Genomic DNA, 57,671 nt, shown 5'->3' with positions numbered 1-57,671 from the left:
AAACATGGTTTCATAACCATGAATAACGTCCATGCCGAACAACAATGGGATACCCAAGCGGGAACCTTCCACTGCCTGTTTCTGTACATCGCGTATTTTCTCTACTCCTTTTAGATTGAACAGTCCTCCCACTTCGCCTTTTTTGATTTTGGCGGCAATATCACTGCTTTTGGCTTGACCGGTGGTAATCTCTCCGGTGACGGGAAGATTCAACTGCCCAATTTTTTCTTCCAAAGTCATTTTGTTCATCAGTACGTCGATGAAGCGATCCATATCTTGTGGAGATTTTTGTGCCGATACCGTCAGAAGACCTGTGGCAAACAATAGGATGAGTAAACTTAACTTTTTGTATATCATGTTATTATATTTATTTATAGATAATCCGGATTTTGTACCAATACTCCTTTTGACTTATCAATTTCCGTTTGCGGAAGTGGAAGCAAGGCGTTCTTGTCCTGGTAATTTAATTTTCCTGCCGCATGCAACACATCTTTGGCAATCCCCCAACGGACAAGGTCATAGAAACGGTCGAATTCCATTCCTAATTCCACACGGCGTTCGTGGCGGATGGCCTCGCGCAACTCTCCTTGATCGGTAGTTGTCACTTTGGGCAGTATATTGGCATTAGAACCTCTGGCACGTGCACGAACTTGCTCCAGGTAGTCGATAGCTTCTCCCGGAATTCCTTTTTCGTTGGCTGATTCGGCTCCCATCAATAATACATCCGCATAACGGATCAGACGAATGTTTACCCAAAAGCCCTTATTGGTATATTCTTTACGCAAAGCCGGATCGGTGTATGCTTTCTTGTTGAAGTAGGCGCCTATCGCCGGAGAAACAGGAGATTCACCGTAAGGCTCGTTCGTATTCTCCGGAGTGATAGGGTCGCTGTCCGAATGGCGGAAATAAAGTAGAGTGGCATTCTTACGCGGATCGCCCGGTTCGTATGCCTCCGCCATGTGTTCGGTTGCCATGTTCCATCCCCAGCCTAAATCCCACTGATCGGCTCCACGGACACCTTGTACTTCGCAGAACTGGCTACCGATAATATCGCTTTGCGGCAGGGCGGCAGTAGCGGTACATTGCAGTTCGAATATGGAACCGCTGTTGTTTTCACCTTCGTCTGTGAATATCTTATTGTACGGGGTGTTCAGGTTATAAAGGCCTTTCTTGATTACGTCGGTGGAGGCGGTGTACATATTGTCCCAATCGTTACGCATCATATAGGTACGCGCGTGTAAAGAACGTGCGGCTCCCCAAGTCAGCCGTCCTGTATAATCGGAGCTCCATGTTTCAGGCAATGACTCTTCCGCTGTTTTCAGGTCGCGGTCTATTTGCTCGTATATCTTATCAGCAGTCGTTTTCGGAATATTGGCCTCCGAAGCGTCGTTGATTTTATAAGTCACCAAAGGCACTTCACCGAAGGCTCTTACTAGATTGAAGTAACAATAAGCACGGAAGAAGGAGGCTTCTCCTTTATTGATGATGTCTTCGCTTTCCGTCTGTCCCGTTGTTTCCTTTTCGGCGATAGCGTCGAGAATATCATTGCATTGATAGATGATGGCGTAATTTTTGCCCCAATAAGCACCTAACTGACCATTGGAAGGAGTGTAGATGAAGTCGTCGTACATTTCGGCCACATCGGAACCGTCGCTGGCAAGACTTCCTTTCTCCGCATCTTCGGAGCGGAAACTATGGATGGCGAAGGCGGGTGTACCGGAGGTTACGTCGAAACTACGCATCATGGTGTATACATTATAGATCTTACCGTTCACTAGTGCGTTCGGATTGTCATCTTCTGTGAACTGTCCTTGCGGGCTACGGTCTAGAAAGTCGCTGCAACTGCTCAGAAGCAGTGTGGTAGCGGCAATAAAGGTTGAAAATATATATTTATCCAGTTTCATACAATTATCGTTTTAAAAGGTTAAGTTGATTCCGAAGGTGTAGACTGCCGGTACGGGGTAACTGCCGTTGTCCACTCCGAATGCGGTAGCGGTACCACCCAGTTCGGGAGTATAGCCGGTGTTATGTTTCCATGTCTTCAGGTTCTGAATGTTGACATAGACTTTCAGGGCTTGCAGACGTATCTTTGCGAGCAGGCTCTTGTCGAAAGAATATGCTAACTGTACGTTACGGATACGGAAGAACTTGCCGTCTTCGATGTAGTATTCGGAATTCAACGTATTGATGGAATGTTTGGAGTTCAATAACGGTTGGCTGTTGGATGTTCCTTCTCCGTGCCAGCGGTCCATGCGTTGTGCCAGATAGTTGAACTGGGCAAAGTTATAGTTGTCCCATGTACGGAAGATCTGGTTTCCGCCTTGTCCCATCATATCGATACCAAAAGACCAGTTCTTGTAATCCACGCCGAGCGAGAAACCGTAAGTGACATTCGGTGTCGGATCACCTATCATGGTACGGTCTGCGGGAGTGATCTTTCCGTCGTTATTGACATCGGCGAATTTCAAGTCACCAGGAGTAACTGTAGCAAGTGTATTCTCAGGGGACGATTTGATATCGTTTTCCGATTGATAGACTCCCGCTACCTTATAGCCATAGAAGTATCCGATAGGATAACCTGCCATTGTGTAACTTTGCTGTTTATCTCCGGCAATGATGGAATAACCGTCCTGAACAAGGCTTTTTACTTTATTCTTGATTGTGGTAAGGTTGGCACTGACGGAATATCCCCATTCGCCGATCTGGTCGCGCCAGGTGATCGCCATTTCCACACCTTTATTCTGAATCTGTCCCAAGTTACCGATACCGGGCATTGTTCCGGAGATTCCGGGAACTTCAGCAAGCAAATCTTTAGTGTTCTTCATATAATACACACCTTCGAAATGCAAGCGGTTGCGAAGCATATTCGTTTCAAATCCGGCTTCCCATGCCTCTACTTTTTCCCAGCGGAGGGTAGGATTAGGCAAATAGGCAAGTTGATATCCCGGATAAATGATGGACGGCTTACCGAATACAGCCGAATAGGCATTGGTCAATAGCGGTTCGGCAGGATAGGCCTTGTCCAGATTCTGATTTCCCAATGTTCCGTAAGAGGCCTTAATCTTCAACATATCCAGCCACTTGATGTCCTTCATGAATTCTTCTTCGGTCATCAGCCAACCGCCGCCTAGCGAGAAGAAATTCTGCCACTCATTGCCTGTATAAGAGAATGCGGAAGAACCGTCCCGACGGAATGACCCGTTGAACAGATATTTTCCTTTATAGTTGTAGATGACACGTGCAAGCATAGACACGGTACTGCGTTCCCATTGGGTACTTCCATTGGTTGCCGTAGCGGCATCTCCGATACTGGCGAACCATTTATCCGGATCGTCCGGGATCACAAGGCCTACTCCTTGTTTGCGCGCTCCGTCCAGGCGGCTTAGTGAGTTATAATAAGTGGTAAAGCCGGCAGTGGCTGTCAGGTTATGATTGCCGTTGTCGAAACTGTTGGTATAGGTCAGCACATAGTCACTCTGCACTTTCGTCTCGTTTTCCTTGAACTGGCTGACTTCAGTTTTACCTGTTCCCAAAGTGGAAACATCTCCTTTGACGGTAGAGTCGTATACTTTTATGATAGGAGTATAAGTACGTCCGTTGTTGGAAGCGTAGTCCATAGAGAATGTCGCTTTGAAGGTAAAATGCTTCAAAAAGTTCACTTCGCCATAGACATTACCCGATGCACGATAGTTTTCAGCTTTCGTGGTGTTCGCTTTTAAATCGACATCTACCATAGGGTTGTTGATCTGTGCTTTCTGAAAATCGGGCAAAGCGCTGTATAATCCATACTCGTCGTTATATACCGGAGCGATAGGGGTGGAGCGGAGGGCGCCTAACACCTGTTTCGAATCGGCAGGGAGAAGGCGTGCGCCGTTGAACTGGAAGCCTACTTTCAGGAAGTCGGTGATTTTATAATCATTGCTGGCATTGATGGTCACTTTGCTGAATTTTTCATGCTCGATGTTGCCTTGTTCGTAAGAGTAGCCGACACCCAGATAGAAACTATGTTTGGGAGAAGCTCCTGTGATACTGATATTATTGTTCGTGATAAAGGCAGTCTGGAAGATTTCATCCTGCCAATCGGTGTTGGCGTTCCAGCCGGTGTAATCGAACGGGTCATCTTTCTGGTTGGCAAGCTGTTCGCTATACAGTTCTTTGAATTGCGCGCCATTGACTAATTTTACTTTGTCTACCACTTTCTTGAAACCGAAAGAGGTATTTATATTGACCAAGGTCTGTCCTTCTTTTGCTTTCTTGGTGGTGATGATGATAACACCGTTTGCGCCGCGAACACCAAAGATGGCTAGAGACGACGGGTCTTTCAGAATCTCCATCGACTCGATGTCTTCCGGATTAAGGAAGTTGATATTATCATTGAATAAACCGTCGACAATGTACAGCGGTTTATATCCATTGATGGAGTTTGTACCACGGATACGGATTTCCGGATCGGCTCCGGCTCGTCCTGAGTTTACAATCTGCACACCTGCCACTTTTCCCTGTAAGGAAGAAAGTGGGTTCATAGCCGGTTTATTGGCTATTTCTTCTCCTTTGACGTTGGTGATGGAACCTGTCAGATCTCTTTTCTTTGCGCTACCGTATCCGATAACGACTGTTTCAGCTAGTACTTGCGAGTCTTCTTTTAGGGTGACGTTAATTATGCTTTGTGCTCCTACTTTGATACTCTGTGTGGTCATTCCCACGTATGAAAATACCAATACATCCTCCGGAGTGACGGAGATTGAATATTTACCGTCCATATCCGTAATGGTTCCGGTAGAAGTCCCTTGTACGAGTACCGATGCACCGATCAACGGCTCATTGGCGGCATCTGTTACCGTTCCTGTCACCGTCTTTGTTTGTGCAAAGGCAGAGATAGAACCTAGTAACAGGCAAGTGAGCATAATGAAGCCCTTTAGCCTGATGGCTTTTGTCTGAAGATGTTGTGAAAGTCTAGTCCTCATTGCATTAAATTTTTCCATTTGTTACTATTTAGGTTGAAGTATCTATTCTGTCGCCTGTCGGCGAAAGTAACAAAGGAAACAAACCAAATTCAAAAAAGATTATGAAAAAGGGAAGAATACTGGCTTTTAACATAACTCATTCCTTTTTTTTGTTTAGATTTGATTTTTTTCAAGAATGAGGTTGGGTAAACGAAAGTCTTAGTGTCTTTATAATAACAAGCGAAAGAATGGAAGAACAAGAAGTAAATAGAATGCGTGATATGGCCTTGCGATATTTTGAAGGGCACTTGGTTTCGGAAGAGGAAAAAATATTATTCAACTTTCTACAGGAGAGTGATGTGAATGTCCAGCTTTTCAGAAATTGGGAAGATGAATGGTTTGCCGTTTCACAAAAAGATTTATATATAGAAAACAAATGGAATCGTCTTTCGGGGAGATTGCAAATAAATCAATGGCAAATGGTACAAAAGAAGACTAAACGGTATACATTTACTAAAAAGCTACTTCCGTATGCTGCGATTTTTATTCTGGGTGTCATGAGTTCGGCTATTGTTTACTTTGGATTTAAAGTGTTGGATAAGTCGTCTGACCGCTTGGCACAATCGGAATATTTTGTTCCGCTTGGCTCACAATCTAAAATCTTGCTGCCTGACGGTTCGGAAGTTTGGTTGAATGCCGGCTCAAAGTTGAAATATGACAAGTCTTTCGGGGATGAATCCCGAACAGTATATATAGAAGGTGAAGCCGTGTTTGATGTTACTCGAAATAAGAAAGTTCCTTTTGTTGTTAAGAATGAACGGATGGAGGTAACTGTTCACGGAACAATATTCAATGTGAAATCTTTTACAGAAGATAGTATTTCGTCGATTGAATTGATGCGCGGAGCTGTTTCTGTAAATTATTCATTCTCGTCACAGAAAATTGCTTTGACCCCTGGTGAACGTTTGATTATAAACTCAAAAACGCGAAAGGTACGAAAGGAGGAGTTTGATGTTGCTTCTCATTTGTCTTGGCATGAGGGGATACTCGCTTTTTGTGATGAGCCTCTTTCTGAAATTGCGGAGAAATTGGAACGTCGATTCGGAGTCGACATTATAATAAAATCGGAAACTTTAAAATCGCGAAAATACTACTTGACTTTTGTCAACAATGAGACGATAGATCAGATACTAGACAAAATGAAAGAAGATAAAAACATTCATATAAGAAAGAAAAACAATCAGATAGAAATTTATTGATCTGAAAATCCCGGGAAAAGGATCATAAATTACAAATCAAAGTTAATTTAATATTTAATATCTTATGAGAAAATTACTATGTCTATTAGTACTGTCTCATCTGTTGGTTGTGGCTGTAGCTCAGAATAATACAGGACTGACACTGAAGATGGTGGATAAACCTATTTCGCTAGTACTAAATGAAATAACGAAAAAAGCGGGATACTCGTTTATTATTCCAACCGATAAGTTGGATATGAAGAAAAAAATAAGCATTAATGTGAAGAATCAACCGATTCAAAACGTTTTGGATGTGGTATTTAAGGGAATGGATGTGACGTATCGCATTGAAGGCAAAAATGTGTATGTTGCTAAATCCGTGAAAAAGAAGTCTGCCCTTTCCGAAAGGAACGTACAAGTTAGCGGAATAGTGGTAGATGAAAACGGTGAGCCCTTTATTGGTGCTGTCGTTGTAGATAAGCTAACTAACGCGGGAACAGTGACGGATATGAATGGTAATTTTACTATTTCGGTTCCTGAAGGGGATGTTCTAAATGTTTCTTATATAGGATATACTACTACTGTATTGAAGGCTTCAGATAAGAAAAATCTAATGGTGAAGCTTTACGAGGACACAAAAAAGTTGGATGAAGTGGTTGTAGTAGGATACGGTGTACAGAAAAAAAGTGACTTGACTGGAGCTATTACTTCTGTGAAGGCGGACGATTTGAACTCCACACCGACTACTACAATGGCAGAAATGTTAAGGGGTAAGGCGACCGGTATCCAAGTTAATATGGTTAGTTCAAAACCAGGGGGCAGCTCTAATATTTTTATTCGCGGACGGCGTTCACTGTCTGGAGGAAACTCTCCACTCTATGTAGTAGACGGTGTACCGATGGAATCAATCGATGATATTAACTCGAATGATATTTCTTCGCTGGAAGTATTGAAAGATGCATCCGCACAATCTGTTTATGGTGCGCGAGCTGCTAATGGAGTTATTTTGATTACTACTAAACGAGGTGTGGAAGGAAAACCGAAAGTTGATTATAACTTTTACATAGGTAAACAGAATATTCACCGGAATTTTGACTTCTACAATGGAGAAGAATGGGCTGATTTTCGTCGTGAGGCATGGAAAAATGCAAATAACGGAGAGTGTGTTGAAGAAAGCTGCTTCAGTGAAACAATGCGCGACGTTATGAATTCCGGTGAATGGGTCGATTGGGAGAAATTAATGATTAAGCCGGCGTTACAGCAAAAGCATGACATAACGGTGCGTAGTGGTAACGATAAAACCAAACTTGCTTTTTCATTGGGTTATTATAGTCAGGACGGTATGGTGATAAATTCGGGATACAATCGGATCACGGGGCGTTTGAATATCGATCACAAAATACTTAAAACTTTGAATTTGGGCGCTAATTTGTATTATGCGCATGCTAAAACAGAAAGTGCGGATGGTTCCTTTAATCGCTTCATTACAATGCCTCCTTTGGCTAAAGTCTATAATGAAGATGGATCGCTCCGCATGGACGTGACGGATGCCGGCGAAAATCATTATAATCCACTTTGGAATATGGATCGTTCGGTGAACGATGAAGTGAGTGATAATTATTTGACCAATTTGTACTTGGATTGGGAAATTGTCAAAGGATTGACTTATCGTGCCAATGGTAGTATGAGTTACCGCAACAATCAAAAAGGTAGTTATCTATACCGTGATCATACCACAGGAAAAGACACAAACGGAAAAGCAACTATAGGTAATGTGTTGAGAACGGAATATTTGTTTGAGAATATATTAAACTATAATAAGGAATTTAATAAGATTCACCGTTTGGGTATCACTTTGATGCAGAGTGTGAATGCCATAAAGACGATCACAAATGAGCAATCTGCAATGGGATTCTCGAATGATGAAAAAACGTACAATGCTTTTTCATCGGCTATGGAATATGGAATTCCCGTACATGGTATTTCCGAACGAAAATTACTTTCTTATTTAGGACGTGTGAACTACACATTAATGGATCGTTATATTTTTTCTGCCTCTTTACGTGTGGATGGTTCATCTGTATTTGGGAAAGATAATAAATATGGTTATTTCCCTTCATTAGCTGCTTCGTGGAGATTGAACGAAGAAAGTTTTATGAAAAAGATAGATTGGATATCTAACTTGAAACTTCGTGCTTCTTGGGGACAAGTTGGAAACCAGGCAGTTGACCCTTATTCTACGTTGGGAGTTACGGAAAGATATATCAATGAATTTGGCGGAGAGAATAACGTGCAGATTGGTTTTTTACCAGGAGATAAATTATGGAATCCTAAATTGAAGTGGGAGACAACTACTTCTACTAATATCGGACTGGATTTCGGATTTTTCAAAGAACGTATCAGTGGTACGCTGGAAGTCTACAAGACGAAAACTACGGATTTACTTGTCACACGTAAAATCAGCCAGAATCTGGGATATGCCACCCAGCTTGAGAATATGGGCGAGGTGGAAAATAAGGGTGTGGAACTACTCTTGACCGGATATCCGATACGTAATAATAAAGTGACTTGGGCTTTGAATTATTCTATTTCCGCTAACCGTAACAAAATACTCAAAATAACAGGAGAAACGGATGAAGAGGGGAAACCAAAAGATGACATTAATTCGAAATGGTTTATTGGTAAACCGATGAACGTGTATTACGATTATCAGTTTGATGGAATATGGCAAACAGGTGATGATATCGCAAACTCTACCATGCCAAACGCTCAACCGGGTATGATTCGTGTAGCAGATGTAGACGGAAACGGAAGTATTGATGATGATGACCGTATTGTGATAGAACGTGATCCAAAATGGATTTCTTCTTTTGGAACGTCATTGAATATTTATGGTGTGGACTTGGCACTTGATTTTTATGTATCTCATGGAGGGGTGGTCTATAACTCTTACCTGACGAATTGGGAACAGGGAGGTGACTTGTCTGGTAAACGAAACGGAATCAAGCGTGATTATTGGACACCCGAGAATCCGTCGAATACGACACCAGCTCCCAACTATACACAGGTTCCTGCCAAGATTACTTCATTGGGATATCAGGATGCCAGCTACATTCGTTTGAGAAATTTGACGATAGGATATACATTACCCTTGGAAATTAGCCGAAAACTGTTTGTTCAGAAACTCCGTGTTTATTTTACCGCCAATAACTTATGGACGAAAACGAAAGTTCAAAGTTATAGTCCGGAAACAAATACCGGTGCTTATCCCGAACCGAGGACATTACTTTTCGGATTAAACCTATCATTCTAAGAACCTATAAATTGTAATGAACAAAATGAAAACCACTATATCAAAAATTCTATTAGCAGGTACTTTTCTTATAAGTTTCACAGCCTGTAATTTTTTGGATGAGGAGAGTGAAACTCGATATACGGCTCAATACGTATTTGAAACTGAAGAAGGACTGGAATTGGCTACAAATGCTTTGTATACATTGGATCGTAACTATCAGAATGATAAAGGGGGAGAAGCGGCCGCTACTCTGGCTTTGCGTCGCGCTACCGACTTGAGTGTGACTAAAGGAGGAACCGGTAATTTTTACGGCACTTATGATCCGAATTTTCTGAAACCCTCTGCCGCAGCGCCGGCATATATGTGGAAAGGTATGTATAATATGATTGGGAAGTGTAACGATATTATTGAAGCGGGTAAGAAACTGCCTGAGACGGATAAATTGAATAACCTGATAGCACAAGCTAAAGCTTTTCGGGCACAATCTTACTTTTTACTTTATCGTACATTCGATCGTATCTGGCTGAATACATCCTCTACGACTCCTGAAAATGTAAATGATAAACGTGTATACAGACCTGCGACAAAAGAAGAGGTGTTTGAACTATTGTATTCTGATTTGAAGTTTGCTATCAAGTATTTAGAGTGGAAACCGAAAGATATCGGACGCTTTAATCAGGCGGCTGCCCGTCACATTATGGCGGATGTGTCTCTTTGGAATGAAGACTGGGATAATGTGCTGACGCAGATTGATGCTATTGAAAAGTCGGGAGCGGGTTATGAGCTGTTGGATAATCCGGATAATATATTCAAAGGAGAAAACTTGAATCATAGCGAGGCTTTGCTAGTGCAGCAATGGAGTCGTAATCCCGGTGGAAATTTGGATACCAAAGTACCTCAAGGACATTTTCAGGCCGTATGGTTTATAGCTAATTATCGCGCAACGTTAGGAGGTGATCAGTATTGCTCGACTGAAAATTGGTTGTATGGAGCTGGACGCTGTTTCCCGAGCCCTTATTTGTTTTCACTTTATAAAGATAAGGTCGTTGATAAGCGCTATACAGCGTTTTATATTCACCAGTATAAAAATAGTTCGAACAAGACAGTGCATGGTGCAAAACCGGGTGAATATTTACCTTTGTTGTGGTCATCTTCGGGTTCGAAAAACCCACCGGTAGATCCGAATGTATATCCGGGATGTATCAAGTATGCGGATATTTGGACGCGTTCCGGTTCAGAACAGTTCTCGTATAAAGATATTATCGTATATCGTCTGGCGGAAACTTATATTATGGCGGCTGAGGCTGCTCTACGAAAAGGGGATAATATATTGGCTAAGAAATATTTCAATAAAACATGGATGCGTGCTGGAAATACAGAGTTTACGGGTACGTTGACTATGCAGGATATTATTGACGAACAGGCTCGTGAATTGGCATTGGAGGGGCAGCGTTGGTATTTCTTAAAACGGCACGGTATTTTGATATCTCAAGTGCAAAAGTATGCCGGTGATTCAAGAGCAGGAATTAGTGCGTCTATCGCAGGAAGAAAAAATCTCCTGGCAAATCCGCATTTCGTAAGATGGCCGATACCAGAGAATGAAGTTATCAGCATGGGACCTGAGAATTTTCCTCAAAATGAGGGCTATAAGTAATTGCCCAGCTGATGAAACAATATACTTTAAGGAGGAGGATTGATCTGAACGACTTCTACGATATAATAATCGTAGGGGGAGGTCCGGCAGGATGTGCAGCGGCTATTGCCGCTGCACGTGACGGATCTAAAGTGCTGTTGGTTGAGGCAACGGGGACATTGGGGGGAATGGGTACGGCAGGTATGGTTCCCGCCTGGTGTTATTTTTCCGATGGTGAGAAGATCATTTATCGCGGTATAGCCGAGAAGATTTTTACGGAAGCGCGTAAGGGAGTACCTCACGAAGCAGAAAATGCGATGGCTTGGGTAGACATCAATCCGGAGCAATTGAAATTGGTGTACGACCGTTTTGTGAAGCAATCGGGTGCCGATGTTTTGTTCTTTACCCGTTTGGCTGGCGTTGAAATGAGCAGTAAGAGTGAGGTTGATTCTCTGATATTGGCCTCCAAGCAAGGATTGACTGCTTATAAAGCGAAAGTTTATATTGACTGTACGGGAGATGGGGATCTGGCAGCTTGGGCCGGTGCTATCTATGAAATTGGTGACAGAAATCATACAATGCAGGCTGCTACTCATTGTTTTTCTTTGGCAGGAGTGGATATGTTTCAGTATACGATGGGTGTCCGGTTACATGGAGATAATACAGAAAGTCCCATTTACGAAATACTAAAGAGTGGAAAATATCCATTAATAGAGGATAATCATTTGTGCCAAAACCCGGTAGGTCCCGGAGTAGTGCAGTTCAATGCTGGGCATATCAATGTGAACACATTGGATGACAAACAATTGAGTGATGCGATGATTCGAGGACGTGAAATGGCAAATCAGTATAAAGAGGCATTGCAAGCATATCATTCGAAGGCTTTCGGGCACGCATTTGTTAATAATACAGCGCAATTGCTTGGAGTGCGTGAAGGTCGAAGAATCTTAGGTGATTATGTGCTAACGCTGGATGATTTCAAGGCACGGAGGCAGTTTCCCGACGAGATTGGACGTAACAGCTATTATGTGGACATTCATATTCCTGGTTCTGAGAGTGTGCATTATGGGAAAGGTGAATCACATGGTATTCCTTATAGGATATTGACACCCAAGGGATTTAAGAATTTGCTGGTTGCCGGACGTTGTGTTTCGTCTGACCATCTGGTGTACGGAAGTATACGAGTGATGACCAACTGTCTGGTGATGGGAGAGGCGGCAGGGACCGCTGCTAACATATTTATGCATGGTCCTCGAGATGTGCACGAAATTGATGTCCGCCAATTGCGGGGACGACTACGAGAAGCGGGACAATACTTTTTATAACCCCTCTTGCAAATCACTGTTGCGAGAAAGAGATTAAAAGAATGGATAGAAGAAAATTTGTTAAGAATATAGGCTTTCTGGGAGGAGTCATTCTCTCTGGTCTTCCTTTGAGCGAAGCGTTGGCAAAGGAAAAGGGAGATGGAAAAGCTGCAAAAGGAACCTCCGAAGTTGATTGGGATGTAATAGTTATTGGTGGAGGAGCTGCCGGCTGCGCAGCAGCTATTGCCGCAGCCCGTGAAGGTGTGCGGACATTGCTGGTTGAAGCTGCCGGTATGTTAGGAGGGATAGCTACAGCAGGTTTGTTGTCAGAGTGGATTCCAACTCCGGTTCAGGGAGATTTTAGATACAGCGGAATAGCCGGAAAAGTATTTCGTACAACTTGTGAAGATCTTGCTCCAAAACTACAGAATCGAATGTACAACACGCCTATTCCAACCGAAATTTTGAAAAGTACGTACGAGTGTCTAGTGGATGAGGCTGGAGTGGAGATATGGCTTAATTCTCGAGCGATAGAAGTGAATATGCATAGTGCAGGAAGGATTGAGTCGCTGACTGTTGCTTCTATTTCGGGAATAACGGTTTGCCGGGGGAAAGTCTTTATCGATTGTACGGGGAGTGCAGAGATTGCCGGACGTGCAGGAGTTTCTTTCCAAAAGATGGGGAGAGAAGCGGTATGGCAGAATCCGGGTTTTAACTTTCGGGTTGGAAACGTTGATTATTATACATATACTTATCAGTTTAATGCACAGCGGAAAGCGAATGAAAAGGTGATTGAGGAACTTGTGCAATCAGGCAAATATCCATTGCTGAAAAAATCGCATTTTAGGTATTCGTTGACAAATCCTTCGGTAGTTACGTTTAAACTAGATGATGCCCTTGGTAGGCTGGAAGGAGAGGATGTACGATCTATATCGAAAGCGCTTGTGCAAGGAAGAAGTATTGCCATACAGATGTTACAGGCTTTACAAGAATATTTTCCGGAAACTTTCGCTTCTGCGGTATTGTTGGATAGTGCGACGCAACTTTATGTTCCTTCGCGAAGAATTATCGGTAAATATATCTTGACAGGGGAGGATTTGAAGAATCGTCGTGGTTTTAGTGATGAAGTGGGTAGGAATGGTTATATTGTCGGCACGATGTATGCGTATGAAAAAGGAGATAGTCATGGTATTCCTTATGGAGCATTGATCTCTAAAGAAGTCGAGAATTTGCTGGTGGCCGGAAGTGGTATTTCCGTCGATATAGAAAGTTATGAAACATTGAGTACGATACCGGTTTGCCTAGTTACGGGAGAAGCGGCAGGGGTGGCGGCCGGGTTGGTGGCAAAAATGCGAAAGACCGATGTGAACTCCATTGATATAGCTATGTTGCGAGACGGATTACAGAGGGAAAGCAGGAATATTTAAAACGTAAATCAATAAAAGAACAATCTGATGAAATATATCAAACTTACATTATGCTGCTTCTTATTCATAATTACGATAGTTACTTATGGGCAGAAAACGTCTGTGATTCCTTCTGCTAAAGAGCTGGTGGCCTATAAACTTCCACGAAACGAAATGTACAAGAAGGGATGGATTGATTTTAACAAGAATGGGGTGATGGATACTTATGAGAACCCGGATGCTTCTTTGGATGCCCGTGTTGAGAATCTACTCTCACAGATGACGGTGGAAGAGAAAACCTGTCAAATGGTTACTTTATATGGTTTTAAACGAGTATTGACAGATGATTTGCCAACTCCGGCATGGAAAACTAAATTATGGAAAGATGGGATGGGAGCAATTGATGAGCATTTGAATGGCTTTCAGCAATGGGGACTACCACCTTCTGACAATCCATTTGTCTGGCCTGCATCGTTGCATGCTTGGGCATTGAATGAAGTGCAACGGTTCTTTATAGAAGAGACACGATTGGGAGTACCTGTCGATTTCACGAATGAGGGAATTCGTGGTGTGGAAAGTTTTAAGGCAACCAATTTTCCGACTCAGCTGGGAATAGGGCATACCTGGAATCGAGAGTTAGTACATCGGATCGGAACGATCACGGGGCGTGAAGCTCGTTTACTTGGATATACCAATATATATGCACCTGTACTTGATGTGGGGCGTGATCAACGTTGGGGACGCTATGAAGAAGTGTATGGTGAAAGCCCTTACTTGGTGGCGGAATTGGGCATAGAAATGGCAAAAGGGTTACAAAAGGATTATCAGGTAGCAGCTACAGCAAAGCATTTTATTGCTTACAGCAATAATAAAGGTGCACGTGAGGGTATGGCACGTGTCGATCCACAAATGTCACCTCGCGAAGTGGAGAATATACATGTTTATCCGTGGAAACGCGTTATCAAGGAAGGTGGTATTCTTGGAGCTATGAGTTCTTATAACGATTACGATGGATTTCCTATCCAAAGTAGTTATTATTGGTTGACAACTCGACTTCGCCAGGATATGGGTTTCAGAGGGTATGTTGTTTCAGACAGCGATGCTGTAGAATATCTTTATTCCAAACATGGTACTGCCATTGATATGAAAGAAGCTGTTCTCCAGGCGGTGGAAGCCGGATTAAATGTCCGCTGTACATTTCGTTCACCAGAATCGTTTGTATTGCCTTTACGTGAATTGATAGCTGAAGGAGCTATTGCTATGGAAACGATTAATGATCGGGTACGTGATATTCTTAGGGTAAAGTTCCTTATTGGTTTATTTGATACCCCTTATCAAATGAATTTGAAGCAGGCAGATATGGAAGTAAATAGCTTGAAGAACCAGAAAATTGCTTTGCAAGCTTCCCGTGAGTCGATTGTATTATTAAAAAACAGTGAAAAAACATTGCCTCTTTCAAAAGAATCAGTGAAGACGATAAGTGTATGTGGCCCTAATGCTGATGACACCAGCTATGCCTTGACTCATTATGGACCACTCGCTGTTGAGGTGACTACTGTATTGCAAGGAATCAAGGAGAAAGTAGGAGAGAAGGTTCACGTACTTTATACACAGGGCTGCCAACTGGTAGATAAGAACTGGCCTGAATCAGAAATACTACCTCAAGAACCCGATGCGAAAGAAAAGGCAGAGATTGAAAAAGCAGTCGAAAATGCCCGGAAAAGCGATGTGGCAATTGTAGTACTTGGAGGTAACAACCGTACTTGTGGAGAAAATAAATCGCGTACCAGCTTGGAACTTCCAGGACATCAACTACAATTATTACAAGCGGTCGTGAGTGTGGGTAAACCCGTTGTGTTGATTCTTGTGAACGGACGTCCCTTAGCTATTAATTGGGCGGATAAGTATGTGGATGCTATCCTGGAAGCCTGGTATCCGGGGTCGCAAGGAGGAAAAGCGGTTGCCGATATTCTTTTTGGCGATTATAATCCGGGTGGTAAACTGACTGTAACTTTTCCAAAAACAGTCGGACAAATTCCGTTTAACTTTCCTTATAAACCGTCTTCGCAAGTGGACGGAGGCAATAAGCTTGGTTTAGAAGGAGATATGAGTCGCGTGAATGGTGCACTTTATCCTTTTGGATATGGATTGAGTTACACAACTTTTGAGTATTCGGGTTTGACTGTTTCACCTGAACGGATCACGCCTAAACAAGAAACGACTGTCTGTTTTTCCGTAAAGAATACCGGCAATGTAGCTGGTGATGAAGTGGTACAGTTATACATTCGCGATCTTCTAAGTAGTGTTACTACTTTTGAGAAGAACTTATGCGGATTTGAACGCGTACATCTCGCTCCCGGTGAGAGTAAGGTAGTAACCTTTAAAATTCTTCCACGTGATTTGGAATTGATGAATCGGAAAGGCGATTGGGTAGTAGAACCGGGAGAATTTAAACTGATGGTGGGAGCCTCTTCGGAGGATATTCGTCAGGAGAAAAGTTTGTGGGTATTACCTTATTCCGAATGTAATATTCTAGAAAGAAAAACATCTTCCGGTTCCTACCTTTCGGTTTTGGACAATGATCCGAATACTTGCTGGACCGGAAATAAAGGTGACTATCTCAATATTCCGATGAATGCTACTGGCGGGGCGAATAATATCGGTATTCGCTGGAAAGTTCCTGCTGAGAAATTCGAAATTCAGGTATCAGCTGGCGGAGGACAGTTTTTGACTATTTACAATGGCTTTTCCGAAACTGCAGGAGAAATGATTTTTTATCCGCTGGATAAGAAAGTCATTAGTGATATACGAATTTTACTTACTCAAGGGAGCGCTTCCATTTCAGAAATTAAGATAGATGGAGTTAAAATGTGACAAACTATAATTATAATAACTACTAATTTTTATGATCATGAGAAAAAATATTCAAATGAATTGTATGTTTCAGCTTTTGCTGACACTCTTGCTGATAGCCGGATGTAGTTCCTCCGATGATGGACCCGAAAGTCCTGATACTTCTAATCGAACTGTTTTACGGCAAGATAAAGATTTTAGCGTGAATTCGATGGACTTGGGTAGATATGTCCGATTAGGGTTAAATCAGGAAAGTGCAGATTTGGAATTTACCTTGGGTACAAACTCTGTGCAAAAAGTAGAAGTACGACCTGCTAACTTGGGTATTAGTTACGATGTAAAGGGTAATAAACTTACTTTGCTTGATGTTAGACCTTGTAAGGCTACGGTGATTATCAATGAAGATTACAGGAATCCAATCTATCTTTTTGTAGATGGAAGAACACCTGCTGAATGGAATAAATTGCCGGCAAGCACGATTCGCTATGCTAAAGGTACTCATACTGAAAACTTAATTATTGATCAAGATAATACGACTGTATTCTTAGAGGAAGGGGCATCCTTGGTCGGATATATCCAATCCAACGGCCATAAAAACATACGTATTTTAGGTTATGGAGTAATTGATGGCCGTAATGCCCAGAGAGCAATACGTATGGAGAAATGTAGTAATATTGAAGTCTGTGGACCTGTTATTATGAGTCGGGCCGGTTGGACCACTTCCTACTTTGAATGTGATCAGATACATATACATGATGTAAAGATATTAGGAGCACAGGTTTACTCGGATGGCATTGATTTGGTGGGGACGTCAAACGTGACTGTAGACAATGTTTTTGTTCGTACTGAGGATGACTGTATTGTTATCAAAACAAATAAGTATGGATTTTCCGGAAATGTGGAAAATATCACCGTGAAAAATTCGGTGTTGTGGGGTGGTCCTAGTGGCAATTGCATGGAAATTGGCTGGGAGCTTGATGGAACTTATTTGCGGAATATCGGCTTTGAGAATATGGATGTGGTTCGTTTGGAAACATCGCTCAACAGATTTAAACATGGTGCCATCACTATTCACCAATGTGGTAACTCTACAATTTCCAATGTATCGTATAAGAATATTCGTATGGAAGATGTCAATGAGCAACTTGTGTGGATTGAGCTCATCCCTGCCCGTACAGATGGCTGGGGAAGTGGAGGTGGAAACATTGACAATATCCATTTTGAAAATATGGAATATACTCAAGGTGAAGATAATGATATTTTGATTAAAAAATCAGATTCGGGAACTATTACTAATGTTACTTTTTCTGGGCTTAAATACAAGGGAAAGACGGTAGCTGCTATTTCTGACCCTATATTTGATATAGTTGATGCACAAGTGAAAATAGAATAGTATTTTCCTTCCTGCCGATAATCGTCTTTATAGATTTTTTCGTATATTTGTGAAATAAATCTATAATAAATCATGAATTTATACGGTGATGAAGCATTCTTGATAGAATCTCTCAGTAGCGGAAATCGGGAGGCTTTCGAGTATGTATTTAAGAAGTACTATCAAAGACTCGTGAGCTTTGCTGGTCGGTATATTCAGAATAAAGATATTGTGGAAGATATTGTTCAGGATTGTTATGCTGTCTTGTGGGAAAAATGCTCAACAGTTGCATCTATTTCCATTTCAGTATCCGCTTTTTTGTTTGCAATGGTTCGGAATAGTTGCCTGAATTACCTTCGACATGAGCAGGTAATCCAAAAATATGAAGTTGAGTATCTGGCTTACTCGCAAGGAGAAGAAAGACTTTATCATGCTGATTTCGGATTGGAGATTGAGCATAAACTCCTTTATGAGGAGCTACAAGAGAAGATCGCCCAAGTTGTGGAATCTTTGCCCGAACGCTGTCGTGAAGTTTTTATCATGAGCCGCTTTGAAGGATTGAAAAACAGAGAGATTGCTCAAAAACTGAATATTTCTACCACAGCGGTAGAAAAGCATATATCAAAAGCAATGCTCAGATTCTCAGAGCGATTCAGAGACGAATATTCATTTGATATTTATATTATCGTCATAGCTTGGTTGATAGAGCCAATGTTTTAAACTGTCTTTATACAAAAAAGCCCCTAAAATATCCGTTTTAGGGGCTTTTTAACTGTAAATACAGTGTAGTATGTGCGGATGATAGGACTCGAACCTACACGCCTCACGGCACCAGATCCTAAGTCTGGCGCGGCTACCAATTACGCCACATCCGCATGCGTCGCTTTTGTTTAGCGGTGCAAAGATAGGAAGATTTTCTGATTTGACAAATAATTCGGTAATAAAGTTATTCACTTAATATTTCAAATGCCCTTTCAATCAGTGCATCCTTCTTTTGTGATTCTGCATCTCCATGCTCTATTCCCTCTTCCAGAATCTTATCCATATTTACGTATATATCTGGCTCTATTCCATTTTCCAGAGGCTTTTTATACTTGTTAAAGTGAGGACTGGCTGAGAAGCGAACACTCCAACCATTGGGTAATTCTGAAGAGAAAGGTAGCCCGGAACCGCCTCCGGTTTGGTCGCCTACCTGAAAAATTCTTTGCTCTTCGTTATCGTTGTTTAGGCTGTGCATGGCATTCACAAAATCGTTCGTGGCACTGTAGCAACGACGATTGGTAAGTAAAACTACTTTTTTCTGCCAACGGATGCTATTAGAGGGTTCCAGGTAGATCGGCTCCATTTCAGAAAAGTCATTATGTCCCGGACCGGTTTTGTGCCGGATATATCCGGTCAATGTCTTTTCGTTGGTGAAACGGGCGGCAATACGGGTGGAATTAGTCAGGTTTCCTCCTCCGTTGTCGCGTACATCAATGATTAATCCGTTGCAGAGCTTCAAATAATCGAGTACATGGTCTAAATTACCGTCTCCAACTCCGGCACTAAAACTTTCGTAGCGGATATAACCTATATTATTATCGAATATTTTATATTTCAAACCGGCAGATGTACGATAACCGGAACTGGCACTTCCCAAATAGTAATTGTATAAGATATCCTCTCTATAGTTCCAAGGATATCCTTGATACCAGGCATCGTAATATGAGATACGACTAGAGGAAGAGAGGTTGACGTGCCCGTCTTTCAACTCATATAGCATTTGACTTAGTATATCGAACAGGTCGTCATCCGAAATTCCGGGTTTCACCAGTTTTCCATACTTGTCGTGAACAGCGTCCCAATCAATGCCTTTCTCTTCCAAAAAACAATACCGTTCATCAATAATCTTCCATAGTTGCTCGAAGTTTCCTACAGGATCATTGGCATATTCCTCTTCCCTGATACATCCGGTCACTACCGGAAGACAACAGAGCAGCCAAAGTATTTGTCTAATATTATTTCTCATTCTTAATCTTGTATTAACTCTCAACTCTCAATTTTCAACTCTCAACTTAATAAGCTCTTACCGATGACGGTAAAACACTAGCTCCTTTTTTGTTTCGGATGCGGTATAATTCCTTCACAAATCCTACCATAAACACATGCGAGTAGGTGTGTGTCTTGATATTGTTTACATTGGATTGCTGCAAATCAGCCAGATAACTGAAACGCATTTTAGTATATCCTATCGGGAAATCGATGGATAGCATTTGCCGGAGTGAAGGCTGGTTATGTAAAGAAGTAAACTTGATGACTCCTCCTGCATTTCCCAGCGAGAATATCTCATAATAAGATTGTCCGTAATGAGGGGAAAACATGACTCCCATTACCGGCAAATTCATTTGATAGCGCAATACCATCGGGTAACGTTTGATTTTCAAGTGCCAAATAGCCATTCCTGATGCATCCAGATTGATATATGCCCGTGCCGAAGCCGGGTTGTTTGTGTTCCGAAGATTATAGACAAAACCTCCGTTGGCGTCTATCAATCCTCCTGCCAACAGTTTGAAGTTCTCTGTCAGGCGGAACTGATAATGGAGCCCGTAGTTCCAGTTCACCAATCCGGAAAATGTATTGTTATTGTCGACGCGGTTATGCGTATAACCGATATCCGCTTGGAAAAAATTCTGTACAGACACATTCCCGTCAAAAAGTTTAGTCATACGGATTGTTTCGCGGGAAACGCGGAAGTCGATTCCTTTGTATTCCTGAGGCGAAAGATAAGTGTCGAACACGTTCGTAAATCCGACACCGTACATCGTTGCACGTGTTACATAACGGTGGATTTGCAGACTGTCTGTTGTCTGCGCTTGTAATCTTGTGCAAAGGGCGAACAGGATGCATCCTGCCAGCCCTAGATATAGTGTTTGTTTCTTCATCAGAATAACTTCATCTGCCCCGTGATTTCATCAATAATATCGCCTTCACTCTTGTCACTGTCCGGATCCAGATTCTCCGGTTCTTCTTCCGGCTCCTCTTGACTCTCTTGTACAGGCTCGGGGAAGCGGGTAGGTTCCAGCTCGTTAATAGTTTCCACTGCGTAGGTGGTGATACGTTTGCCTTTCGCTTTGAAACCTTTGACTGCGATAAATTCTTCGGCTTCAATCTCCAGCGGATCACGGAAGCTATCGTGTCCTCCGAATATAACTTCCAGGCGCGGATAGTACTCGTCCGTCAGCAGAATAAGGCGATTGTTCTTATTCTCTCCCAGATAGTTCTGCTTGCGGTTGGAACCTTCAAAGCAGAAACGTTTCAAATATGGATAATTCTGTTGGTCTGCATCATATAGTGCGGCAGTCCATACCTTGTTGGGATCGAACTTCTCGACAATACTTACATTATCTTCGTAATGGTTGCTCAGGTCGAAGTTGCTGGTATAAAAATCACCGTTGTTCAAGACAACCAATATGGTGTCCTCACTTTGGAATTCTCCGAGATATTCTCCTCTTCCGTCGTAGTTGAGGCGGAGTATATCCCGATCAAACCAGACTTTACGTCCTCCGAGAGTAGAACCGCCTTTCTGTTTCAAGGCGATCTTATGTACCGGGAGCCGGGTGAGGATAATGCCTCGTGCCTGTCTTCCTTTGATGCCTACTTCGCTAAAGTCCTGTTCAAAGATAATACGGCGGACACGCGGGTTCGGTTTCAGTGTCACCTTGATGATTTCGGCCTCCCCGTTCGGATTGGCGCTGAAATAAGTGATACGTGAGTCCGGAGTTCCTTGAGTGACATCGTATTCACGGTCGCGGACAACGGAGGTTACAGCGAAGCGTTTGACGTACGTTGTCCCTTCTTTTCCGTCACGGTAGGCCACGTTGTAAATTGTGCGCTTGTCGTTCTTCTTGAATACATTGACATAGAGCACGTTTTTACCGACAAACTTCTTATCGGCGACGGGAGTAACAATATATTTACCGTCGCGGAAGAAGATGATAACGTCGTCAATATCCGAACAGCACGCCACAAACTCATCTTTCTTCAAACTTGTTCCGATGAATCCTTCTTCACGGTTGATATAAAGTTTTTCGTTCGCTTCCACTACTTTGGCAGCTTCGATGGTGTCGAAGTTCCGGAGTTCCGTGCGGCGCGGGAAATTCTTGCCGTATTTGTTCTTCAGCATTTGATACCAGTTGACGGTATAATCTACGATGTGAGCCAGATGGTTATCAATCTCGGCAATTTCCTCTTTCATCTTGGCGATCAGTTCATCCGCCTTGTCTGAATTGAATTTTAGGATACGTCCCATTTTGATTTCCATCAGCTTGAGGATGTCCTCTTTGGTTACTTCACGGATAAACTGCGGATAATAAGGTGTCAGACGCTTGTCGATATGTTCGCAGGCTGCATCCATGTCTTTGGACTGCTCGAACTCTTTATCTTTATAGATGCGTTCTTCGATAAATATCTTTTCGAGGGAGGCGAAATGCAATGCTTCCAGTATTTCACTTTTCTTAATTTCCAGTTCCTGCTTCAGTAAATCCAACGTGTTGTCTGCCGACTTTTTCAGTACTTTACTGATGGTTAGGAAATGTGGCTTGCTGTCATCAATGACACAACAGTTGGGGGAAATGCTTACTTCGCAATCAGTGAATGCATACAGTGCATCGATAGTCTTGTCCGAAGAAGTGCCGGGCGCAAGATGTACCAGTATCTCTACGTTGGCAGCCGTGTTGTCGTCTACCTTACGGATTTTGATCTTTCCTTTATCAACAGCTTTCAAGATAGAGTCGATCACTGTTGAAGTCGTCTTTCCGTATGGAATTTCTGTGATAGCAAGTGTTTTATTATCAATCTTAGTGATCTTGGCACGTACTTTCACCGCTCCGCCGCGTTCTCCGTCGTTGTATTTGGCTACATCGATAGAACCTCCTGTCTGGAAATCAGGATACAGTTGGAATTCCTCTCCACGCAGGTAGCTGATGGAGGCGTCGCAAAGTTCGTTGAAGTTATGCGGTAGAATTTTGGAAGAAAGTCCCACGGCGATACCTTCCACGCCTTGTGCCAACAATAACGGGAATTTCACGGGAAGAGTGACCGGTTCTTTGTTTCGTCCGTCGTAAGAAAGTTTCCATTCTGTTGTTTTAGGATTGAAGACAACATCCAGCGCAAATTTGGACAAGCGTGCTTCTATATAACGGGGAGCAGCGGCGCCGTCTCCGGTAAGGATATTACCCCAGTTACCCTGACAATCAATCAACAGGTCTTTCTGTCCCAACTGTACCAGGGCATCTCCGATAGAAGCATCACCGTGAGGGTGGAACTGCATGGTGTGTCCCACAATGTTAGCCACTTTGTTATATCGTCCGTCGTCCAGACGTTTCATGGAATGTAGGATACGGCGTTGTACCGGCTTCAAACCATCGTTGATATGAGGCACGGCACGTTCCAGAATAACGTATGAAGCATAGTCCAGAAACCAATTCTGGTACATGCCTGTGAGCTGATGTTTTACGCTTTCGTCCCGTGCGTCCGCCGGTTTGTAATCTGAATGTCCTTCCGGTATCTCGTTGATTTCGTCACTCATAAATTTGTATATACTATTATTTTAACGCATACGCAGGCAAAAATACAAAAATAAAAGAGATTTCGGAAAAGAAAGGGGGATATTCCGAATGTTAAAAGGGTATAAATCAGCTTATGGAAGAAAAGAATAAAGGCATATCTTGGACTAGATATACCTTTATGTGAAATTATAGACCTAATGAAAACGGGAAATGTAGATATGGTTTAAACACGTATTTCCCAACCTTTTTCATACTCTCTTCCCCAAAGCTTATTGGCTTCAAGGTCGTTGAGAATACGGCCGCTTCCCGGATCGATTTGTAATGAATGGCCGACGCGCTGAGCAATATTACCCAATTGTACTAGCTGGGTACTGATACAGGCATCTACAATTCCGGAGTTTAACTTAGTACCTTTGCGGATAGCGTCAAACCAGTTCCGGAAATGAAAAGAATCTAATTTCTCCGAAGGATTTAGCAGGTTGCCGGTTTCAAACTTTAAATCACTCTTTACTTCTTTGATTGTCTTACCTTTGATATCTGTTATTTTATATTCGTTGCCGCCACCGATAAAGATGGTTCCCGTATCTCCATAGAATGCTGTTCCTACTCCATATCCGTCTACCGGCATTGTGTTGCAACTACGTCCCTCCCATGAGAAAGACGCTTCGTCGCCAAATTGGAAAGTGATGAGTTGGGTGTCCGGTGTTTGCCAATCATCCTGATAGCGGTAACGTCCACCGATAGAGTCTACTTTTGTGGGGTAGTCTACTCCCAATCCCCAGCGTAGCATATCTACAAAGTGCGTTCCGTTGTTTAAAGCTTCTCCGGTTCCCCAGTTCCAGAACCAATGCCAGTTGTAATGAATAAAGTTGTCTTTGAAATCGGGTACACGAGGAGCGGGGCCCTGCCACAAATCCCAGTCTAGATAATCCGGTACGGGAATTACTTTGCCGGTTCCGATAGATGGGCGGTTGTTGACATACCATGATTTGGCATATCTCACTTTGCCGATAGTGCCCGATTTGATTTCTTCCATCGCTTTGATTACATTCGGGAACGATCTGCGTTGGTTGCCTACTTGAACAACTCGATTGTACTTTAATGTTGCCCGTACCAACATTTCGTTTTCTGCCGGATTATGGCTGGTAGGTTTTTCCAGGTAGACATGTTTGCCTGCTTGCATTGCCATGATGGCGGCTTTGGCATGCCAATGGTCCGGAGTGGCAATTACTACCGCTTCAAATTCATTGGATTCCAACATCTTGCGTATATCTTTTTCTCCTTTGGGAGTTCGGCCGGTCAGTTTGCGGATAGCGGCCTGGCATTTTTCAAGTGCTCGGGAGTCAACATCGCAAATGTATGTAACTTCACAATCGGGTTGTTTGGCAAATCCTTGAGCGAGAGCATTGCCTCTGGAATTTACACCAATAACTCCGATACGTATTTTTTCGTTAGCTCCCAGAATATCTTGATACCTGTTGGAACCGAATCCCGGAAGAATACTTCCTAAAGAAAGGGCAGCTGTGCCTGCCACTGTTTTTTTGATGAAATCTCTTCTTGTAGTCATAGTATTTATTTTTTCTCAAAATTAGGTTGTTATTGGGATATATGAATGGGCTTTTCCGTCATTTTTCCTTCAAAAAACGTAATTCTTTTATTTTCTCCTTCGGAAAAGGTAGAAAAAAGCATTGTAAATTCCTCGAGGAATCCATAGTAGGAAGTAAATGAGAAAGCTGATGACAATCACATATCCGATTTGGGATATTAATTCAATCCATGGCCGGGTGTAGACAATGACGGCAATGATATTGATGATAAATGCCAGTATGAAACTTAAAAGATAGATATTTCTTTCTCGTTTCAGTTTTTTTGATGTGATGATAATATCTTTCATGATTTAGAATTTCATATAAGGTATTTTATATTCGTCGGGGAAGAGAATGCTGCGTTGCTCATCCATGGCTTGATTGCCAAGCAAGCATAGAACAGTTGAGCAATATGCTTCTTCCACTACATTTTGCGCTTTTTCTCCGGTTATGCAGGATTGGCAAAAAGAAGACAGGATAATATCCGAACCGTCTTTATCTGCTCCGATCATGCTTAGCCCACTGTTTACATGAATATCTCCGTCAATGATAAAATGTGGTGTATATTCCATTTTTGTCTCTGGTCTCCAACTCGGTCCTGCGGTTGGTATGGCTGCAAAAACTTTATCTTTTACCTGCCCGATCAACTGTCGGATACCCGATGTTGAATGATCCTCCTCCAGATAATAAATACCTTTTGCCATTTCCATTGTCCCCTTACTTCCGAGTATCTGGTCCTCCATACCGTTGAACTTGTTGGCAATTAGTGATTCGTATGCTATTTTGATTCCGTCGGAGTATCTGTAGGTTACATTGACGCTGTCATATACTTCCCGTCCGTCTTTCCAATATACGATATCCCCCATACCCATAATGGATTCCGGAATCCTTCCGGCTGCCCAATTACAAACTTCCAATTGATGGCAGGCTAGTTCGGTCATTAATCCTCCGGAGCTTTCCTTGTATAGTCTCCAATTGATCTTCCGTTCCAGTTCGGGAGAGGGAACCGGACGACGCCAATCCGCATTACGGAACCAGTGGCAGCGCAGGCCTACCACATCTCCGATAAGGCCGGAATGAATCATTTGCATTCCCTTGATGTATTTTTCATCATACATACGTTGCATGCAAAAATAAAGTGCCTGGTTGGTATGTATGTAAGTGTCGTAGATTTCTTTGCATTCATCTAATGTACGTGCCATTGCTTTTTCACAAAAGACGTGTTTCCCGGCGGCTAGTGCGTCTAGTACCATAGGAGCGTGCCAGTTCAAAGGAGTGGAGATAATGACTCCGTCAATGTCTTTGGATTCTAATAGTTTACGATAATCCGTATATGGCTTGGCAGTGGGACAAAGTTTCAACGCCTGTTGAAGGTTTGGAGCATAATTGTCACATAAAGCGACGATTTGCGCATGAGGTATCTCTTTTAGGTTATGAATATGATATTGCCCTCTGGAACCGGTACCGATTAGGGCTACCCGTGCTTTCTCATGTTTGATCTCTTTTAGTTTTTCCGGAGTGCAAGAGGTAAGCCATGGAGTCGTTGCTAACAAAGCAGTCCCTCCAGCTACGTATCCCAGATTCTTTATGAATTGTCTGAGACCTAGATCTACTCCCTTTTTGTTTTTATCTTTCATATTATAAATCGTATAGAGTTGCTTGTATATCTTTAAAGTTCTTTGCAATATGCTCCCGTTGCCTGTGGTCGGCAATCATCCAGACTGTACTGAGTATTTCCGCTTCCAAAGGATCGGGGGATAATATGGTACTCGCTTTCCGTTCACCGTTATATATCCCGGTAAGTGGATTGATGATGTGCCGATTGTATTGTAACGTGTTGCCTGAAGTTGATAATGCGCAGTCTTTCAGGTTGAATTCTTTTAAAATGCTTTGGTTGTATGGGTTCAGAAAACTTACTTTCCAACAATTGCCGTAAGGATGATGTCCCATACCTAGTATCGAACTGTTGCCAAAATCTATAAAAGCATCCTGCAAATTTTCTTGTTGGAGGATATTCCTGATTTTTTGTAGTGCATAACCTTTCGCGAATCCTCCGAAATCGAGTGTGAGTTCGGATGCAGGCAAAGAAATGTGTCGGTTACAGAATTGTATTTCCGAGAAATCCTTCAACGTAATGTCGAAGAGATGGAACGTGTGTTCATAGTAGTACTGGCAGAGTTGAAGAATATTACCTAATTCAGCGCTGATAGGAATGGAGTTCTGAGAATGTAAGGAGTTGATTTTGCTAACTTCACTTTTCGGGTCAAAGCGATTTAATATTCTATCCAGGTATTCCAGTTCATTTGTGATAGTTACCCATATCCGGTGTAATAGAGTAACATCAGGATGAATGATCAAGATATCAAATCGTGTCCCCATGATATGAGGAATGAATCCATGAAACATGGATTCATTATCATAATATTGGTATCTTGTTGCTGACATTCTATTGATTCATTTATTTATCTCTTGACTTAGCCATTTCTACTGCAGTGGTAGTAATATAGTATTTAGAGATTGTGTTTTCATTCTCCCATTCCGGCATATCCTTGTATTGAAGATAATGCAAGAATGTTTTGGCAACTTTGCTGAAATGAGCTTCATGTCCTGATCTGCATACTTGTGGAATATCAATCAGATAAAGTCCGTTCTTTCTTTCTTTTATAGATAAGAATGGATAAGTATCTTGCAATTCTTTAATGGTTTTCTCCAGCTGAGTCTTGAATGTGGCATTTTCAGTATTTTGGGCTTTTTGGATGTAGAGCTCTTTTATAAATCCGTTCTCTTTATTCTGGACTATTTTTAATGTGGCTTTGCTACCTTTTTTGATAGAGGTGAAGGTGTCTCCACCATTAGTTGGAGGAGTATAGTTCCAAATGACTTTCATTCCTATATGAATTCCTTTAATCGTAAAATTTAATGTTCCATTTGCCAGTACTTCCAATACATTATTCTTTACGTATTTATGAAGATAAGGAGGGAAAGAATCCATTTGAGTTGATTGGCAGAACTCTGGCAATGTGATTGGAGTGGCCCAGTGTGTAGCTTTGGTTACTTTCACATCCGACAGATAATGGATCGTTTTGTCCGGAAAACACTGCCATTGCACCAGATCAATAAGATGAGTGGTTACATCAGCAATACCTTCACCTTGTTGCGCTGTATCGTAATACCAGGCAGGCCTGAGCAATGGTTTGCCGGATACGTTTTTGAAAAAATGGTGAACACTTTCCATAGTGATAGAAGGATTCTCCGGTGAACCTTGCTGTAGTTCGCCGAACAGTTCCTTCTTTTGTAATAATTCTTTTTCTATGATGTTGAGAATATCATATCGCTCTGTCATCAAATCATATAAAAGAAGGTCTTTTTCTTTCGCCAACTGATAAGCTTCAACCAGTAAGTCGAAGTCTTGTTGGGTGATAGCTAAAGGCTTATCCGAAAGAACGTTGTATCCAGCCTTGATGGATTCTATTATATATTGTGTCTTTTTTTGATTGTTTCCTGCTAAAACAACAACATCTCCTCTCTGTTCGGTGAGCATCCGGGAGAGATAATCATCTCCTGTATATACTTGGCTTACCCATGAGGTGGGGGCCTCTGCACGCTGGTTATAAGAGTTGATACTTTCCATATATTGGTTGAGTCCTGTCCCTTCGGGAGCATATATGTGGATTGTATCGTTGACATCTGTCAGCGTGTCTTTTTGGAGTAAACTGGCATGGAAATGTCCCGGATCTAAAACGATCAGCTCTATTTTACGAGATTCGTTCGTGTCTGCTTCATTGTCAGCCTGTCTTTTAGATAAGGAGCATGAGGCAGTCGCCAATGAAAGTATTAAAAAACCTATATTGTTGTATATGCGTTTCATCCTTTATTCTTACTTATAAGCCTTAATTAATTTCTGTGCATCTTTTCTACCTTTTTGATAAGCTTCTTCCAATGTGACGATTCTTCCATTCTGCTCTTTACTCATATTAGAAGCTTTCATAAAAGTGAATATTTCAATTGTTTCTTCTTTTGAAATAGGTGCAACTCCTGTTTGGAAGAATGTTAGGATTTGTTTGAGGAGTACTTTATATCCCTGATATCCTCCGACGGTTACTGCGCCTTTGGGTGTAAAGGCTGTACCTCCATAAATCTGCGGTCCTTTGGTGATTCCTCGAAATGTGCCGATTCTTCCGTCTTTCCAGCGCCCCACTACAATATCCCCTCTGTCAGAAGACATACGGTTGACAGACTCACATCCTGTACCCATAATAGTGTACAGAGTCTCAACTCCATGAATCCCATAAAAACCGAAATCCGGATGGGTAGGCTCCACTTTATGTGGAGAATAGCAGTCTGCTCCTAAAATTTTGCCTAGTTCTCCATTCCGCAGTTTCTGATTTTGGGGAGTAAACCGCAAGGCAGAGGATGAAAAGATCGGTATGTTGTATCTTTCCGCCATCTCGTAGATAGCAATAGCATCTCCTAATGTAGCTCCGATAGGTTTGTCTATGTAGCAAATCTTACCAGCTTTGAATACCTCCATTGCCTGCTCCAAATGAAGCCGTCCGTCATTTGTTTCCAGAAGTACACAATCTACTTTATCCAATAGCTCTGCTATGGAAGGAACGATTTCTACTCCTTGTGCTTTTACTTTTTCAATATATCCGGGAATACGTTCATAGCTGGATTGAATTGTTTTAGAACCATACGGATAAGCGGCTACTATCCGGAACCCTTTAGAAAAAGTTTCATCGGAACCGCCATTGATCAATTCTGTAAAAGCGGTAGAATGGGAAGTGTCCAAACCGATGATTCCTATTCTCATTATTTTTTGTGCGTATATACTGGTGCTGATCATCAGTAATATAAAGAAAAAAGCGATTCTGTTTTTCATGATTGGTTATAGATTTATCTGTTCTGCACTTTCTGCGTCCAAATATAACGAAGATTTTTCTTTTCTTCGCAATATACTAGCCGGACATTTTTCTGAAATTTCACCGTAAATAGCTCGATATACTGCATGGGCCTTATTTTTGAAAGGTACAATACAAAACATCCATTCTGCTTTTAGCAAGGCGGGAATTGTTAGTGTCAATGCTTCTTTGGGTACTAAATCCAGTCTCTCGAAGCATTTCTCGTTGACTTGCTGCTGGCGGCATACCGGATCGAGTTTTACGATCTTCACCAGTTTGGGGTCATTGAAATCAGCCACATCCGGATCATTGAAAGCAATGTGCCCGTTTTCTCCGATACCCAGACAGACAATGTCCACCGGATACTTAGTAAGTAGATTGGCATATCGTTTGCATTCTTCTTCAAGGCTCTCTGCACGTCCATTCAGGTAGTTCACTTTTTTGAAAGGAACTTTATCGAAAATACGGATGCGGAGGAAATGACCGAAACTTTGTGGCGCGTCCGGATGAATACCGATGTATTCATCCATATGGAAGGCATTAATTCTGGTCCAGTCAATTCGCTTATCGTGAATTAGATGATTTAAGAATTCGTTTTGTGAGGGAGCGGCGGCAAAGATCATATTGATTTCAGCCTTTTCTTCCAAGAGTTTGCAGATTCTGTCAGCTACTTCTTTTGCTGCTTCGTTGCCCATCTGTTGGAGAGTGGGATAAATTTTAACGGTCAACAGCTCTTGTTGAAATACTTTGGTTTCTGATTCATTTACTATAGATAACATGGCCTTCTGATATTGTGTTAATAACATGGATTTGATTGTCGAAAATGACGATGTCAGCATCTTTGCCTATTTCAAGAGAACCTTTAGATGAATCTATATGTAAGATGCGGGCGGGGGTAAGCGTCATCATGCGTACAGCGTCGGTGAGAGGAACGTCGGCTACTTGTATCATAGTTCTGACTAAGCGGTCGGTAGTAGCTACACTGCCTGCAAAGGCTGAACGGTCCGGCATTTTTGCAACTCCGTCTTCGATAATTACTTTCTGACCATTGGTCAGACTTCCCAGAATGGATTCTCCGTCCGGCATTCCTGCTCCTCGCATTGCGTCAGTGCAAAGTGCAGTTTTATCGGGTCCTTTGAATTTATAGACAAACTGAAGAAGCGGTTTGGGGAGATGTATGCCGTCAGCAATGATTTCCACAGTTATGTCGTCAATCAAATAGGCTGCTTCCACTACTCCTGCATATCGAAAAGCATTTCTGCGTGTTACGGATGACATGGCCGAATATAAGTGGGTAACATGGGTATACCCGGATTTGTATGCTTTTTCCACTTCTTCATAGATTGCGTCGGTATGTGCAATGGAAGCGAGGATATGCTGTCTTTGCAATTCTTTACCCATTTCGATAGCTCCTTCCAGTTCCGGAGCAACACTCCAACGCACAATATCCTGTGAGACATTTATAATATGGTTATATTCTTTTGGATATGGCTTTTTAAGAAATTTAGGGTCTTGGGCTCCACATTGGGAGGGTGAGAAATAAGGACCTTCAAGATGTAACCCTATAAACTTAGCGCCTTTATTGTTGAGGCTTTTTGCTTTTTTGTAGGTGGTAAAAGTATTCATTAATTCTTCATCGGTACAGGTTAGCGTTGTAGGTACCATAGCTGTTGTTCCGTACTTCGCATGAACTTCCGCGATCCCTAGAAATGCTTCCACTGTTCCGTCCATAAAGTCGTGCCCGCCACCCCCATGAACATGCATATCAATAAAACCGGGAGATACATACTGCTGTTTCGCATCTATTATTTGATCGTCCGGGTTTATTTCAAGCATTTCATTGGTGACGATTTGTTCAATCTTTCCGTTGTTGCATATCAATGCTTTACCGGTATCTATATGGTCCGGAAAGATGAGTTGTCCATTTATAATGATTAGTCTCTTCATTTTATGTTGTTTGAGGTTTATTCATCATTTGTTTTTTATCTCCATGAAGTGATCTTGTGCCCTTTAACAGCAAAGAATACAAGATAAAGGAAGCAAGGGATTAATACCCAGTAGCCGATACGCAAATCATATATTTCAGCAAAATGACCGTAAACTAACGGTAGGATCGCATTTCCACAAAGTCCCATGATTAGCAGTGAGGAACCTGTTTTCGTAAACTTTCCTAATCCATGAATGGATAATGGCCAGATACCTGCATAAATTAGTGCATTGGGAAAGCCTAGTGCATTGAGAAAAAAGATGGAGGCATTGGCTTGATGGCCGAAAAGAGTTACATTAAAGTCAGCCAATACAACTCCAAATGAGAGGAATAATCCTAGTACTGTACACGCAATCAGTGCGTTCTTTTGTGAGATATATTTGGGGATTACGATGATTCCCAATATGTAGCCGATCATTGTACATGCCAAAGTATATGAGGGAAATGCTTTTGCTTCCAGTAAATCCATACCCATAGAATTGGCATAATTAATGATAGTGTCAATGGCTATTACTTGTGTTCCTACGTGAAAGAAGATCGCTAATGCGCCTAAAATGAGGTATGGAAAGCCAAAAATATTTTTCCGGTTGCTATGCCCGCTTTCTTTGTCGTCTGTCGCATTCTGCTCATCCGTATTAATTTCCGGTAAGACAGAATAACGGATACCGATTCCCGCTAATAAAAGCAACACTCCTAGTATAGCGTACGGAACGATAACACGTTGTATCAGCTCGTTAAGCATGGCATTTTGGGTTGTTGCATCCAATGTACCCGATTCTATCAAGGCAAAAAGTTCACTGTCATCTGCTTTCAGAATCAGTGCTGCGAAAATGAGAGGAGAAATGATTCCGGCAAATTTGTTACATATCCCCATGATACTGATACGCCGGGCAGCACTGTCAATCGGACCGATAATGGTTACGTATGGATTGGCTGCTGTTTGCAGGATTGCCAACCCTGTTCCTATGGAAAACAAACCGATCAGAAAGATCTCGAATTGTCGGGCTAAAGCGGCCGGAACGAATATGAAAGCCCCCAATGCAGTTAGCATGAAGCCGTACATAATCCCTCGTTTGAAGCCTACTCTCTTTAACAGCACTCCTGAGGGAACGGCCATTACAAAATAGGCAATATAGAAAGCAAATGCTACAAAGTAGGATTCGAAATGTGTCAGTTCGCAAGATATACGGAAATAAGGAATGAGTATGGAGTTGACCCAAGAGACAAATCCAAAAATAAAGAACATTCCGGCGAGAATGGCTATTGAAATGTAGTAGGTCTTTTTATTTGAGGTATTATTGTTTTCCATTATTATAGATAAATTAGTTTACAGGGTTTTCTTATTTTCTATTTGCAAAGTTAGGTATGTAGAAGTGATGTTTTTAGAAGAAAAGCGAAAAGCTATATTCAAAAAACGTATTCTTATCAAAGGTTATTTTATAAAATCATTCTGTAATTCTTTGTATGTACTTTTCATCTGCCAGACATCCATACTTATAAGTGTTGCATCCGTTCCCTGTGATTTTAGTGAAATGCCTGTACTTTCTTTTTTCCCAGGATAAACTCGTGCTGTTACCACTTGTTTGTCGTTAACAAAGACTTCAACAATACTTTTGTCTATAAATATATGCAACTTGAGCGTTTCGTCCGGCTTAAGATATACAGGAGCAAGTTCTGGTGCTCTGGATATTACATCCGGGAGTATGGAAGAGTGAGCGGTTTCAAGTGAGATCAAACTCCATCTTTGATTTTTCATTGCAGGATTTGTTCTGACTAAGTCCACTCCTCTATCCTTGAAAAATTTGATAGAAGTAAATTCCTCTTTATCTGGTGAACGTAGAACATTCATTTCTATCATTGGCGAAGAGTTTATATTGATTTCAGCCTTGATTTCAAGTGCATTTCCTTTTATGTTATCGATTATGATTTCCTCGTTTGCCGGTAGGTTGAGCTTATCTATATGTTTATGGTGGGTACGAAGTGATTCATAATCTCCGTATGGTTGTATGTTGATTGTGTCACATTTATCTAATGTGAGCCTTCTTGGAAGGGTTGTTATACCCCTCCAACCGGACGTCTTTTTACCCGTATGCATATTATGTATAACTATGACTCCTCCTTTGCCATCACTTGTTGCGCTTGGCGCATGTACTCCTCCGGGAAGAAAAGACATGAAGTTAAAACGTCCGTGAAATGTTGGATAAAAACAATGTTCTTCTTTATTATAGTCGCCTAATAAATACTGGCTACCGGTTGTATGACTAAAAAATAGAAAGATGTGCCTGTTTCCTATTGGCCAGAAGTATGGACATGAGGCGTCTTCTCCTGGTGGTAAAAAACGTTCATTTTTCATGAAGTCATGTTCGTATTTCCAGTTTTTTAGATCTTTTGAAGAGAAAAGAGATGTTGATCTCATTGCTTTGTGTCCCGGACCTGTATTTGTTCGCCCTCCTGTTACGGCGTAGTATATGCTGTCTTCTTTCCAAATGGCAGGGTCAAACACATAATATGGTAGAGTTTCTCTAGATTTAACTCTTGGAATAGCCGGTGTTGCTATCTTTTCCCAGTTTAGTAATAATGGATCGCTGGATGTAGCCACAATATCTCCTAAGTCAACTCCATAATACATAGCTATGACTTTGTCTTTTTCGGCTAAGGTAGCACCGGAATAGCACATGTTTTCTGGACCGGGATATAAAGCTATGGGTAGATCTTTCCAATGAATTAAATCATGACTGACTGCATGTCCCCAGTGTTGTCTGAAATCCTTAGAGGGCAAATATTGATAAAATAGATGCCAGTTTCCTTGCCAATAGCATAAACCGTTAGGGTCGTGTAAAATACTTTCCGGACTGGAAAAGTGATAGATTGGTCTGTAGGGATTGTCTTTCCATTTTCCCCGGCATTCGTTTAAATACTGCACGAAAGGATCTTTTTCTAGTTCTCTTAATTGCTCTTTAAGATTGCTGGAAAAGTTTTTCTGCAATATCTTTGACTTGGGATAGGATGCTTGTTGAGCATAACATTCTATTGCAAGGAATATAGTACAAAATAGAAATGTGTAAATATTAACTCTTTTCATTTTTCTGAATGTTGGTTTTATCTAACAGGTTCTCCGGTTTCTTTAGGGGCAAAAGGATTTGAATAGTAGATATGATCTTTTTTATATAAATCAAATTGTTTTTTTAGACGTACATTGAAAGAATCGATATTTTTATTCATTTCTTTTGCCCATGCATTTTCGGCCAGTGCTACTATCCGGGGAAAAAGCATATAATCAAGTCTGTCCTCTGTTTCAATACGTTCTGTCCATAGATTAGCTTGTATTCCTAGTATGTTGCAATTTTGAGGATATTTGACAGGTATATCTTGTGGACTGAAAGAATATACTTTTTGATAAGAGTTACATGAGAATTTTCTCCAGTCAACCCCATGTACTTGTAAAGTGTCTTGTGCATAATCAAGATACATTGGCAATCGTGGACATAATACAATATTAAATTTTCTATCTAATGATTTCTGGAGTTGTTCAGGTCGGTTCTGTCTCCAAAAAAATACGATGGTCTGCTTTGGAGATAATTTGGAATCAGCCACTTCATCCCAAGCTGCTACTTTATTATGGATAAGCAGAAGTGAATCAGCCATCCTTTGGAAAAAGTAATTCTCTACGTCTTTTAAATTCTTCATTTTTTCATGTTTCATCAAATCTTGGACATCCTTGTTGGTATTCCAGTCTTGATTACCATAATGTACTTCGTCTCCTCCAAGGTGGATTATTTGGGAGGGGAACAGCGCATCTACTTCTTTTAGGATGTCTGTTAAATAAGTGTATACAGAATCTTTCCCAGGATTGAAGGTATATCCGGGATATTTAGGAGAACCGCCACTACTAAATTTTGGATATGCTTTGGAGGCGGCAGACGCATGTCCCGGCATATCGATTTCAGGTATGATATGTATGTTTCTTTCTCGAGCATAAGATACAATTTCTTTTATTTCTTCTTGTGTGTAGAATTGTGCAGAGGTGTATTCTTCTCCATAGTTTCCGATTCCTCCAATAAGAGCTAGTTTGGGATATTTTTTTATTTCTATTCTCCAACCTTGAGAATCTGTCAGATGCCAATGAAATCTGTTTAGCTTATAAAAGGCCATCCAATCCAAAATCTGTTTTACTTTTCTCATACCCCAGAAATGACGGGCTTCATCTAACATAAAACCTCTCCACGCATATAAAGGGCTGTCTTCTATTTCCCAGCACTCGACAGGTATAAAGGTGTCTTGCTGCATGGATAATCTAGTTAATTGAATTAGAGACATGATGCCATTTATCATTCCGCTTGGTTGTCCTGCTGTAATAGTTATGCTTTTGGCGCGCATTTTTAAAGAATATCCTTCTGTATTGAATTTATAGCCTTTTTTAAGTTCAATAATATTGCATATTATGTTTGAATTTTGAGTTTCTTTATCAGGAAGTACACTTACGGCGATTGAAGTATATCGGAGAAGCTCTTTCTGTAGAAGGTAAGCTTGAGGTTCAAACTCTTCAGTATATACAATAACACATCTGTTTGATAGTTGGAATGTCTCATTTATTCTGTTACTGCTTTGTGGACATGGAATTAGAGGGCAGTTGTTCTGTCCATGTATTGTGGTAGTATTTAATATATTTCCAATGAAAAATAATATTAGAAGAATTTTATTCATGTTTTTATCGGATAAAATGAATAATATTACAGTTTAATATAAATGAAACCTTAGCCCATTTATATTAAACTGTAATTAAAGAGCATTTTGTTATTTCGTTTCCGTTAAAGTGATGTCATCTAAATTAACTAATGTTTTCAGTGTTTTTTGTGCACTGTCTATCTCTGGTACTATGTTGAAAAATATAGCACATTTTTCAAAACTCTTACCTGGATTTTTTTGGATGATATCGGGAAGATCGAAAGTAATATTATACTCTTTCCAACCTTCTGTTTTCTCTAACGTGATAACTTTTTCATATGTATAGTCTGTATTTACATTTGCTCCTGTCGAGGACACAATTCCTACGACAATTTTTTCTGCATGGTTTATATTTGCAGCAACATTCGTTGTGCCCCAAACGAGATCTGGACGATAACAGAAAAATTGTAGTTTGTATTTTTTGCTGTTATCTAGAGATAAACGTTGTGCGACTCCTTGGAGGTGTTCTAAATTATTGGCATGACTACTGTATTTAGCTGCATCGGCATTAGCAGCAGTATAAATAACTACAGATTTGTTTCCAGAATGTGAGATTGGTGTCCCGCCGCCTGCATAGGCAGTAGATATATCATCAATATAGGTAAACCAGAACCATGAATTATTGTTGCATCTATGGAACCAGACGTTATCAGGAACAGTAACGGAACCATCTGCTGTAGGAAATGTTTTTTGTGCTGTAGTATCAAAGAAACCGCTAAGCCTTAGAGGGCGGACAAGCTTGTTTGTATGTACGACGGGGTCTATGGAAGATGGCTCTATCTTATCCTCAAATCCGCCATTTGTAATAAGGTTGTCAGTCGCAGGTTTTTCTTCTTCAGGTAATGTTTTGTCGATGACATTTTTATGATTTTCGTAGAAAGTTTTTGTAGCTTTCATGATGCCTAAGTTTTCACTATATTCAATCGGATCATTTTTTTGACAATTACCAATAATAACAATACCATCACATCTCCGGTACAAATATTCAAGAGCATTCAACCAAGTGGCTTCCTTGATCGGTTTGTATGCATCGGCAAAGGCTTCATAGCCTTCTGGAATAGTTCCTGTTTTATTAAAATAATTAGTCATGATACAGGCGAATATTTTCTTGTTTGGATTGTTCCATTTAGCTTCTTCCAGAACTGCAGAACAATCTTGTTTCCAGGTTTCTAAATCGTCATTGATGATTGTAACTTCAGGATATAATACATCTGCATATTCTCTGATTCCTCTCATAGGTTCTACTGCGTATCTCTGCCATGAATCATTTCTTTGAAAATCAGATTGTGTATAATTGGTGACCCTGAGAGAGGTGAGACTTGTAGGACCAACGCCACGATACCCGATTGTAACTTTTGGATTATTATCTTTGAATGTGTCATATACAGTTTGGAAACGTGACATCATTGCGCTATTGTCTGTAGAACGATCCGCATGCCATGTACTGATAGATATACAAACTGGATGTGTGGCATCGGTTGCCAGATTCTTGATCTTATCGATAACAGGAGGATATACACTGCCTTGTTTTTCTACTTCAGAAACACTGGCTTCACTGATTACTGATATGGGTTGTATACCATAACTTAATAGATTTGAAGGAGTATTCTGGAAATTTAGTGAACCATATACATGAAATTCTGTAGGCTCTGAACCACCATCATCGCCACCACCTTCCGGCTTGTCTAATTTTATGTTAGCTTTGTGTCGTTCAATAAATGTTTTTGTAGCACTATACATTGCTTGGACTTTTGTGTCGTTCCATGCAACGTCAGTTTCACCATCTTCACCTTTCCCATTCGACCAGATCACTGCTCCGTCCAGATATGTATAACATCCTTCCAGTATCTTATCCCATTTTTCAGCAGGAATAAATTTCATATAGTCGGGGTTGTTTTTGAGATTGTAATATTGTGGCCAAATATATCCGATGATCTTTTTATCAGGAAATCTCTCTTTTATATATTCTACTGTTGTTTTCAAATCTTTCAGCCATTGATCTATATCCGGAGTCATGATATATAATGAGGGATAAAGGACATCTGAAACTTCACCGGCTGAGAGTCTTCTTTCACTATTTTTCTTCCATAATTTAATAATTTCTTCTTCTGATTCAGTTCTGTTATATCTGAAAACATTTAAATCACTCACAGGTATACCGTAATTTCCGACAGTGCAACTGGGAATCTCTTTTTTAAAAGCGTCAAATACGGTTTTCAATCCGGTTTTAATTTCTTCATCAGTCTTATTCGAATACCAGGCTTCGATGTCGGTGCTGACAGCCTGATAGTTGGAAGTCTTTGTTATACTAATTTGAGTTGCGACTTTATCCATATCAATCTCTTCATTAGTTAGCAAGAAAGCTTCGTAAATTAAGCGTATGTTAGAAATCATATCCGATGTAAGATCCGGTTTATTTTTATAGCTCATCGCATCGTAAACAACAAATTCTTTTGTTTCCGGAGTAGGTTCAACTTCCTCCTCTAAATAAGGAGGACGAATATTATCATCACTACATGCTGTGATGAACAGCATAATAGTAAATAGTAACATGGTAAACCGTCTAATTTCTGATGTTTTCATATTATTTTGATTTTATGATTAATTACTTAATAGCCAGGGTTATTTTTCCAACCTCTAAGTTCGCACTGCCTTACAGGTATCGGGAAGAGATAATTCTCTTTATTGGCATTTAATCTCGCTCCGATTGCTGTATTTTTACCTACAGCTTCGTCTACTTTTTCTGTTCTTACCAGTTGGAACCATCTTTTGAATTCAAATACATTTTCCCAACCAAATTCATCGAATACTGCATCTGCAAACTTTTCTGGTGTTAAACCTGCATATTGATGACTTTGATCTCCGAATGCTCTGTCTCTGACTCTGTTTAAACATTTATATGCAAGAGTGTTTGGGGAACCCTCTGCTTTATTGCTAGCTTCGGCATAAATTAGTAATACGTCTGCAAATCTGTAAATTGGAGTGAGACCCTCTGAAAGCGAGCTACGTGTAGCAGTGTTCCCTTCAATTCCGTATGTTCCACAACCTCCATAGTTCCTGTATTTTCGGATGAAAGGTGCACCTATATCAAAGTCTTCCCACTCGTAAGCGTCTCCGCGATTCTATATAGTGTATTAAAATAAAAAGGCTAATGATCCCTTTTTAGTCATTAGCCTTTTCCCATCTGTCAGGAAGCAGTTCCCTGTATTTTTCAATTGGTGTGTTCGGTTGCCATTCGGCTGTTCTGTTTATCACATCCGTGAGATACTCAAATAGATTCACTTTATGCATCCTACAAGTGAGTGCTATCGTATAGAGTATGGCGCCTCGTTCGGCCCCCTTATGGCTGCCGAAGAACAATGAGTTTTTTCTTGATAAGGATATGTACCGGTTCATCCGTTCAACCATATTGTTGTCCAGATAAGTGTCACCATAATTAAAGATGTCCACCACTGCATTCCACTCATTGCGAAGATAGGTAATGGCTTCCTGCAGTTCGCTCTTAGGTAACAAATCCCCCCGTTCTTCTATTTCATCAAGCACATCTTTTATTTCTCCGAGTATGTCCGGCGCATACTTTTTTCGATGCATAAGATTCTGTTCTACCGTCCATCCCTCAACCCCAACTTTATGCTTATGCTCGTTTTGATAAAGTGCGTTTATCAGCTCCACGATCCTTTTTGCATCCGGGTCCTTCTCACCGCAATCTATAAATTTACGTTTTATATGTTGCAAGCACGGGATGCGTGTGATATTGGGATAAGCATCGCTTTCGAGCTTCCGGTAAGGTGAGTAACCATCGCTTTGTATGATACCTTTGCAACTGCCTAATTCGTTAAGAATAACTCTTTCAGACCGGGAGCCGTCATCATAGAGCAAGTATATCATCCTGGTGTTTATGCCGACAACCACCCAAAGATATCCCTTCCTGACTCCTTTTCCCTTGCTGTTCTTTTCCGGGACGAGTATTTTGTAATAGGTTTCATCGGCTGCCTTATAAGGATCACTCAAAGCTGTCTGCCGGATGCACTTATAAAGATTTTCGAAGAGGCTTGAGGCTTTTTCTATCAACTTATGAGCCGTAGGTTTCTTCAGCGTAAAGCCATGACTCTCGAAGTAGTTGATGATTCTTTCAACAGGTAGCGATTGTATATAACGTAATTCCATCAATCCGGCAATAAATGAACCGTCATAGCTGGAATTCAAGAAGGCCGAAGCCGGTGTTTTTCCCTCAAACAGGCGACCTTCTTGCGTATAGGTGTGTATCTTGTAGACATGCTTGATGAAGCGCATGGGTACACATTCATAGCGGACGCATATTCTGGGAACAGTGGTAAACAACCGGGCCTTATTGATGTCAAAATCGGGATCATCGGGATAAACGACATGTTCTTCTTCCTCCATCTCATAATGCATGTCACGTTTGGCCCCATTGTTCTTTCTTGCTTTACGCTTATCTGCTTTTTCCGCTTCTATCTTCTGCCGCTCTTCTTCGGATATGGCAGATTGGGGAGCCTGTTGCTGTTCGGATGTGTTGGATACAAGTTTGGCGAGTCCCTTAGTAAGGCGCTGTTGCTTGCTAAGAGATTCGCCTTTTTGAAGGAGTGCCTCTTTAAGGGAAGAAACCTCCTTTATCAAAGCATCTATTTGGTCCAAGAGTCTGTTGTTGTCATCTCGTAATCCCTTGATTTGTTCCTTCAATAACTCTATGATCTCATCCTTTTTCATGGCATAAAGATATAAAAAATCAACGAATTGGCCAAATAAACCGGATGATATCTTTAGCGCAAATAACTAATAATCAAAATGTTGAATTAGATCCTAAAACGCTTTCTCAACCGTACAGACTTTAATGACACTCCATTTAAGATAAAAGACAAAACCTGATAAGAAATCTCGTAATTGCCTGTATTGGGGTTAAATGTCGGTAACTCAAAACTTCCACCTTCGAGGCGCTTGTAGTACAGAAGAAAGCCATCGCCATCCCAACGCAGTATTTTTACACTTTGTCGGTTTTTACCAAAGAATAAAAAGATATCTCCGGAAACGGGAGACAAGTCCTTCATTTCCGATCGTATAATTTTGAATAAACCGTCAATGCCAAGGTTCATACGAACAAAGCCCTGGTACAGATAGTATCGATTGGCTGATGTTAGAGAATACATGGATCTCCCTCCTTTCTTTCGTAATCGCGCAACATTTTAATCACACCACCGGGTGTGGCCCGTTTGACCGAAATGGTGGTTCCACTGTTAAAGGTGATTGTGATCCCGGCAAGACTAAACTCTTCTTCCGACAACATGGCGGGTGCTATTTGAGTGAACGCAGGAGAGGTAGTGCTCAGTGGGGACGGTTCAACGCCGCCATAATAATCACGGACCACATCTGCCTTGGCTTGTTTAACGCTATAGCCCCGTCTGGACATCCAGGAACTCATACCACCAAAAGTGGTATGCTGATCGCGGCAAACATCGGCTAAAGAACAATTGTAGTCTACTTTCAATACTTCAAGGAAATGTTTCCAAGTTTTTCCAAATCGATTTTCTGCTAAATCCATAATGCTTCATTTTTATACATAGCAAAAATATAAGAATGAAAAAAGGCCGACAAGATAGAATCGCGGAGACGCTTACTCCCACTCAATCTGATTTCCTTTGGTATCTACGGTTGATGTTACATAACAGAATTCTTTTCTTTTATCATTGGGAAAGTTTTTGAAGAATACCGGATCACCTACATAGTCATACCAGCCATTTTCTTCTTTTCCAAGATAGGATATGCCATATTGGCTTGGTAAATATGATAGTGAATGTTGTAGTGCGAAAATATGTTCGGTTTTATCTGTTTTTTTTGCGTTCATCCAAAGGTCTTTATATTCACCTACTAGATCGTAAGGCCCGTTTTCTATGATATCTTTTGCCGTTTTAGCAGCTTCTGCATAATAATTTTCTTCTTTTAATGGCCATCCTGCCATAGTTATGTATACATCACTAAGCAAAGTCTTGGCAGCCCAAGAAGTAGGAGCTTGATTATTGTTGTCACGGCTTTGTAATGGCAGCAGGTCGATTGCATTGTTTAAATCCGGAAGAATAATTCTCTCATAGATGTCTTTCACCGGTTTGCGCGGCATATTACTATTCCCATCTATATCTGTACTCGAGTTGGGATCTGTAATAGCAGGAGCATCTCCCCAATATCTTACGATATAAAAATAGGATAAAGCTCTGAAGAAATAGGCTTCTCCCAAGTATTTGTTACTAATTTGGGTATCCAAATTTTCGTTCTCATTAATTAGATATATTATGTTATTTGCAGAATATATTGTTTGATAAAAATATTTCCATAAATTTAATACATCTGCATTATCTATTGGAACTTTTAATTGGTCGTCCAAAACATTTCTTACCTTATCCAGAGCACCGGAAGTCATATCGTCACCGGCTAATGCTAGTGATGCTAACCGGCAGTTAAAGCCGAAATTTTCTCCCCATAAATCTTTGTAAAGCCCATTAGTCATGCTTTCAAGAGTTTGTTCTGTCAACTCGATGGTGGCAGGCGTTAATTTGCTTTGCGGCTCTTGCAATAAGTCTACGCAAGAAGCTAAGGAAAAACTTGTCAGAAGTATGAATATATATTTTTTCATTGTATTCTTGTATTTAGAATGAAACATTTAAGCCAAGTAGATATTCTCTTTGACTAGGGTAAGTTCCCATATCGAGTCCGGGACGTAGAGGGTTACTGATTGACAATTCTGGATCGTTTCCTGAATATTTAGTGATCGTACAAACATTCTTTATTGAAAAATACACTCTTGCCGCACTTAAATTGATTTTAGATAATAAACCTTTGGAGAAATTATAACCTAATGTGATACTTTTTAATTTCACAAAGTCCCCTTTTTCTACAAATGTGGAGGAAGCTACTGTTTCAGGGCTTGTTATAGCATCACGGTCCTTGCCGAATCCGGCAATAATTGCATTCTCATTTTTGCCTGCAATCCAACGCTCTGCTAATTCGGGGAATGGAGATAATGAACTTGTAAGTCTGGCTCTTGGGTAATTGTAGATATCAAATCCGTGAAAACCTATTAAGAAAATGTTTAAATCAAAATTCTTATAAGTAAATGAATTATTCATTCCCCAGTTGAATTTGGGTTGTCCGTTACCAATAATGACATAATCATCTGCATCTATGGTTCCACTATCATCTTGATCAACATATTTGTATGATCCGGGTCTTACTGTAGGAGAAGTTGGCTTTTTGATATTAGGGTTATTATACTCTTCGGTACTCCATACTCCCGTAGATTGAAGACCGTAAATTGCCCCGATTGGTTCTCCTGCAAAGTAACGATAGAATGAATTTCCCCATCCTGTACCTATTTCCATGAAATCCGAATCTATATCTCCTAATTTTTCAATTTTAGCTTTATTATGAGCTAATGAAATGTCTGCTTTCCAATAGAAATCTTTTGTTGTAAATGGAGTGATCCCTAAAGTAATTTCAAACCCTTTGTTACTGATTTCAGCAGCATTTCTTAGTCCGGATGATAAACCTGTATCTGCCGGGAGGACTACAGTATTAATGGCATCTTTTGTTTTCTTGTCGTAATAATCGAATGTAAATGAAATTCTGCCATTTAGAAAAGCTGCATCAATCCCGTAGTTATGTTGATGCGTTTTTTCCCATTTTAAGATAGGATTACCCGGAACAAGCGTATAAGCTATCTGACCATTTCCTATTGTTGCATCATATTGTGTATATGCAGAGTAGGCTGCTACTGCTTGATTTCCAGAAACTCCATATCCATACCTAAGTTTTAATTGGTCTAAAAAGTTAACATTTTTAAGGAATGATTCTTCTTTTAGATTCCAAGCCAGACTGAAAGAAGGAAAGTTATCCCATCTATGGTCATAAGACAATAAGGAAGAACCGTCTCTTCTGAATGTAACTGTGGCCATATAACGACTCATTAAGACATAATTGATTCGTCCGAAATATGATATGGCTGTTGTTTTGGTCACTTCATTGTTTTCCAGCTTACTATTTTCTGCCAACATCATATTTTTCCAACCGATGCTTTCGGATGTTAATCCTTCTGCGGTCTGTTTCATGGTATATGACCGTGATATGCTTTCTTCTACACCAATAGTAGCGTTGATACGATTATTCTTGTTAAGTTCTTTTGTATAGTTAAGTGTATTTGTCATGCGCCACCCCCATGAATTGGCATCATAATATGTAGCTAATGACTTCCCTTTCAAGAATCCATTCATACTCTGTTTGCTGCTTGTAGTGCCATAAAAGCGGTTTCCCATATTTACTTGTTGTTCATTTCTGAAAGTTAATCCGGGAATAATTTCATAACTGATATATGCCTGTAACCAGTTATTAAAAGTCATATCCTCATTGTTGTTTCTTTTTTGTTCATCAATGAAACCAATTGGATTATAAATACCAGTATTGTCAATAGTTCCTTGTGTAAGGTTTCCTTCTTTATCATATGGAAGTACAGTTTGTGGAAATTGTTGTGCTAGAGTGAGTAAACTATATTGTCCCGAGAAATTATTCCCTGCGGCACTATTAACCATTCCGTAAAAATTAGCTCCAAATTTGAGCTTTTTAGTGATATTGGCATCCACTTTTAAACGGTAGTTCCATCTGTCATTTGTAGAATGTCCGGCTATTCCTTTATTATGAATATATTGAGTGGAAAATAAGAAACTCAGTTTATCATTCCCTCCCTTGATACTGATATCATGAGAATGGCTGATGGCGTAATCGTTGATGATATTTCCTATGTAATCATAGGTGTCATATCCATTGGTAAAGTTTATAATTTGTCTTTCTGTATATAGATCTTTGCCATAATACGCCTGATTCCAATCATTGGCCATATGCGCAAACTCATTTACAGGCATGATAGAAGGTTTATTGGCTGGTGTTCCGGCAACAACATAACCATTGTAGTCTACTGATAATTTCCCTTCTTTAGGAGATTTTGTTGTAATTAAGATGACACCGTTGGCTCCTCTTGAACCATATATTGCTGTTGATGAGGCATCTTTTAGTACTTCAATAGATTTTATATCTGCGGGATTTATAGCACTAAGATTACCACCAGGAAACCCATCGATAACAACTAACGGACCACCGTCTGCTTTTATGGAGTTTACACCGCGGACACGTAGCGTAGGGGTAGCACCTGCTGCTCCAGATGAGTTTACAATACTAAGCCCAGCAATACGTCCCTGAAGTAAATCCGCTATTTGAGCCGCAGGCATTTTTTTTAGGGTTTCAGCTGCATTAATGGAAGATATGGCTCCAGTTAAGTCGGATTTTCGTTGTACTCCATAACCAACTACTACAACTTCATCCAAATTACTGGTTTCTTCATTCATCTTCACGTTGATGACGTTTCGGCCTTGTATCTTAATCTGTTGTTCCTCATAGCCAATATATGAAAATTTCAGTGTCGCATTTGCGGAACTTACATTGAGAGAGTAGGCACCATTCATATCTGTAATAGTCCCATTTGATGTTCCGGTTTCCAAGATACTAACTCCAATAAGAGGATTTCCTAGAACATCCTGTACGCTTCCTGTTATTTGCTTTCTACTCTGAGAATAAATGAAGGGAGTAAAAAGGAAAAAGAACATAAAGATGCATATCGGTAAAAATTTTATTCGTAATGCATCTTGCAGAATTTTACTTTTCAATAGTTTCATTTTCATTTTGTATTAAATTTAAATTTGGCATTGCAGTTTATTGATTGGATATCCTAATAATGCAAATATAGCTTGATATGTGAAGGTGCCGATTTGATTTTACGCAGACTAATCCTCAAAAAACGTAAGTTTAATCTACTGTGTTCTTCATTTTTCTTATGAATTTTAAGGTCTCCTGCCATATTGTAGGATTAGTGTTAGGTAAATTACTATTTATGTCGTGGATTATTATACCATTACACCATTGGCGGGCAGTTTCTAATGCGGTTCTCCATTCTATAGCTTTTATTTTATAGTTGTTATTAGGCGATGCGGTTGGCAAATAGACGTATATAGGTTTGCCTTTGGATTTGAATTGTGCTTCTTTTACAGTAATGTATAATTCTTTTTTCCAAGCAATTGTATCATTGTCAATGATAGGAGCATTGATGATAATGGCATCTGTGGATTTTTTCAATTCTTGTGAAGAAGTCATTGTGTTTATTGTCCAACTTCCCATGTTGACATGCATATTTGAATTATGAAGCCTTAGTTCTCCCAGACTAAGGGATGGTATTTGCCATATCTGATTATCATTGCCTTTTTTAAATATCCTGTAAATTTCTTCATAATTTGATATATCACTCCGTTTATTGCCAGGTGTAATGCATATAGGCGTATTAGAGGAGTCAGGGATATTTGTGGCAAGTTGTTTCGCTTTGGCTACATCGAAAACAAAAGTTTCGTTGGCGCAGTTTCCCAAATCTCCTTCATTAATCATTTGTATGGTCTGAACTCCATATTGGGCTAATTGGGGATAGCTTGTGTTTAGATATATGTTGAACTTTTGTGAAGCAGAGGTTGATATGGACAAGTTTTCTTTTACAGGAAAAACAATTTGTTCTTTATGAGAATGGATAAATTGTTTTGTTACTTCCCAAATTTGTTGAACTCGAAGATCATTCCAAAATACAGATTGGTTATTCTCATCTGTTCTGCTCGACCATATGATACTTCCATCGCAATATGTATAAGCGGCCTCTAACATTTGTTTCCAAATGTGTGGAGAAATGAACTGTTTATAATATGGACTATCTTTTTTATCATAGTATTGGGGCCAAATATACGCTATGATTTTCTTGTTAGGGTAGTGCTTTTTTATTTCTTTTACTGTTATTTGTAGGTCTTTTATCCAGGATTTGATATCAGGCTCGGCAATATAAAGAGAAGGTTGAGCTACATCGGCATATTTGAGTGCCGCCCAACGCTTTTTATTGCTTTTTCGCCAAGTCATTAATATACTGTCCTCTGACATTTTGGGATGGTAGTACCGGTGTACGCATAAGGCTGTAGGAGCGGCTCCATAGTTTCCGATTGTTATTTTGGATGAAATTTTTTGTCTAAAGTAACTGAATAATGTGTCAAATCTTTGTTCTATTTCTTGATCTGTAAGTGAGGGCTCGTAATACCATTGTTCTATATCTGTTGAAATCATTGTTTCCGGAAATAGGGATGCAAGTCTAGCTTGCCTCTCAATTTTGTTGAAATCAAGTATAACTTTTGAAGAATGGTCGGATTCCTTTTTTGTCAAGGTTACTTCGTACATTAAATAAACAGGCTGAAGTCCATCTTGACTTAAGTCTGGTTTGCCGATGTATGATATGGCATCATAAATGAAAAATTGTTTTGTTCCTCGTTCTTTATTGCTGCAATATGCTGTAGAAACATAGCATAAAGTGAGAGAGAGCAAGATGAATCGATTGAAAATGTTTTTGCAATTAATTTTTGAGTTTTTCATAAGCTACTTTATTGTTATGTAATATTCTTGTTAAATTAATGGGAGAATAGATACCACTCGAAGAAGTTGTAAAGAACCTCGTTGGATTCGGGGTTAGGATCGTGTTTCGTTCTATTGGTCATCGCTACTCTGTTTTCATAGCCTAGAATTCGATTGATAAGTATTGTATGGTTTAAAGGTATCCATCTTTCAGGTCCATCAGAAAAACCTCCGGAAACGAGAAAAGGACGGGGAGCCATAAGTGCATGAAGTTCATGTAAATCATGTCCTTTTTTACGTAGCTGCGAATAAATTCCTTTTGGTGTAGTATACCCATTTTTATTCCATGTGTTTTTCCAAGGTGGAGGGTAATAACCAAGATACCAAGGTTCCCAATAGTTGATGTAGCCCCCTTTTGTCTCATCAAAAACAATACCTGGGTCACTCCAAGCTGCACATGCAAATTTGTCATAGAGGCAAGATGCAAACATTGCCCATTTTCCTCCATAGGAATGTCCCACAATGCCAATTTTGGTAGAGTCTACATCAGGAACTTTGGCTAGTACTTCCCATGCATTGGCAGCTGCATAGGCTAATGCTGATAGGGGCTGTAAAGAGGCATTATTAATTGTTGGATAGTATATAGAGTATGTTTTTTCTTTTGTTGTTTGAGTTGTGCCTAAAGACAGAGTGATAAATCCTTTTTTAGTAAGTTGATAGGCAAAGTCGCGATTAGGTTTTCCACCGATTCCAATGGCTGTTTCGGGCTCATAAAAAACTGAAATAATAGCAGGCTTTCTCCCTTTTTTATCAGGGACTAATAAATAACCTTCTGTTTGTTCATTAGGAGTCCAATAAAAACGAATACGGTATTGATGGAAGTTTTCTCTTTTTAGTGTATCTAATATTTCGAGGTTTTGATCTTTGATTATGGGAGGCCATTCCCCCATTATATTCATCCATGTCTCTTTTATTTCTTTTCGTTTTTTACTCCAATCAGTTGCATTTCTTACTGTGTCTCCATTGTTTAATAGAAAGAGAGGACAGTAGTTCCCGTAAATATCTTTGTATATAGTTGGTGGATTGAAATAATCTTTAATTTTATTCCATGAGTCTGTGCTATATTGTGCGGAATCAGACTGCTTATGTTTTGTACAGTTGGTCAAGCAGAATCCTATACAGATAATTATATAAAATATAAGAATCTGTTTGGGAAATCTAAATCTAATCGTTGACAGTATTTCCCATTTACTCTGTTTTTGAATGATATTTGACATTTTTAGATTATATAGATGATTTTACAGCCTTGTTATAATATAATTATATTGATATTATAAACTAATATATTCCTTGTCATTAACCTTTAAGACAAAGTTAGGTTGTTTCTATAATAATTCTTATAGTAAAAACGAAAATCAATCTTCAAAAAACGAAATCGATGGTAGATTACTCTTCTTTTGGCGATATTCAAGAGGTGAGCATCCTTTGTATTTCTTAAAGACGCGTGAGATATTATTATAATCCTTAAAACCTGCTTCTATGGCTAAATCGGCTAATGGACGGTCGGTTGTGAGTAATAAATCCGCCAGATGATTACACCGGCAATTCAGTATATATTGATAGATGGAAGTATTCAGTGCATTCTTGAATTTTACTTCGAAGTTTCTGCGGGATAGGGGAATGTTTGCAAGAAGGTTTTCTATAGTCAGGTCGGAATTATAATGACTATCTATATACTTCACCACTTCCAGGATATAAGGGTCTTTGATATTGTGTTTCTCTGTAGATTGTCTCAATTCGATACGGATAGGGTTGATGACAATATTGAAAGTGCCCTCATGCTCTTTTTTTATTTGTTGATGAATAAGTCTGCCGATAGAATAACCTCCTCTTTCTACTTCGAGTTCTATGGACGAAATGGGAGGGTCGGAGATATTACACATCAGTTCATCGTTATCCACGCCTAATAAAGCGATTTCTTCTGGAATCGGTATGTTTGTCATTCGGCAAGTTTCGGAAATGAACAGGGCATGTGCATCATCACAGCAAAATAAGGCAACAGGTTTGGGGAGTTCCTGTAGCCATTGGCTGACTTCCATCCTTATTTCATCTTCCTGTTTATCAGATTCAAAACTGAAAAAGTCGCCTCCGATACGTTTCACTTCTTGGCGGTAGCCTTGACAGCGTTCATCGGACCAGACCACTCCTTTGATACCGAAATAGGCGAAATTCCGAAACATCCGTTTGGCAAAGAATTGAGCAGCCATCCTGCCCGTACCTTTATAATCGCCTGTCAGATTGGAGTAAGTAACGCTTCGGTGATGGTAGTTTTGCAACACAACAGGTATATTCAATTCTTTCTGCAAGTCAATCGTGTCATTATTCCATTGCCCGATGATAGCATCCGCTTTCCATTCTTTGGCCCATTTCAAAATACCTTGTTCTCCATACATGGCACTGTAATAAGAAGGGAGGCGATAAAATAGCCAGGGGCCGTTCTCTTTGGAATATTGTACAAGTCCCCGTAGCAGTTTCCTGTCAAATTCGCTGGAATAGTCTATTAGCAGAAGTATTTTGATCATATTTTTATGTTTTTCTTTAAATGTATTGTAGGGATGGTACAAATATATAAGAATAACTTTGATTTCCTATAATAAAGACTTACTTTTGTTGCAGCCAACACTTATCTGACACCCGGGTCTCATGAGCACTGACACCCGGGTGTTGGCATGCTTGAGACCCGGGTGTCAACACCATTGAGACCCGGGTGTCAGATGAAGTACGAGTATAAACGAAAAACAAGAGGAGTATAGACGATGGCAGTACCTTATGTAGTGAGAAAAAAAGCCGATTTGACATCGGGAGAAAAGAAAGAATTATGGTATGGTGTACCTAAAAGAGTGCTAAATCCGATTCGGAATAGGGAATTTGCCGAGTATATGGAGAGACGGAGTGGGTTCCATCGTGGGCAGATAGATGGTATATTGACGGAAATGGTTGATGCTATCCGAACTTTACTGTCTATTGGACAGCCGGTTACTATTGAGGGACTTGGTACGTTCCATACGTCGTTAACCAGTCCGGGATTTGAATGCCCCGAACAGGTAACTCCGGGAAAGGTGTCTGTATCACGGGTTTATTTCGTGGCTTGCCCTGAATTTGGTCGACAAGTGAAGAAGATGAAATGCACACGTATTCCCTTTAATTTGTACATGCCGGAAAGTATGTTGACCAAAGAAATGAAGGAGGCGGATAGGGAACAGGAGTTAGCTGCATATAATATAGGAAGGTCGGAAATCGACGAATAATTAATTAAATATCCATATTGTTTTGTGAATTGAACGAAACTTGGCTATATTTGTTCAATGGTTAGAACAAAATGTTAAGTATGATTAGAAGAGAAGCAATAAAGGAAGTTCTATTAGATAATAGAAATGAAGTAAGCAAACAGCAGGTTATACCTCGTAATTTTCAGTTTGAAGAGTTCGGAAATTATGTGTTTGTAGGTATTCGGAGAGCAGGAAAGTCATTTTTACTTTATCAACGGATACAGGAACTCATACATGGTGGTCATACTTGGAATGAGATGTTGTATGTAAACTTTGAAGATGAGCGTTTGATTGGAATGACGGCGGCAGACCTAAACCTTATACTTGAAGTACATGCTGAAATGTCGGAGGATAGACCTATGCTTTTCTTGGATGAAATTCAGAATATTGATGGGTGGGACAAGTTTGTGCGTCGGTTGGCTGATAGTAAATATCGGGTTTATGTGACAGGAAGCAATGCGAAAATGCTTAGTCAGGATGTGGCTACAACTTTGGGAGGAAGATATATTACAGTGAATGTATATCCTTATGATTTCAAGGAGTTTCTTCATGCCAATGACATTGAGGTAACGGAAAACTCTTTATTTGCGACGGAAAGTCGGGCTGGAATAAAACGAATGTTCAATGATTATTTTTATTTCGGTGGTTTCCCCGAAGGTGCTTTGCTTGCTGCAAAGAGGGATTATCTGACAAGTGTCTATCAGAAGATATACTTGGGGGATATAGCGGCCAGGCATTCGATAGAAAACACTTTTGCTTTGCGTGTGCTTTTCCGTAAGTTGGCCGAGAGTATAAAACAGCCGGTTTCATTTACTCGTATAGCCAATATTGTGTCTTCGACCGGAGTGAAGATTTCAAAGAATACTGTTATTAATTATATGGAATATGCCAAAAATGCTTGCCTGTTGATTCCTATTCAGAATATAGCGGATAAATTAGTGGAGCGTGAAACTAATCCTAAATATTATTTTGCTGATAATGGTATTCTTAATTTGCTTCTTTTGGATGCTAATACCTCGTTGCTTGAGAATCTGGTTGCTATGACGTTATTGCGGTGTTATGGGATGGATGATGCCGTATTTTTCTATAATAGAAATATAGAGGTCGATTTTTACTTACCTGAAACGGGGCTTGCTATACAGGTTTGCTATACGATGAATCTTTCCGATGATACATTTCAACGGGAAGTGCAAGCATTGGTGAAATTGAATAAAGTACTTGAATGTCGGCAATTATTGATAATAACATTTGATGACGAAGAACAGATTGAGCAAGAAGGATGTACGATCAAGGTAATACCGGTTTGGAAATGGTTGTTGGGTAAATAAGATAAATTAATACCCTCTCTGTCTTATTTATAAGATAAATCCCTATCTTTGTGGCACTTTTTACGAAAAAAGCAAATTCAAATTAATAGATATAGAAAAGAAAATGGCACAAGAAGACGTTTTTAAGAAGCTTGTATCGCATTGTAAAGAGTACGGTTTCGTATTTCCTTCGAGCGATATCTACGACGGACTAGGCGCTGTGTATGACTACGGTCAGATGGGCGTTGAATTGAAAAACAACATTAAGAAATATTGGTGGGACAGCATGGTGCTGTTGCACGAAAACATTGTCGGTATCGACTCTGCCATCTTTATGCACCCTACTATCTGGAAGGCTTCCGGACACGTAGACGCATTCAATGACCCTTTGATTGACAATAAGGATTCTAAAAAACGTTATCGTGCCGATGTGCTGATTGAAGATCAGTTGGCAAAGTATGACGATAAAATCAATAAAGAAGTAGCGAAAGCTGCCAAGAAGTTCGGTGAAGCGTTTGATGAGGCTCAGTTCCGTTCTACTAACGGACGTGTACTGGAACATCAGGCTAAGCGTGATGCACTTCATACTCGCTTTTCAAAAGCTTTGAATGATAACAATTTGGAAGAACTTCGCCAGATTATCATTGATGAAGAAATCGTATGCCCGATCTCCGGTACTAAGAACTGGACAGAAGTTCGTCAGTTCAATCTGATGTTCTCTACCGAAATGGGTTCTACGGCTGATGGCTCTATGAAGATTTATCTGCGTCCGGAAACTGCACAGGGTATTTTCGTAAACTACCTGAATGTACAGAAAACAGGTCGTATGAAAGTCCCTTTCGGTATCGCACAGATTGGTAAGGCTTTCCGTAACGAGATCGTTGCCCGTCAGTTCATCTTCCGTATGCGTGAGTTCGAGCAGATGGAAATGCAGTTCTTCGTAAAACCGGGAACAGAGCTTGACTGGTTCAAGAAATGGAAAGAAATCCGTTTGAAATGGCATAAGGCACTTGGCTTCGGAGATGCAAGCTACCGTTATCACGATCATGATAAGTTGGCTCATTACGCAAATGCCGCTACTGACATCGAATTCCTGATGCCGTTCGGATTCAAAGAAGTGGAAGGTATCCATTCTCGTACTAACTTCGACTTGTCTCAACATGAGAAGTTCTCCGGCAAGAGTATTAAATATTTTGATCCGGAACTGAACGAGTCTTATACTCCGTACGTAATTGAAACTTCTATCGGTGTTGACCGTATGTTCCTCAGTATCATGAGTGCATCTTATTGCGAAGAACAATTGGAAAATGGTGAAAGCCGTGTTGTTCTGAAATTGCCTGCTGCTTTGGCTCCGGTGAAATTGGCGGTTATGCCGTTGGTAAAGAAAGACGGTCTGCCTGAAAAGGCCCGTGAGATTATTGATAATTTGAAATTCCATTTCCATTGCCAGTATGATGAAAAAGATAGTATCGGTAAGCGTTATCGCCGTCAGGATGCTATTGGTACTCCGTACTGTGTGACGGTCGATCATCAGACATTAGAAGATAACTGTGTGACATTGCGTAACCGTGATACCATGCAGCAGGAGCGTGTCGCTATCTCTGAACTGAATAATATCATTGCAGACAGAGTAAGCATCACTTCTCTATTGAAAACTTTACAATAAACCTTTGACGAATGAGTAAAAAGATCTATTTATTCTCCTTAGTATTGTTGGCTTTGACGTTTACCGCTTGTAGCGAAACGGAAGAGGCCGGACGTTATGACAATTGGCGTGCGCGTAGTGAGGCTTTTATTGACTCGATAGCCAATGTGTATGCTGGACAACGAAATGGCAGCATAACAGTCACGGATGAAAAAGAGAGACTTTATCCTTTTACGGATTTGACGAATGGGCAGACAATATATGCCAAGAAAAGAATTCGTATAGATGGTGTGACGGATGACGATAAACCTTTATATACTTCTAAGGTAAGTGCATATTATCGTATGTCTTATTTTAATGGTGACGTTGTTCAACAGAATTTTGCAGGAACAGAGCCTGACGAGTTTGATGTGCCTTCGGAATTCTTATTGAATGAAGTGATCTCAGGCTGGGGGTATACGCTAACTGAAATGACAGAAGGAGAATTTTGGACTTTGTATATTCCTTATCAAAGTGGATATGGTTCCGGTACAGGTAGCGATGGCTCTTTACAGGCTTACTCGGCACTAGTCTATGATGTAAAATTGGATAAGATTGTAGAACGATATTAATCTTCCCAAGAATAAGAAAAATAAATAAGGTGTTGGTCATAAGGGATACAACACCTTATTTGTTTTTTATACTACTTTCTCTCACCTGTAAATGAGTAGGGATGGTCACTTGCTTGACAGCTTTATCCCCTTTAATCTGCTCAATCAATAACCGGCAGGCAGTTTCTCCCATTTTATAAGTTTGATGAGACACAGCCGATAATTTAGGCTCTACGTAATTGGCGTGTTGTTCGTCCGTATATCCGATGATGGCAATGTCGTCCGGTATACGCAGTCCATGTTTTTTGATAACTTCCATAGCGGCAAAAGCTAAGGTATCATTCATGGCAAGTATGGCATCAGGAGGCTGGGGAAGCGACAGCAAGGTCTCTGTGGCAATTTTACCCTCCTCGTAATCAATCTTCCGGCAGACGACCAACTCTTTCTCGATGGGAATACGGTTGTCACGTAGAGCTTCCAGATAACCATGCTTTCTTTTCTTGACGATGTCCAGATGATTCGCTCCACCTATAAACGCTACCCGTTTGCTACCATTATCCAGAAGATGTTGTGTTGCCATTTGAGCGGATTGCACCCCGTCCGCAACAACCGAAGAAAACTGTTCCGTCAGACAAACACGATCAAATAGAATAAGCGGCATATTGATATCTTTTAGTGCCGCAAAATGGGAATAGTCCGTAGTCTCCTGTGATAAGCAGGCGATGATACCCTCCACACGCATATTTACCAGGTTCTCAACGTTCCGTTTCTCATGTTCGTATGACTCATGCGATGTAGTGATAATCACAAAATATCCGTTGGCGATAGCCATATTTTCTATACCGTTCAAGATAGAGGCGAAGAAATGAGTTACGATATCCGGAACAATCACTCCGATGATACGCGGAGCATTCTTTCGTAAGCTCATGGCAAAAGGATTGGGACGGTAATTCATTTCTTTTGCCAGTTCCTTAGCCTTGGCGCAGAGCTCACGGCTGATTTCCGGGCTGTCTTTCAGTGCTCTGGATACAGTGGGGATCGATACTCCCAATGCTTGAGCGAGATCTTTGAGTGAAGTATGTTTCCGGTATTCCATTTGAAGGTCCTTTACTTTGATTCTTTTACAAAGAAAGCACATTCCCGGATAAATACGCATATCTGAAACAATATTTTTTACGTAAACCATTACGTTGCTTTTTAGTGGCTTTACCGCTATACGGAAATCATTCCTGACCTACTTTTGTCGCATACAAAACTATTTAAAACCTAGAAGTATGCAATACCATGAAATCGGAAAGACAGGGATGAAAGTGTCATCCCTTAGTTTCGGAGCCTCTTCCTTAGGAGGAGTTTTCCATGATTTAAAAGAGAAAGAAGGCATTCAAGCGGTATTTACCGCCGTTGAATCGGGAATGAATTTTATAGATGTCTCTCCTTATTACGGACATTATAAAGCGGAGACCGTGTTAGGAAAAGCGTTGAAAGAGCTTCCGCGCGACCGTTATTATCTTTCTACAAAAGTAGGGCGTTATGGAAAAGATGGAGTGAACACATGGGATTACTCAGCCAAACGGGTAACTGAGAGTGTGTACGAGAGTATGGAACGCTTACATATAGAGTTTATCGATTTGATAAATGTACACGATATTGAATTTGCCGATTTGAATCAGATTGTCAATGAGACATTGCCTGCCTTAGTAGCACTGCGTGAGAAAGGAGTGGTAGGCCATGTCGGAATCACAGATTTACAGTTGGAGAATCTGAAATGGGTAATCGACCACTCGCCAATCGGCACAGTCGAGTCCATTCTCAATTTTTGCCATTATTGTCTGTGCGATGATAAATTAGTGGATTTTCTGGACTATTTTGAATCCAAAGGAATCGGTGTGATTAATGCTTCTCCGCTTTCGATGGGATTGTTGAGCGAACGTGGTGTTCCTGCCTGGCATCCGGCTCCCCAATCGTTGGTAGAAGCCTGCCGTAAAGCAATGGAACACTGCAAAGCCAAGAACTATCCGATTGAAAAACTGGCTATGCAGTTCTCTGTCAGCAATCCCCGTATTGCCACCACCCTGTTCAGTACAACCAACCCGGAGAATGTGAAAAAGAATATCGCTTTCATTGAAGAACCGATTGATTGGGAGCTCGTTCGGGAAGTTCAGGAGATTATCGGGGAACAGAAACGTGTAAGCTGGGCAAACTCATAAAACGAACTTGTTGGTATGGACTACACAATCATTGATGCACATGCTCATTTATGGTTACGGCAAGATGCGGTCGTAGACGGACTGCCTATTCGTACGTTGGAAAACGGACGTTCGGAATTTATGGGAGAGATTCGCCAGATGGTTCCTCCTTTTATGATAGACGGGGTGAATAGTGCGGAAGTCTTTCTTTCGAATATGGACTATGCACAAGTATCTGCCGCTGTTATCACTCAAGAATTTATTGATGGTATTCAGAATGATTATTTGTCGGAAGTCGTTTCCCGTTATCCCGATCGTTTTTTTGTTTGCGGTATGTGTGA

General features: G+C 40.6%; 41 protein-coding genes and 1 tRNA gene (2 of these 42 running past the window's edge). 14 read left to right on the top strand and 28 right to left on the bottom strand.

Going from position 1 to position 57,671, the window contains the following annotated elements:
• The 3 genes in view from bglX to ACNOGP_RS02390 are tightly spaced (at most 14 nt apart) and all read right to left on the bottom strand, a layout consistent with a single transcriptional unit that may run on beyond the window.
• Positions 1 to 357, bottom strand: partial view of a beta-glucosidase BglX gene (bglX, locus tag ACNOGP_RS02400; RefSeq protein WP_195474816.1) — the start only. The gene continues 1,953 nt to the left of window position 1, outside the view; 357 of the gene's 2,310 nt are visible here — the first part of the coding sequence; the start codon lies at positions 355 to 357; the stop codon falls past the left edge of the window.
• 14 nt (positions 358 to 371) lie between these two features.
• Positions 372 to 1,904 carry a RagB/SusD family nutrient uptake outer membrane protein gene (locus tag ACNOGP_RS02395; protein WP_143865099.1) on the bottom strand — a complete coding sequence of 511 codons (1,533 nt, stop codon included), beginning with the start codon at positions 1,902 to 1,904 and terminating at the stop codon, positions 372 to 374.
• Between the two features lie 12 nt (positions 1,905 to 1,916).
• Positions 1,917 to 4,982 (bottom strand): SusC/RagA family TonB-linked outer membrane protein, encoded by a 3,066-nt coding sequence (locus ACNOGP_RS02390; RefSeq protein WP_418213993.1) that lies wholly within the window; start codon positions 4,980 to 4,982, stop codon positions 1,917 to 1,919.
• Between the two features lie 209 nt (positions 4,983 to 5,191).
• On the opposite strand from ACNOGP_RS02390, the gene ACNOGP_RS02385 reads away from it, so the two are divergent.
• From ACNOGP_RS02385 to ACNOGP_RS02350, 8 genes are all read left to right on the top strand, one after another.
• Positions 5,192 to 6,202: a FecR family protein gene (locus tag ACNOGP_RS02385; protein ID WP_418213992.1), complete on the top strand. Its 1,011-nt coding sequence runs from the start codon at positions 5,192 to 5,194 to the stop codon at positions 6,200 to 6,202.
• Positions 6,203 to 6,266: 64 nt separating this feature from the next.
• Entirely contained in the window at positions 6,267 to 9,494 is a 3,228-nt protein-coding gene (locus ACNOGP_RS02380; RefSeq protein ID WP_418213991.1) for a TonB-dependent receptor, read from the top strand.
• A gap of 16 nt (positions 9,495 to 9,510) precedes the next feature.
• Complete coding sequence (locus ACNOGP_RS02375; protein WP_418213990.1) at positions 9,511 to 11,130, top strand: RagB/SusD family nutrient uptake outer membrane protein; 1,620 nt, start codon at positions 9,511 to 9,513, stop codon at positions 11,128 to 11,130.
• 11 nt (positions 11,131 to 11,141) lie between these two features.
• Positions 11,142 to 12,434 carry an FAD-dependent oxidoreductase gene (locus ACNOGP_RS02370; RefSeq protein ID WP_418213989.1) on the top strand — a complete coding sequence of 431 codons (1,293 nt, stop codon included), beginning with the start codon at positions 11,142 to 11,144 and terminating at the stop codon, positions 12,432 to 12,434.
• Positions 12,435 to 12,475: 41 nt separating this feature from the next.
• Positions 12,476 to 13,840, top strand: a complete 1,365-nt coding sequence (locus ACNOGP_RS02365; RefSeq protein WP_418213988.1) for an FAD-dependent oxidoreductase — start codon at positions 12,476 to 12,478, stop codon at positions 13,838 to 13,840.
• A gap of 27 nt (positions 13,841 to 13,867) precedes the next feature.
• The gene (locus ACNOGP_RS02360; protein ID WP_418213987.1) at positions 13,868 to 16,693 is read left to right on the top strand and encodes a glycoside hydrolase family 3 C-terminal domain-containing protein; all 2,826 of its coding nucleotides are present in this window, start codon (positions 13,868 to 13,870) and stop codon (positions 16,691 to 16,693) included.
• 55 nt (positions 16,694 to 16,748) lie between these two features.
• Positions 16,749 to 18,065, top strand: a complete 1,317-nt coding sequence (locus ACNOGP_RS02355) for a glycosyl hydrolase family 28 protein (RefSeq protein WP_418213986.1) — start codon at positions 16,749 to 16,751, stop codon at positions 18,063 to 18,065.
• Positions 18,066 to 18,137: 72 nt separating this feature from the next.
• Positions 18,138 to 18,764 (top strand): RNA polymerase sigma-70 factor, encoded by a 627-nt coding sequence (locus tag ACNOGP_RS02350; RefSeq protein WP_418213985.1) that lies wholly within the window; start codon positions 18,138 to 18,140, stop codon positions 18,762 to 18,764.
• 73 nt (positions 18,765 to 18,837) lie between these two features.
• Here ACNOGP_RS02350 and ACNOGP_RS02345 read toward each other — a convergent pair.
• The 24 genes from ACNOGP_RS02345 to ACNOGP_RS02230 form a co-directional block, all read right to left on the bottom strand.
• Positions 18,838 to 18,919 (bottom strand) — tRNA-Leu (locus ACNOGP_RS02345).
• A gap of 71 nt (positions 18,920 to 18,990) precedes the next feature.
• Positions 18,991 to 20,052 (bottom strand): S41 family peptidase, encoded by a 1,062-nt coding sequence (locus tag ACNOGP_RS02340; RefSeq protein WP_418213984.1) that lies wholly within the window; start codon positions 20,050 to 20,052, stop codon positions 18,991 to 18,993.
• 46 nt (positions 20,053 to 20,098) lie between these two features.
• A complete protein-coding gene (locus ACNOGP_RS02335) occupies positions 20,099 to 20,965 on the bottom strand; it encodes a DUF3316 domain-containing protein (RefSeq protein ID WP_272721380.1) in 867 nt (288 codons plus the stop codon).
• Positions 20,965 to 23,610 (bottom strand): DNA gyrase/topoisomerase IV subunit A, encoded by a 2,646-nt coding sequence (locus ACNOGP_RS02330; protein WP_195474824.1) that lies wholly within the window; start codon positions 23,608 to 23,610, stop codon positions 20,965 to 20,967. Before ACNOGP_RS02330 ends, ACNOGP_RS02335 begins: the two co-directional genes overlap by 1 nt.
• Before the next feature lie 203 nt (positions 23,611 to 23,813).
• On the bottom strand, positions 23,814 to 25,157 hold the full coding sequence (locus tag ACNOGP_RS02325) for a Gfo/Idh/MocA family oxidoreductase (RefSeq protein ID WP_007763650.1): 1,344 nt from the start codon (positions 25,155 to 25,157) through the stop codon (positions 23,814 to 23,816).
• Between the two features lie 330 nt (positions 25,158 to 25,487).
• Positions 25,488 to 26,813 carry a Gfo/Idh/MocA family protein gene (locus tag ACNOGP_RS02320; RefSeq protein WP_143865094.1) on the bottom strand — a complete coding sequence of 442 codons (1,326 nt, stop codon included), beginning with the start codon at positions 26,811 to 26,813 and terminating at the stop codon, positions 25,488 to 25,490.
• Position 26,814: 1 nt separating this feature from the next.
• Positions 26,815 to 27,582: an FAD:protein FMN transferase gene (locus tag ACNOGP_RS02315; protein WP_017143001.1), complete on the bottom strand. Its 768-nt coding sequence runs from the start codon at positions 27,580 to 27,582 to the stop codon at positions 26,815 to 26,817.
• Positions 27,583 to 27,634: 52 nt separating this feature from the next.
• On the bottom strand, positions 27,635 to 29,044 hold the full coding sequence (locus tag ACNOGP_RS02310; RefSeq protein ID WP_418213983.1) for a putative oxidoreductase C-terminal domain-containing protein: 1,410 nt from the start codon (positions 29,042 to 29,044) through the stop codon (positions 27,635 to 27,637).
• A 9-nt stretch (positions 29,045 to 29,053) separates the two neighbouring features.
• Positions 29,054 to 30,058, bottom strand: coding sequence for a Gfo/Idh/MocA family protein (locus tag ACNOGP_RS02305; protein ID WP_418213982.1), 1,005 nt, complete (start codon positions 30,056 to 30,058; stop codon positions 29,054 to 29,056).
• A gap of 6 nt (positions 30,059 to 30,064) precedes the next feature.
• Positions 30,065 to 30,856 carry a glucosamine-6-phosphate deaminase gene (locus ACNOGP_RS02300; protein WP_029425922.1) on the bottom strand — a complete coding sequence of 264 codons (792 nt, stop codon included), beginning with the start codon at positions 30,854 to 30,856 and terminating at the stop codon, positions 30,065 to 30,067.
• The gene (nagA, locus tag ACNOGP_RS02295; protein ID WP_186966440.1) at positions 30,837 to 32,024 is read right to left on the bottom strand and encodes an N-acetylglucosamine-6-phosphate deacetylase; all 1,188 of its coding nucleotides are present in this window, start codon (positions 32,022 to 32,024) and stop codon (positions 30,837 to 30,839) included. The genes ACNOGP_RS02300 and nagA overlap by 20 nt, the downstream gene beginning before the upstream one ends.
• 35 nt (positions 32,025 to 32,059) lie before the next feature.
• On the bottom strand, positions 32,060 to 33,373 hold the full coding sequence (locus tag ACNOGP_RS02290) for a sugar MFS transporter (RefSeq protein WP_270492019.1): 1,314 nt from the start codon (positions 33,371 to 33,373) through the stop codon (positions 32,060 to 32,062).
• Between the two features lie 123 nt (positions 33,374 to 33,496).
• Positions 33,497 to 35,146: a glycoside hydrolase family 32 protein gene (locus tag ACNOGP_RS02285; RefSeq protein ID WP_270492021.1), complete on the bottom strand. Its 1,650-nt coding sequence runs from the start codon at positions 35,144 to 35,146 to the stop codon at positions 33,497 to 33,499.
• 17 nt (positions 35,147 to 35,163) lie between these two features.
• Positions 35,164 to 36,768, bottom strand: coding sequence for a beta-N-acetylhexosaminidase (locus tag ACNOGP_RS02280; protein ID WP_418213981.1), 1,605 nt, complete (start codon positions 36,766 to 36,768; stop codon positions 35,164 to 35,166).
• Between the two features lie 90 nt (positions 36,769 to 36,858).
• On the bottom strand, positions 36,859 to 39,372 hold the full coding sequence (locus ACNOGP_RS02275; RefSeq protein WP_270492024.1) for a hypothetical protein: 2,514 nt from the start codon (positions 39,370 to 39,372) through the stop codon (positions 36,859 to 36,861).
• Positions 39,373 to 39,398: 26 nt separating this feature from the next.
• The gene (locus ACNOGP_RS02270; RefSeq protein WP_418214725.1) at positions 39,399 to 39,860 is read right to left on the bottom strand and encodes a RagB/SusD family nutrient uptake outer membrane protein; all 462 of its coding nucleotides are present in this window, start codon (positions 39,858 to 39,860) and stop codon (positions 39,399 to 39,401) included.
• A gap of 91 nt (positions 39,861 to 39,951) precedes the next feature.
• The gene (tnpC, locus tag ACNOGP_RS02265; protein ID WP_121765588.1) at positions 39,952 to 41,517 is read right to left on the bottom strand and encodes an IS66 family transposase; all 1,566 of its coding nucleotides are present in this window, start codon (positions 41,515 to 41,517) and stop codon (positions 39,952 to 39,954) included.
• An 86-nt stretch (positions 41,518 to 41,603) separates the two neighbouring features.
• The gene (tnpB, locus tag ACNOGP_RS02260; protein ID WP_004296723.1) at positions 41,604 to 41,954 is read right to left on the bottom strand and encodes an IS66 family insertion sequence element accessory protein TnpB; all 351 of its coding nucleotides are present in this window, start codon (positions 41,952 to 41,954) and stop codon (positions 41,604 to 41,606) included.
• Positions 41,942 to 42,346 (bottom strand): hypothetical protein, encoded by a 405-nt coding sequence (locus ACNOGP_RS02255; protein WP_121765587.1) that lies wholly within the window; start codon positions 42,344 to 42,346, stop codon positions 41,942 to 41,944. The genes tnpB and ACNOGP_RS02255 overlap by 13 nt, the downstream gene beginning before the upstream one ends.
• Positions 42,347 to 42,418: 72 nt before the next feature.
• Positions 42,419 to 43,432: a RagB/SusD family nutrient uptake outer membrane protein gene (locus tag ACNOGP_RS02250; RefSeq protein WP_418213980.1), complete on the bottom strand. Its 1,014-nt coding sequence runs from the start codon at positions 43,430 to 43,432 to the stop codon at positions 42,419 to 42,421.
• A 13-nt stretch (positions 43,433 to 43,445) separates the two neighbouring features.
• A complete protein-coding gene (locus ACNOGP_RS02245) occupies positions 43,446 to 46,523 on the bottom strand; it encodes a SusC/RagA family TonB-linked outer membrane protein (protein WP_255508026.1) in 3,078 nt (1,025 codons plus the stop codon).
• Between the two features lie 124 nt (positions 46,524 to 46,647).
• Positions 46,648 to 48,294 carry a hypothetical protein gene (locus tag ACNOGP_RS02240; protein ID WP_195533472.1) on the bottom strand — a complete coding sequence of 549 codons (1,647 nt, stop codon included), beginning with the start codon at positions 48,292 to 48,294 and terminating at the stop codon, positions 46,648 to 46,650.
• A gap of 35 nt (positions 48,295 to 48,329) precedes the next feature.
• Positions 48,330 to 49,550 (bottom strand): prolyl oligopeptidase family serine peptidase, encoded by a 1,221-nt coding sequence (locus ACNOGP_RS02235; RefSeq protein WP_418213979.1) that lies wholly within the window; start codon positions 49,548 to 49,550, stop codon positions 48,330 to 48,332.
• A 138-nt stretch (positions 49,551 to 49,688) separates the two neighbouring features.
• Complete coding sequence (locus tag ACNOGP_RS02230) at positions 49,689 to 50,855, bottom strand: XylR family transcriptional regulator (RefSeq protein ID WP_418213978.1); 1,167 nt, start codon at positions 50,853 to 50,855, stop codon at positions 49,689 to 49,691.
• Between the two features lie 234 nt (positions 50,856 to 51,089).
• Here ACNOGP_RS02230 and ACNOGP_RS02225 point away from each other — a divergent pair, with 234 nt between their 5' ends.
• The 4 genes from ACNOGP_RS02225 to ACNOGP_RS02210 all read left to right on the top strand — a co-directional run bounded on the left by ACNOGP_RS02225 (position 51,090) and on the right by ACNOGP_RS02210 (position 55,165).
• Complete coding sequence (locus ACNOGP_RS02225; protein WP_418213977.1) at positions 51,090 to 51,581, top strand: DNA-binding protein; 492 nt, start codon at positions 51,090 to 51,092, stop codon at positions 51,579 to 51,581.
• A gap of 80 nt (positions 51,582 to 51,661) precedes the next feature.
• On the top strand, positions 51,662 to 52,930 hold the full coding sequence (locus ACNOGP_RS02220; RefSeq protein WP_418213976.1) for an ATP-binding protein: 1,269 nt from the start codon (positions 51,662 to 51,664) through the stop codon (positions 52,928 to 52,930).
• Positions 52,931 to 53,033: 103 nt separating this feature from the next.
• Positions 53,034 to 54,575 carry a glycine--tRNA ligase gene (locus ACNOGP_RS02215; RefSeq protein WP_007755582.1) on the top strand — a complete coding sequence of 514 codons (1,542 nt, stop codon included), beginning with the start codon at positions 53,034 to 53,036 and terminating at the stop codon, positions 54,573 to 54,575.
• 11 nt (positions 54,576 to 54,586) lie between these two features.
• Positions 54,587 to 55,165, top strand: a complete 579-nt coding sequence (locus ACNOGP_RS02210; protein WP_418213975.1) for an FKBP-type peptidyl-prolyl cis-trans isomerase — start codon at positions 54,587 to 54,589, stop codon at positions 55,163 to 55,165.
• 55 nt (positions 55,166 to 55,220) lie between these two features.
• On the opposite strand, the gene ACNOGP_RS02205 is transcribed toward ACNOGP_RS02210, so the two are convergent.
• Positions 55,221 to 56,240, bottom strand: coding sequence for a LacI family DNA-binding transcriptional regulator (locus ACNOGP_RS02205; RefSeq protein WP_418214724.1), 1,020 nt, complete (start codon positions 56,238 to 56,240; stop codon positions 55,221 to 55,223).
• 178 nt (positions 56,241 to 56,418) lie between these two features.
• On the opposite strand from ACNOGP_RS02205, the gene ACNOGP_RS02200 reads away from it, so the two are divergent.
• Positions 56,419 to 57,351, top strand: a complete 933-nt coding sequence (locus ACNOGP_RS02200; RefSeq protein WP_186966450.1) for an aldo/keto reductase — start codon at positions 56,419 to 56,421, stop codon at positions 57,349 to 57,351.
• Positions 57,352 to 57,366: 15 nt separating this feature from the next.
• Positions 57,367 to 57,671: the beginning of an amidohydrolase family protein gene (locus tag ACNOGP_RS02195; RefSeq protein WP_418213974.1), read on the top strand. The gene runs 619 nt beyond the window's last position; only the first 305 of its 924 coding nucleotides appear in the window; its start codon is at positions 57,367 to 57,369; the stop codon falls past the right edge of the window.

This window comes from Bacteroides difficilis (genome assembly GCF_048319815.1).
Classification (GTDB): Bacteria; Bacteroidota; Bacteroidia; order Bacteroidales; family Bacteroidaceae; genus Bacteroides; species Bacteroides zhangwenhongii.
Note: the sequence above shows the minus strand (reverse complement) of the source record. Positions and strands in the feature narration are given on the sequence as shown.

Bases quoted from the DNA above. Each gene is read 5' to 3' on its own strand.
- ACNOGP_RS02395 (WP_143865099.1), bottom strand. From the start codon at position 1,904: ATGAAACTGGATAAATATATATTTTCAACCTTTATTGCCGCTACCACA.
- ACNOGP_RS02390 (WP_418213993.1), bottom strand. From the start codon at position 4,982: ATGGAAAAATTTAATGCAATGAGGACTAGACTTTCACAACATCTTCAG.
- ACNOGP_RS02385 (WP_418213992.1), top strand. From the start codon at position 5,192: ATGGAAGAACAAGAAGTAAATAGAATGCGTGATATGGCCTTGCGATAT.
- ACNOGP_RS02380 (WP_418213991.1), top strand. From the start codon at position 6,267: ATGAGAAAATTACTATGTCTATTAGTACTGTCTCATCTGTTGGTTGTG.
- ACNOGP_RS02375 (WP_418213990.1), top strand. From the start codon at position 9,511: ATGAACAAAATGAAAACCACTATATCAAAAATTCTATTAGCAGGTACT.
- ACNOGP_RS02370 (WP_418213989.1), top strand. From the start codon at position 11,142: ATGAAACAATATACTTTAAGGAGGAGGATTGATCTGAACGACTTCTAC.
- ACNOGP_RS02365 (WP_418213988.1), top strand. From the start codon at position 12,476: ATGGATAGAAGAAAATTTGTTAAGAATATAGGCTTTCTGGGAGGAGTC.
- ACNOGP_RS02360 (WP_418213987.1), top strand. From the start codon at position 13,868: ATGAAATATATCAAACTTACATTATGCTGCTTCTTATTCATAATTACG.
- ACNOGP_RS02355 (WP_418213986.1), top strand. From the start codon at position 16,749: ATGAATTGTATGTTTCAGCTTTTGCTGACACTCTTGCTGATAGCCGGA.
- ACNOGP_RS02350 (WP_418213985.1), top strand. From the start codon at position 18,138: ATGAATTTATACGGTGATGAAGCATTCTTGATAGAATCTCTCAGTAGC.
- ACNOGP_RS02340 (WP_418213984.1), bottom strand. From the start codon at position 20,052: ATGAGAAATAATATTAGACAAATACTTTGGCTGCTCTGTTGTCTTCCG.
- ACNOGP_RS02335 (WP_272721380.1), bottom strand. From the start codon at position 20,965: ATGAAGAAACAAACACTATATCTAGGGCTGGCAGGATGCATCCTGTTC.
- ACNOGP_RS02330 (WP_195474824.1), bottom strand. From the start codon at position 23,610: ATGAGTGACGAAATCAACGAGATACCGGAAGGACATTCAGATTACAAA.
- ACNOGP_RS02325 (WP_007763650.1), bottom strand. From the start codon at position 25,157: ATGACTACAAGAAGAGATTTCATCAAAAAAACAGTGGCAGGCACAGCT.
- ACNOGP_RS02320 (WP_143865094.1), bottom strand. From the start codon at position 26,813: ATGAAAGATAAAAACAAAAAGGGAGTAGATCTAGGTCTCAGACAATTC.
- ACNOGP_RS02315 (WP_017143001.1), bottom strand. From the start codon at position 27,582: ATGTTTCATGGATTCATTCCTCATATCATGGGGACACGATTTGATATC.
- ACNOGP_RS02310 (WP_418213983.1), bottom strand. From the start codon at position 29,044: ATGAAACGCATATACAACAATATAGGTTTTTTAATACTTTCATTGGCG.
- ACNOGP_RS02305 (WP_418213982.1), bottom strand. From the start codon at position 30,058: ATGAAAAACAGAATCGCTTTTTTCTTTATATTACTGATGATCAGCACC.
- ACNOGP_RS02300 (WP_029425922.1), bottom strand. From the start codon at position 30,856: ATGTTATCTATAGTAAATGAATCAGAAACCAAAGTATTTCAACAAGAG.
- nagA (WP_186966440.1), bottom strand. From the start codon at position 32,024: ATGAAGAGACTAATCATTATAAATGGACAACTCATCTTTCCGGACCAT.
- ACNOGP_RS02290 (WP_270492019.1), bottom strand. From the start codon at position 33,373: ATGGAAAACAATAATACCTCAAATAAAAAGACCTACTACATTTCAATA.
- ACNOGP_RS02285 (WP_270492021.1), bottom strand. From the start codon at position 35,146: ATGAAAAGAGTTAATATTTACACATTTCTATTTTGTACTATATTCCTT.
- ACNOGP_RS02280 (WP_418213981.1), bottom strand. From the start codon at position 36,768: ATGAATAAAATTCTTCTAATATTATTTTTCATTGGAAATATATTAAAT.
- ACNOGP_RS02275 (WP_270492024.1), bottom strand. From the start codon at position 39,372: ATGAAAACATCAGAAATTAGACGGTTTACCATGTTACTATTTACTATT.
- tnpC (WP_121765588.1), bottom strand. From the start codon at position 41,517: ATGAAAAAGGATGAGATCATAGAGTTATTGAAGGAACAAATCAAGGGA.
- tnpB (WP_004296723.1), bottom strand. From the start codon at position 41,954: ATGTATTCTCTAACATCAGCCAATCGATACTATCTGTACCAGGGCTTT.
- ACNOGP_RS02255 (WP_121765587.1), bottom strand. From the start codon at position 42,346: ATGGATTTAGCAGAAAATCGATTTGGAAAAACTTGGAAACATTTCCTT.
- ACNOGP_RS02250 (WP_418213980.1), bottom strand. From the start codon at position 43,432: ATGAAAAAATATATATTCATACTTCTGACAAGTTTTTCCTTAGCTTCT.
- ACNOGP_RS02245 (WP_255508026.1), bottom strand. From the start codon at position 46,523: ATGAAAATGAAACTATTGAAAAGTAAAATTCTGCAAGATGCATTACGA.
- ACNOGP_RS02240 (WP_195533472.1), bottom strand. From the start codon at position 48,294: ATGAAAAACTCAAAAATTAATTGCAAAAACATTTTCAATCGATTCATC.
- ACNOGP_RS02235 (WP_418213979.1), bottom strand. From the start codon at position 49,550: ATGTCAAATATCATTCAAAAACAGAGTAAATGGGAAATACTGTCAACG.
- ACNOGP_RS02230 (WP_418213978.1), bottom strand. From the start codon at position 50,855: ATGATCAAAATACTTCTGCTAATAGACTATTCCAGCGAATTTGACAGG.
- ACNOGP_RS02225 (WP_418213977.1), top strand. From the start codon at position 51,090: ATGGCAGTACCTTATGTAGTGAGAAAAAAAGCCGATTTGACATCGGGA.
- ACNOGP_RS02220 (WP_418213976.1), top strand. From the start codon at position 51,662: ATGATTAGAAGAGAAGCAATAAAGGAAGTTCTATTAGATAATAGAAAT.
- ACNOGP_RS02215 (WP_007755582.1), top strand. From the start codon at position 53,034: ATGGCACAAGAAGACGTTTTTAAGAAGCTTGTATCGCATTGTAAAGAG.
- ACNOGP_RS02210 (WP_418213975.1), top strand. From the start codon at position 54,587: ATGAGTAAAAAGATCTATTTATTCTCCTTAGTATTGTTGGCTTTGACG.
- ACNOGP_RS02205 (WP_418214724.1), bottom strand. From the start codon at position 56,240: ATGGAATACCGGAAACATACTTCACTCAAAGATCTCGCTCAAGCATTG.
- ACNOGP_RS02200 (WP_186966450.1), top strand. From the start codon at position 56,419: ATGCAATACCATGAAATCGGAAAGACAGGGATGAAAGTGTCATCCCTT.